The following is a 56418-nucleotide window of genomic DNA, read 5'->3' as shown; positions in this document are numbered from 1 at the left end:
ACGGATCGACCGCGCCGCGACGGCGACCGTCCGTACCGGGGCTCTTCGGATCGCACGGACCGCCCTCGTCGTGACGGTGACCGTCCGTTCCGTGGTGGGGATGATCGACCGCGTCGTGACGGTGACCGTCCTTTCCGTGGCGGCGTCGATCGTCCGCGTCGCGATGGTGATCGTCCGTTCCGCAGTGGTGGGGATGACCGACCGCGCCGTGACGGCGACCGTCCGTACCGTGGCGGCGACGACCGTCCGCGCCGGGACAGTGACCGCCCCCGTCGTGACACGTATGCGGCAGACCGCCCGCGCGACCCCGAGATTCCCGATGACGTCACGGCCCGCGATCTGCATCCTTCGGCCCGCAACGAGTTGAAGACCCTCAGCAAGGAGAACGCCGAGCAGGTCGCGCGTCATCTCGCCATGGCGGCCCAGCTCATCGACGAGGATCCCGAGCGTGCGCACCTGCATGCGCTGGCGGCCTCCCGTCGCGCCGGCCGCGTCGCGGTGGTCCGCGAGTCGGTGGCGATCACGGCCTACGCCATGGGCGACTTCGCCCTGGCGCTGCGAGAGCTGCGCACCTACCGTCGCATCTCCGGGAGCGATGACCAGATCGCACTCATCGTCGACAGCGAGCGCGGCATGGGGCGTCCCGACCGCGCGCTGGAAGAGGCGCGTTCCATCGACCGCGCGGCCCTGCCGACCGCGACCCGCGTGGCGCTGGCGATCGCGATGTCGGGAGCACGCCTGGACCGAGGGGAGACCGAGCTGGCACTCGGCGAACTCGAGATCCCCGAGCTCAACCCCGACCTCGCGTTCGACTGGAGCCCTGCGCTCTTCGCCGCTCGTGCCGCAGTGCTCGAGGACCTCGGTCGCCTCGAGGAGGCGTCGTTCTGGCAGGAGCGCGCCGAAGTGGCGTCGGCGGCCCTGGGGCATGGCGACGACGAGGAGCTCATCATCGAGGACGCCTACGAAGACCTCGCCGACGAACCGGAGAGCATCGAGTTCGACGGAGACGAGCCTGTCGAGGCCGAGCATATCGAGGCCGAGAGCGCCGACTCCGATGGTGCCGACTCGGATGGCGCCGAGCCCGCAAGCACGGAGCCGGGCGAGGCAGAGCAGCCGGAGGACGCGGAGCGATCCGAGTGAGCCTGTTCTCCCGGGAGAAGCGCACGCCGCTGACCGACGTCGACGTGGTGCTCGCCGATCTCGACGGCGTGGTCTATGCCGGAGCCGGCGCGATCCCGCACGCGATCGACAGCCTCAAGAAGGTCGAGGCATCCCGTCGCCTCGGGTACATCACGAACAACGCCTCGCGCACCGACGCGTCGGTCGCCGCACACCTGACGGAGCTCGGCCTGTCCGTCGCCCCGGACGAGGTCGTCACCAGTCCGCAGGCCGCGATGCGCCTCGTCAGCAGCCTGATCCCGGCCGGATCCACGATCCTTGTCGTCGGGGGAGAGGGTCTCGTCGACGAGGTGCACAAGGCCGGGTTCCGGGTCACCCGCAGTGCCGACGACTCGCCGGCTGCCGTGGTCCAGGGCTTTGCGCCCGAGGTGGGCTGGAGGGACCTCGCGGAAGCTGCGTTCGCCCTGAAGCTCCCCGAGGACGAGGGCGGGATCCCCTGGATCGCGACGAACACGGACTGGACGATTCCGCAGTCGCGCGGCGTCGCACCCGGCAACGGAACGCTGGTGTCGGCCGTGCACACGGCGATCGGTCGTCTTGCGACCGTGGCGGGTAAGCCCGAGACGCCGATCTTCGAGGAGGCTGTCGCGCGGTTCGATGCGAAGCATCCGCTCTTCATCGGCGACCGTCTCGACACGGACATCGCAGGGGCGTCCCGCGCGGGCATCGAGTCGGTCCTGGTGCTCACAGGCATCGACCGCCCCAAGCATCTTCTGGCTGCCGCCGAGGGATCGCGTCCGACCTACATCCTCGGCGATCTGCGCGAACTGGACGAACCGTACCCGCAGACGCAATTCAAGGGCGACACCGTCACAGTGCGGGGCGCGTCCGTCCGCGTCGACGGCCCGGACGTCACGATCCTCAGCGAGGGCGACCGCCCGATCGACCTCGTGCGCGCTGGCGCCGAGGCGATCTGGCGCACCGGCCGGCAGATCTTCGGCTTCCGCGTGCCCGAACGCCTGTACGCAGATCCGTTCCACCGCCCGTAATCCGTCGGAACGTCGCCGTCTCGCCGTAGGCTGAGAGGGTGAGCGAGAACACGGAACCGGATCCTTCGGACGGACTCTGGAGTCGGCTGCGCCTGATCGAAGGGCAGCCGCTGGATTCTCGCGCCGCCGCTTACCAGACTCTGCACGACGACCTGGCACGTCGGCTGGAGAGCGCGCCGCGCGTCGCCGCGTCCGCGCAACCGGGCCCCGATCGCGGATGACAGCCCGACTGGATGCCGCACTCGCAGAGCGCGGTCTCGCGCGGTCTCGCACGCACGCGGCCACGCTCATCGACGGCGGCCTCGTCACAGTGAACGGGAAACCCGTGGTCAAGGCGTCCGCCAAGGTCGAAGACGGCGACGTGATCGATGTGGCCGGGGCCGATCATTACGTCAGCCGCGGCGCGCACAAGCTCATCGCCGCGCTGGACGGATTCGGCCTCGATCCTTCCGGATCCGTCGCCCTGGACATGGGTGCGTCCACCGGCGGCTTCACCCAGGTCCTGCGTGAGCGCGGGGCACGGCGGGTCCTCGCCGTCGACGTGGGGCATGAGCAGCTCGCGGCGTCGGTCCGGGCGGACCCTGGCGTGATCGCCGTGGAGGGGTTCAACGTCCGCCACATGGATGCGGAGGCGTTGGCCGCCGCGACGGGGGAGAGCTTGAGGCCGTCCCTCGTGGTCGGTGACCTGTCCTTCATCTCCCTGACGCTCGTGCTCCCCGCGATCGCGATCACGGCCGCGCCCGAGGCGGACGTCGTGCTGCTCATCAAGCCCCAGTTCGAGGTGGGGCGCACGGCGGTGCGAGGCGGGCTCGTGACCAACCCGACGATCCGTGCCGACGCGGTGGCCCGTGTGCTGTGGAGCGCGTGGGATCAGGGGTTCGGCGTCCGCGGTCTGCTGCCGTCGCCGATTCTCGGCACGCATGGCAACGTCGAGTACCTGGTGCATCTGCGAGCGGGGGATCGTTCCCGCGGCTCGGAAGGCAATCCGACAGAATGGATGAGCACGATCGACGAGATGGCAGGAGGCCGATGAACGAGCGCAGGATCCTCGTCGTCGCACACGCACGCCGCGATGAGACCGTGCAAGCCGCCCGACGGGTCGTCTCCGCGCTCCGTGGCGCGGGGGCCCGACCGGTGATGTCGGCGGACGACCGTGCCGAGCTGACGGCCGAGGACGAGTTCTTCGCCGACCTCGACGTGCTCGGATCGGACATCCCGGTCGAGGACATCGAGCTCGCCATCGTGCTGGGCGGTGACGGCACCATCCTGCGTGCGGCCGAGCTCGTGCGCGACGGCACCGCACCCATCCTCGGCATCAACATGGGCCACGTCGGCTTCCTCGCCGAGATTGAGCGCGACGACATGGACGCCGCCGTGGCGCGCGTCATCGACCGCGACTACTCCGTGGAGGAGCGCATGGCGCTCGCCGTGCGCGTGAAGGACGCCGATGGATCCGTCGTCTACAGCACCTGGGCGCTGAACGAGGCGACGGTGGAGAAGGCGAGTCGCGAGCGGATGATCGAGGTGGTCGTCGAGATCGACGGGCGCCCGCTGACGAGCTTCGGCTGCGACGGCATGGTCGTGTCCACTCCGACGGGGGCGACCGCATACAACTTCTCGGCGGGCGGACCGGTGATCTGGCCGGGTGTCGAAGCCATCGCCGTGGTGCCGCTGTCGGCCCATGCCCTGTTCGCGCGACCGCTCGTGGTCGCACCCGGCGCACCCGTCGCGATCGAGCTGCTGGACCGCAACGACGGCACCGCGATCCTCTGGTGCGATGGGCGGCGTTCGCACGAGCTTCCGCGCGGCGCGCGCGTCATCGTACGCCGGTCCTCGCGTCCGGTGCGCCTGGCGCGGCTGCACCCGAGCGTGTTCACGGACCGGCTGGTGCGCAAGTTCCAGCTGCCGGTCTCCGGCTGGAGGGGATCCGAGTCGTGATCGAGGAGATGCGCCTGCGGGATCTCGGAGTCATCGCCGAGGCGGTGCTGCAGATCGGGCCGGGATTCACCGCGATCACCGGTGAGACCGGCGCCGGCAAGACCATGGTCGTGACGGGTCTCGGACTCCTGTTGGGAGCCAGGGCGGACTCCGGCGCCGTCCGCGCGGGCGCGGCGCAGGCCTCCGTCGCCGGAGTGTGGATCGTGCCGACGAGGGGATCCGTCGCGGACACCGTCGCCGATGCCGGAGGTGAGCTCGAACCCTACGACGACGAGCGCGGCGAGCTGTACGTCTCGCGCACGCTCAGCGCCGAGGGGCGCAGCCGCGCGAGCGTCGGCGGGCGCGCGGCCCCGGCCGGGGTGCTGGCCGACCTCGCAGACGATCTGGTCGTCGTGCACGGGCAGTCCGAACAGCTGCGCCTGCGGTCCGCCGCCGCGCAACGAGACGCGCTGGACCGCTTCGGCGGATCCGCGATCGCGGTCGTCAGGACCGAGTACGAGGCCGCCTGGGAGCGCTGGCGCACCCTGTCGGCCCAGCTCGAGGAGATCAGCGGCAACCAGGAGCGGCGTCGGAGGGAGGCCGAGGACCTTCGCGAAGCGCTGGCGCTCATCGAGGCCACCGATCCACAGCCGGGGGAGGACGACGCGCTCGCCGAGCGCGCCGAGCGCCTCGCGAACGCCGAGGAGCTGCGCCAGTCCGCGGCCCTCGCCCGGGCGGCGCTGTCGGACGAGGACGGCGACAACGACATCACGACGCTGGCAGCCGAAGCACGGCGTGCGCTGGAGCGAGCGGGCGATCCCGAGCTCACGTCGATCGCCGAGAGCATCGCCGAGATCGGCTACCGCGCCGCCGATATCGCTGCGCAGCTGAGCGGCTACCTCGCCGATCTCGACGAGTCCGGGCCGCATGAGCTGGCGGCGGTCGAGGAGCGCAGAGCGGCTCTCGCAGGCCTCGTCCGCGCCCATGGGACGCTCGACGCCGCACTGGACCTGTGGAACACCGGATCCGCGCGGCTCGCCGAGCTCGATGACGACTCCGACCACATCGAACGGCTCACAGTCCAGCGCGACGCCGCCCGCGCGGCCCTCGACGAGGCGGCCGCGGCGCTCACGGCGACGCGCACGGAGGCCGCCGGCCGGCTCGGTGCCGCCGTGACCGAGGAGCTGCACGCCCTCGCCATGCCGGATGCCCGTCTCGTCGTCGCGGTCACCGAGGGAGCCGAGAGCGCGCACGGCCGCGACGACGTCGCCATCCTGCTCGCCCCGCATCCCGGGGCGGATCCGCGATCCGTCGCGAAGGGCGCCTCGGGCGGCGAGCTGTCGCGTGTGATGCTCGCGATCGAGGTCGTCATCGCCGGCACGGATCCGGTCCCGACCTTCGTGTTCGACGAGGTCGACGCCGGCATCGGCGGTGCCGCGGCAATCGAGGTGGGCCGGCGCCTGGCACGCTTGGCGCGCACCTCGCAGGTCATCGCCGTCACGCACCTCGCCCAGGTGGCGGCCTTCGCGAACAATCACCTGAGCGTCGTGAAGGCGAACGACGGACAGGTCACGGCCTCCAGCGTCCGTCGCCTCGACGGTGAGGATCGCGAGGCCGAGATGGCGCGGCTGCTGTCCGGTCTCGCCGATTCGGGCGCCGCCCTCGAGCACGCGCGCGAACTGCTCGCGCTGCGGGAGGACTGAGCCCGAGGTCTTTGCGGAGGACGCGCCGGCAGGTCAGCGCAGGTCGCGCACCGAGTCGCGCACGATTACCGGCATCGGCAGGAGTTCGTGCGCCAGATCGCGCTCGCCGAGCAGCATCTCCACGCCGACTCGCGCCATCTGCTCGTAGGGGAGCCGTGCGGTGGTGAGACCTGGACGGACCAGCGAGGCCAGATCCTCGTCGTCGAACGACACGATGGAGATGTCCGCGGGGATGCGCAGGCCGCGCTCGCTCAGCGCCTGATAGATGCCGAAGGCGACACCGTCGGTGGCTGCGATGATCGCGGTCAGGTCCGGGTGGGCGTCCAGCATCCGCTGGGTCTGCACGAAACCGTCGGCCGTCGTCCAGTTCTCGAGGACGACCTCGACCGGACCGGCGATGCCGCGCTCGGCGAAGGCGTCCCGCATGCCGTCGAGGCGCCGCGCGATGGTGACGGATCGGCGCGGATCGCTCGCGACATGCGGGATGTCGCCGACGAAGCCGACGCGTGTATGGCCGGCATCCAGCAGCACTGAGGCCATCGCATGGCCCGCGGCGTACTCGTCCGGCAGGACGCTGGGCAGGTCATCAGGCGTGCGACCGTTGACGATGACGACGGGGATGCCGCGCGGAGCCGCCGGCACATCGACCATGCGCGCGGCCATCAGGCCGACGATCACGCCGTCGACGCGGCGATCGATGAGCTCGTCGAAGGCAGCGGCCAGCTGCGTGGGGTCATCCCCGGTCTCGGCGATGAGCACGGTATGGTCCAGCTCCTTCGCGGCGCGCAGGGTCCCGCGCACCATCGCCGACGCGAAACGGGTGATCGTGACCTGATCCGAGATGAAACCGATCGAGCGGGTCTTCCCCGAGCGCAGGCTCTGCGCCGCCGGGTTCGGCTTGTAGCCGAGCTGCGCCGCGGCGGTGCGCACCCGTTCGACCGCATCCTCGGACAGCCGGGAAGGACGGTCGTTGAGGATGAGGCTGACCGCGGTCTTGGACAGACCGGACAGCCGTGCCACGTCCGCCAGCGTCGGTCTCGGTGCGGTGGACATCGGCGGCCTCCTCTCCTTCGCGTTCCTCTAACCTAGCCGATCCGCCACATTTGGTGAATTAATTTATCAACGTCTGTTGCGGACCACCCACGGCAGGTGTTACCGTCGGATAAATCGGTTCACCACCCGTTGATCTGCGCAGGATTGCGCAAAGCCGATTCACTCTCAGAGAGGAGAAGTTGATGGCACGCGAGTTCGGACCTGTCATGGGACGACGTGATCTTCTGCGGCTCGGAGGCTATGGCCTCGCAAGCGCCGCCCTGCTGGGCATGGGGGCGGGCCTGACGGGCTGCGCACCTTCAGGGGGCGGTTCGAGCACCGGCACCCTGACCATGCTGTACTTCGGCGATCAGAAGTCGGCGACCACCCTGCAGAACGCCCTCCAACCCAAGGTCAAGAAGATCGACAAGGACCTTTCGCTGAAGGTCAGTGCGATCAACGGCAAGGACTGGAACGACTTCCTCGCCAAGGTGCTCACCCTGATCGCTTCGGGACAGGCTCCCGACATCGTGAGCGTCGCGACGGAGGGCTTGCAGCTCATGGTCGGCAAGAAGCTCATCACGCCGCTGGACAGCTATGTCACCAAGGACATGTCGACCCTGAAGTCGAGCTACTTCAACGACATCCACCCGGCGCTCATCGAGGCCATGATGGTCGACGGGCACCTCTACAACATGCCCGACAGCTTCAACGCGGGCAGCATGTTCTACAACTCCGACGTGCTGCAGAAGGCGGGGGCCTCGGCGCCGGCCGCGGGCTGGACGATGGACGACTTCCACTCCACCGCCGAGAAGATCTCGAAGCTCGGCGGCGACATCCTTCCCTTCGACTGGGTGGTGCGCCTCTGGGGCAGCTGGACGTCTTTCCTCTACGCCAACAACGGGAACCTCATCGAAGAGGGCAAGTACGGCGGCGGGGACTGGCTCTGGAGCAAGGCCTACGAGGCGGGCGACAAGAGCATCCAAGGACGCCAGGGCGGATGGAAATGGGGCGCGCCGACGGCGAACTCCGACGCCGCGATCGAGGCGCTGCAGTACGTCATCGACCTGCAGAAGGCCGGCTACTCGCCCTCACCCGACGTGGGCGGCGGCGGCACCCTCCAGGGGCTGTTCTCGTCCGGCCGCATCGGCATGACGATCGGCGGAGGGTTCTGGGCGGGCGGTCTGCACAACGCGGGCATGAAGGACGGCAGCTTCGAAGTGCAGGCGTTCCCGACCTGGAAGAGCAACAAGTCGCTGTTCGGCACCGGCGGGTACTCGATCTTCGAATCGTCCAAGAAGAAGGACGCCGCCTGGGAGGTCATCAAGATGATGATCGAGGCGGAGACCTTCGACATCATGTTCCCGGGCAACATCACCACGACAGGGCGCAAGTCGCTGATGACCGCGGAGCGGTACGCGAGCACGGGCCCGAAGAACTGGCAGGTCTTCTACGACCAGCTCGACGGCTCCGTCCCCATCTCGGCGCCGTCGTACTACAACGCGCTCGCGACCTCCCTCAACCAGCGCACGACGGAGGCCATCTCCTCGGGGAATGCGAAGGCGGCGCTCGACGCGATGCAGTCCGACCTCGAGAAGGTGGCGAAGGGCAGCTGATGTCCGCGACCACCTCCATTCCGCACGCAGCACTGCGTGTGTCGCCGGGCGAGGTGAAGCCTCCCCGGGCCGTCCGCCGCCCTGGTGCGCGCCGGGCGGCCCGGCGGGAGGGGATGTTCGGCTACGCGATGATCGCGCTGTCGATGCTGTTCGTGACGGTGTTCACGTTCATCCCCATCCTGGCCTCGCTCGGGCTGTCGTTCTTCCACTGGGACGTCATTTCCCCGCCCACCTGGGCGGGGCTGGAGAACTACCAGCGCTTCTTCACCGACGGTCCCGTGCTGCAGTCCTTCGGCGTGACGACCGTCATGGCGATAGCGATCGTCGCCCTCCAGCTGACACTGGGGCTGTTCCTGGCGGTGCTGGTCAACCAGCGCACCTCGACCTTCGGGCGGACCTTCTTCCGCACGGCGTTCTACCTTCCGCTGCTCGCCTCGACGGCGGCGGTCGCCATCTTCATGGGCTACCTGTTCGACGCGAAGTTCGGCGCCATCAACTACTACCTCGGCCTCCTCGGGATGTCGGACGTGCCGTGGCTGACCAGCCCCTTCGGCGCCCAGGTGACGATCGTGCTGATCGTGGTCTGGCAGCAGGTCGGCTTCACCTTCGTGCTGTTCGTGTCCGCCCTCATGGCGGTGCCCACGGACGTGCTGGAGGCGTCGTCGATCGACGGTGCGGGTCCGCTGCGCACGCTGTTCCGGATCAAGATCCCGTTGATCAGTCCCACGATCCTGTTCGCTGCCGTGATCGCTTTCATCAACGCGATGCAGCTGTTCGACCAGCCGTTCATCATGACGAAGGGCGGGCCGGGCACGGCCACCACGACCGCGACGATCTCGATGTACCAGACCGGGTTCCAGAACCTGCAGTTCGGCTACTCCTCGGCGATCGCGATCATCCTCCTCCTGGTGATCCTCGCGATCACCGGGATCCAGTTCCTCGCCTCCCGGAAGCTGGTGTTCTACCAATGAGCGCGACATCCTTGATCGTGACGGGCCGCCGCCGGCGGTCCCGCAGCGGCGGTCCCTGGGACCGCTCCTGGAGCGTCGGCAAGATCGCCGGCCTCGTCGCCCTGATCGTCGCCGCGGTGTTCGCCCTCGGCCCGTTGCTGTGGACGCTGACCACGTCGCTGCGGTCGCCCTCGCAGGCGTTCAACAACCCGCCTCAGTGGATTCCGTTCAACGCCGACTTCAGCAACTATGCGGCGGTGTTCGACCAGATCCCGATCGGGCAGTTCTTCCTGAACAGCACGATCGTGACCCTGCTGATCGTGGTCGGCCAGACGATCACCTGCACCCTGAGCGGGTACGCGTTCGCGATGATCTCCTTCCCGGGCAAGAATCTGATCTTCGGCGCGTTCCTGGCGACCATGATGGTGCCGCTGCAGACGATCATCATCCCGGTGTTCCTCATCGTGAAGTCACTGGGACTTCAGGACGGGCTCGGTTCGCTGATCGTCCCGGCGCTCGGCAGCGCATTCGGCACCTTCCTGATGCGGCAGTACTTCATGCAGATGCCCAGGGAGCTCGGCGAAGCGGCGCGGATCGACGGGGCGACGCAGTTCGGTGTGTTCTTCCACGTGTACGCGCGGATGGCTGCGCCGGCGATCTCGACGCTGGCGATCCTGAACTTCTCCGGGTTCTGGGCGGAGTTCTACCGACCCCTGATCTTCCTGCAGGATCAGAGCACCTTCACCCTGCCGCTCGGCCTGGTCGGACTGCAGGGAAACCTCGGCACGGGCTCGATCTCGGTCGTGCTGGCCGGAGTCGTGCTGTCGATGATCCCGAGCGTGCTGCTCTTCATCGTCGCCCAGCGCTACTTCATCGCCGGCGTCACCGCGGGTTCCTCCCGATGAGCGCCGCCCCCGTCTTCTTCAGCCCCGAGGGCGCCTGGGTGGGCGATGTCATCCCGTTCCAGCATGACGGCGTCTTCCATCTCTGGTACCTGTACGAGGATCGCGCCGTGCCGAGCACGGGAATGCCCTGGCGCCTGGTCACGACCACCGACTTCGTGGACTTCGTCGATCACGGGCTCGCCGTGCCGAGCGGCGGTCCGGACGCGGAGGACTTCAACGTCTACACGGGCTCGGTCGTGCTCGACGACGACGGGGTCGCGCACCTCTTCTCGACGGCGCAGAACCCTCGTCGGCTCGGAACGGATGGGCGCCCGCGGCAGCTGGTCGCCCATGCGACGAGCGCGGACGGCCTGCGCGACTGGGTCAAGCACCCGGAGCACACCTTCGGCGCGACCGAAGGATATGAGACCGGCGACTGGCGGGATCCCTTCGTGTTCCGCGATGGCGACGTGTGGCGGATGCTCGTCGCGGCTCGTCACGAGGACGGTCCGGAACGGCGGCGCGGAACGATCGCGCAGCTGACGTCGACGGATCTCGTGTCGTGGACTCCGGTTCGGCCGTTCTGGGATCCTCGTCGGTACATCGCGCACGAGTGCCCCGACGTGTTCCGCTGGGGGGACTGGTGGTACCTGGTGTACTCCGAGTTCTCCGATGCGTTCTGCACCCGCTACCGGATGGCGCGGTCGCCGAGCGGGCCCTGGCTGACGCCCGAGCACGACACGATCGACGGGCGGGCCTTCTATGCCGCCAAGACCGTCGAGCGCGAGGGACGGCGGTTCTTCGTCGGCTGGATCTCGACCCGCGAGGGCGGCTCGGATGACGGGGCGTGGCAGTGGGCGGGCACGATGGCGGTGCTCGAGGCCGATCAGGATCCGGACGGGACTCTCGCATTCCGTCTTCCCGACGAGTTCGCCGCATCGTTCTCGGTGCCGGTCGAGTCCGGATTCTCCGCACTGCCGGCGTCGTTGTACGGCGCGGACCGGTTCGCCCAGCTCATCGGCGATGCGGATCTGCCCGATTCGTATCTGCTGACCGCCGAGATCGACATCGCGGCGGGCGTGGAAGAGGTCGGGCTGCTGGTGCGCGCCACTGCGGACGGCGACCAGGCCGGAGCGATCCGGCTGGAGCCACGACGCGATCGGGTCGTCTTCGACCGCTGGCCACGAGCCCTCACCGGAGGCGAGCAGTGGCAGATCTCCGGCGACGTGCCGTTCGTCCTCGAACGCCCCTGCCCGTTGGCACCGGGGCGCCACCATGTGCAGATCGTGGCGGACGGCGACATCCTCGTCGCGGTCATCGATCGTCGGGTCGCTCTGAGCACCCGTCTGCACCGCCGCGCGGGCGAGCGCATCGGCTTCTTCGTCAACGGCGGCGCCGCCGAACTCGTCTCCCTCGACGTCCGCATCCGGTCGTGAGGAAAACCGCCGTCATCAGCATCCCCGGAGAATCGCCGTGACCCCATCGCTCATGCACTTCCGTCCTGCACGCAACTGGATGAACGACCCGAACGGGCTCGTGTTCCACGGCGGCCGGTACCACCTCTACTTCCAGTACAACCCCGAGGGCGCGACCCACGGCTTCATGAGCTGGGGGCACTCGTCCAGCACCGATCTCGTCCGGTGGGAGGAGCATCCGGTCGCGATCCGCTACACGGACGAGCACGAGATCTTCTCGGGCTCGGTCGTGTTCGACGAGCACGACACCAGTGGCCTCGGCGCTGCGGGGACGCCGCCCCTCGTCGCGGTGTTCACGCTCGCCGACCAGGTCGCGCGCCATCAGGCACAGGGCATCGCCTCGAGCCTGGACGGCGGGCGCAGCTGGCGCCTGTACGAGGGCAACCCGGTGCTGGACCGGGGGTCTGCCGACTTCCGGGATCCGAAGGTGTTCCGCTACTCAGGGCCGGCGGGCGAGTACTGGGTGATGGTCGCGGTCGAGGCCGTCGAACGCCGCGTCGTGCTGTACCGTTCCGACGATCTGAAGACCTGGGCATACTTGTCCGATTACGGTCCGCGTGGGGCGACCGGGGGTGTGTGGGAGTGCCCTGATCTGTTCCCGCTCGCGGTCGACGGCGATCCCTCCGAGGTGCGCTGGGTGCTGCTGATCAGCCTCAACCCCGGTGGCATCGCCGGGGGATCCGGGACGCAGTACGTCATCGGCTTCTTCGACGGGGTGCGCTTCGTCGCAGACGAGCCGATCCCCCCGGCGGCACCCGGTGAGGGGTGGGAGAACAGCCGTGTTCAGCTCGAGGCATGCGACTGGCTCGACCACGGGCGGGACTTCTACGCCGGGGTGACGTTCTCCGGACTTCCCGATGAGGAGCGGATCCTCGTCGCGTGGATGAGCAACTGGGACTACGCCGGGCTCCTCCCCGTGGACGTCGGATCCCCGCAGCGCGGTGCCATGGCGCTCGCGCGCCGGCTGTCCCTCGTCCGCGCGGATGGGCGGGTGCGACTGCGTCAGGAGGCGATCGGGCCGGAGGTCGCGACGATCGTCGCGCGCGCCGACGTGCGGGCGGAGGGGCCGGTGGAACTGATCGGCGAACTGCCGGATCGGTGTCGGATCGATGTGTGCGTCCGTCTGGACGGAGCCGACGGTTTCGACCTGAACCTGGGCGACACCTCGATCGTGGGGTACTCGGCGGCCGAGGGCATCCTGTGGCTGGATCGACGTCTCGCCGCCGACACGATGCCCGACGGATTCGCCAGCATCGAGCAGGTGCGGATCGGTGCGCACGGGCGCATCGAACTGGTCATCTGGCTCGATCGTGACGCGATCGAGGTGTTCGCGTCCGGGGGCACCCGCACGATCACCGATCTGCTGCCCGAGCGCGACGACGCGGGCGCGTCGATCGCGGGGCGAGGCGGTAGCGTTCTCATCGAGCGGTTCGAGGTGGGCGCAGTGCGCGACCTCGTCAGCACAGGGAGTTCGGCCGACATGAAGGGGCAGACGGCGTGACGGAGCAGGTGGCAGTGATCGGAGAGGCGCTCGTCGACGTCGTCGAGGGAGGCGAGACGCACCCCGGGGGATCACCCATGAACATCGCTGTCGGGCTCGCGCGACTGGGGCACCCCACGACCCTGCACGCGCGGATCGGCGCCGACGCCCACGGCGATCTGGTCCGCGCGCACCTCGACGAAGCCGGCGTTGCGCTCGGCCCCGACACGCTCGTGCCGGGATCCACCTCGACGGCGATCGCGCGCGTGGATGCCGACGGCAAGGCCAGCTACGAGTTCGACATCGACTGGGACATCCCGGTGCCCGACGTGAGCGGCGCCCGCCTCGTGCACACCGGATCGATCGGCGCGCTGCGGGAACCGGGCGCCACGGCGGTCCGTGCCGCGCTCAGCGCGGCCGCGCCCGGGACGCTCCTGACGCTCGACCCCAACATCCGCCCTGATGTGATCGGCGCGCGCGACGAGGTGCTGCGCCGGGTCGCCGACCTGGCCGGGCTGTGCCAGGTCGTCAAGCTCAGCGACGAGGATGCGGCCTGGCTCGCCCCGGAGGCGACGCTCGAGCAGGTGCTCTCCGACCTCGCCGCGCACGGTGCGCGGTTCGTGGTCGTCACCCGCGGGGCGGAAGGATGCCTCGCGCTCGTGGACGGCGCATGGTTCGCGCGTCCGGCGCGTCCCGTCGTCGTCGCGGACACGATCGGCGCGGGCGACGCGTTCATGTCCGGGCTGCTGCACGCCCTGCTGCATGACGGCACCGACCGTCTGCTCGCGGCGGGGGAGCCGCTCGGGGACGACGCGGTGCTCGCGGCTCTGGAGGCCGCCCTCACCAGCGCTGCGCTGACCGTGGCCCGTGCAGGAGCGAACCCTCCGACCTCGGCGGAACTGGACGAGGCACTCCGCGCGTCGCGCGAGTGACGCAAGGCGATCGCGCTGATAGGATTAAAGCCCGTGATGCAGAACTCAGCCGCGCGGACAGACAACGACACCACCAAGCACATCTTCGTGACGGGCGGTGTCGTTTCCTCGTTGGGCAAGGGCCTGACGGCAGCCAGCCTCGGCAACCTGCTCACCGCCCGCGGACTGCGCGTCGTGATGCAGAAGCTGGATCCCTATCTGAATGTGGATCCGGGCACGATGAACCCTTTCCAGCACGGCGAGGTCTTCGTCACGGATGACGGTGCGGAGACCGACCTCGACATCGGACACTACGAGCGCTTCCTCGACATCGAGCTGAGCCAGGCCGCGAACGTGACGACCGGCCAGATCTACTCGCAGGTCATCGCCAAGGAGCGCCGCGGCGAGTACCTCGGCGACACCGTGCAGGTCATCCCGCACATCACCGACGAGATCAAGCGCCGCATGCGCCTGCAGGCCGATGAGACGCCGCGCCCCGACGTCATCATCACCGAGATCGGCGGCACGGTCGGCGACATCGAGTCGCAGCCGTTCATCGAGTCGGCGCGTCAGATCCGCCATGAACTGGGCCGCAAGAACGTGTTCTTCGTGCACGTGTCGCTGGTGCCGTTCATGGGTGCGTCCGGCGAGCAGAAGACCAAGCCGACCCAGCACTCCGTCGCGACGCTGCGCTCGATCGGCATCCAGCCGGACGCGCTCGTGCTGCGCAGCGACCGGCCCGTCACCGACTCGAACAAGCGCAAGATCGCGCTCATGTGCGACGTCGACGAGGATGCGGTCGTGAACGCGGTCGACGTGCCCAGCATCTACGACATCCCGACCATGCTCAACGACCAGGGACTCGACACCTACATCGTCGAGGCGCTCGGGCTCAGCAAGGCCACCGATGTGGACTGGTCGCGGTGGCAGAAGGTGCTGCAGGCGGTGCACAACCCGAAGCACGAGGTCACGATCGGCCTCGTCGGGAAGTACATCGACCTGCCCGACGCCTACCTCTCGGTCACCGAGGCGCTCAAGTCCGGCGGCTTCGCACACGAGGTCGCGGTGAAGATCCGCTGGATCCCGTCCGACTCCTGCGAGACCCCTGAGGGGGCGGCGAAGGCGCTCGCCGACGTCGATGGCATCTGCGTGCCCGGCGGCTTCGGCATCCGCGGCATCGAGGGCAAGCTCGGGGCGCTGCGCTTCGCCCGTGAGCAGGGCATCCCGGCCTTGGGACTGTGCCTGGGACTGCAGTGCATGGTCATCGAGTACGCCCGCAACGTCGCCGGGATCGAGGGCGCCTCGTCCAGCGAGTTCGACCCCGACACCGCCGAGCCGGTCATCGCGACCATGGCTGAGCAGGTCGAGATCCTCGACGGCGGCGATCTGGGTGGCACCATGCGCCTGGGGCTGTACAAGGCGGCGCTCGGCGAGGGTTCGCTCGCCGCCGAGCTCTACGGTGCGACCGAGGCCTCGGAGCGCCACCGCCACCGCTACGAGGTGAACAACGCCTATCGCGACCGCCTGGCGGACGCGGGGCTCTCGTTCTCCGGCCTCAACCCCGAGCTCGACCTCGTCGAATACGTGGAGCTGCCGCGCGACGTGCACCCGTTCTACATCGCCACCCAGGCGCACCCCGAGCTGCGCTCGCGCCCGACCGAGCCGCACCCGCTGTTCCGCGGGCTCGTCGGCGCCGCCATCGAGCGGCACCGCTCCAGCGAGCTGTTCGACGACGAGGACTGACGTGACCGACCCCACCGCCGCGGCGCGGGACGAGCCGTTCGACCCCGAGGTGCTCGCCAGCGCCGAGGTCTATCGCGGCGCGGTGTGGGGGATCCTGGAGGATCGCATCCGCTACGGCGACGGTGAGATCGTGCGGCAGTATATCGATCACTCCGGCGCCGCGGCAGTCGTCGCCATGGACGAGGACGGGCGGGTGCTGCTCATCCAGCAGTACCGGCACCCGATCCGTCAGCGCGACTGGGAGCTGCCCGCCGGACTGCTCGACGTCGTGGGTGAGGATCCGATGGACGCCGCGCGGCGCGAACTCGCCGAGGAGGCGGATCTCGTGGCCACCGGGTGGGAGCCGCTCGTCTCCACCTATACGACACCGGGCAGCAACTCCGAGATCGTGCACATCTACCTCGCCACGGGCCTGAGCCCGGCGGGGGAGACCTTCGCGCGCACGGACGAGGAGGCCGACATCCGGCTCGCCTGGGTGCCGCTGCACGAGGCCGCCGATGGAGTGCTGGCCGGACGGCTGCGCAACGGAATCCTCGCGGTGGGCGTGCTGGCGGCCGAACGGCGCCTGTCGTCCACGGGGCGGCAGAGCCGCGGAGCCTGAGGTGCAGCTCGACCGGGCGCTCGACGCGTATCTCCGGCACGTGACGATCGAGCGGGGGCTTGCCGGGCACACGCTCGCCGCATACCGGCGCGACCTGGACGGATACCTGACGTGGCTGGGCGCGCAGGGGATCACCGACACCGAGGCGATCACCGCAGAGACCGTCGCCGCGTTCGTCGCGGAGCGCGCGAGCTCCGAACCGCCACCGGCCGCATCGAGCCTCGCCCGACTGCAGTCCTCCGTGCGCGGCTGGCATCGCTTCCTCGCCCGTGAGGGCATCGCCGACGCGGATCCGAGCGCGCGCCTGCGTCCGCCGAAGCAGCCTCGGCGCCTGCCGAAGGCGCTGACGATCGACCAGGTCGAGCGGCTGCTCAGCGCCCCGTCGGCCGAGGATCCGATCGGGGTCCGCGACCGTGCCCTCCTCGAGCTGCTGTACGCCACGGGCGCGCGCGTCTCAGAAGCGGTCTCGCTGGACGTCGACGACCTCGCGCACGGCGAGCTGCTGCGGCTGCGCGGCAAGGGGTCCAAGGAGCGCATCGTGCCCGTGGGCTCGTATGCCAGGGCGGCGGTCGACGCGTATCTCACGAGGGTGCGTCCCGCGCTGGCGGCGAAGGGACGCGCGTCGGCGAGGCTGTTCCTCGGCGCGCGAGGCGCGCCCCTCAGCCGTCAGAGCGCTTGGCTGATCATCCGCGCCGCCGCCGAAGGCGCCAAGATCACCGCGGAGGTGTCGCCGCACACGCTCCGGCACTCCTTCGCGACCCACCTGCTGCAGGGCGGCGCCGACGTGCGCGTCGTGCAGGAGCTTCTCGGGCACGCCTCGGTCGCGACCACCCAGATCTACACGCATGTCTCGGTCGACACCCTGCGTGACGTCTACGTCACGGCGCATCCGCGAGCACGCTGAGCGCAGCTCATGTTTCCGGCAGGTGACATTTTCAATGGTTTGAAGTCAGACCATTGACACTGGCCGAGCCGAGTCGCCAGAATCGCTGCACACGCTCCCTCCACTGAAAGCAGGCAGCACTCCATGAGCGAATCGACAAAGGCGCCCGACTCACACCCGGTCGACGACGACGCCGCAGCCCTGGCCGCCCTGGGCTACAAGCAGGAACTGCACAGAGGGATGTCGGGGTTCAGCAACTTCGCCGTCTCCTTCTCGATCATCTCGATCCTCGCGGGGTGCATCACCTCGTATGCGATCGCCCTGAAGTCGGGCGGACCCTCCGCCATCAACATCGGCTGGCCGCTCGTCGGCGTCTTCGTGCTCATGGTCGCGCTCGCGATGGCCGAGGTGTGCTCGAAGTATCCGACTGCCGGCGGGCTCTACTTCTGGGCCGGCCGCCTCGCGAAGCGCAACAAGCGCCAGTGGGCCTGGACCGTCGGCTGGTTCAACTTCCTCGGCGAGGTCGCGGTCACCGCCGCGATCGACTTCGGCGCCGCGACCACGATGATGGCCTTCGCCAACCTCGTGTGGGGCGTGGAGGTGAACCCGTTCAACACCTTCGGGCTCTTCGTCGTCCTGATCGTGATCCACGGCCTGCTCAACACCTTCGGCGTCAACATCGTGAGTCTGCTCTCGAACGTCTCGGCCTGGTGGCACATCGTCGGCGTGCTCATCATCGTCGCGGTGCTGTGGATCATGCCGACCCAGCATCAGTCGGCCGGCTGGACCTTCACCGGCTTCTACAACGGCACCGGCTGGTCGTTCGCCCCGTACGTGTTCCTCATGGGCCTGCTCATGGCCCAGTACACCTACACCGGATACGACGCCTCGGCCCACGTCGCGGAGGAGACGAAGAACGCCTCCATCGCCGCCCCGAAGGGCATCGTGATGAGCGTCGTGATCTCGATCATCGGCGGCTGGATCCTGCTCTACTCGATCACCGCGGCGATCCAGGACTCCTCGGACAAGGGCATCGAGAAGCTGCTCGGCAGTGCGACGGGCCTGCCGCCGGCGCAGATCTTCCTGGATGCGCTCAACAACCCGACGATGGCGAAGTTCCTGCTCTTCATCGTCTGCGGCGCCCAGTTCTTCTGCGGCATGGCCTCCGTCACGGCCAACTCCCGGATGAGCTACGCGTTCTCACGCGACAACGCGATCCCCGGGTCGCGGCTCTGGGCGAAGGTGAACAAGCGCACCGGAACCCCGACGAACTCGATCTGGCTCTGCGTGGTCCTGTCGATCATCCTGACGATCCCCGCGATGTGGAACCTGACGGCATACCTCGCGGTCACCTCGATCGCCGTCATCGGACTGTACATCGCGTACGTGACCCCGGTGTTCCTGCGGCGCCTCGACAAGAGCTTCGTGCCGGGACCGTGGAACCTCGGGCGGTGGAGCACGATCGTCGGCTGGATCGCCGTCGTGTGGGTCGTCGTCATCATCATCCTGTTCGTGCTCCCCCCGGTGAATCCGGTCACGATCGACACGTTCAACTACGCACCGATCGCGGTGGTCGTGGTGGCGCTCCTGGCAACTGCCCTGTGGTTCGCCTACGGTAAGCGCGACTTCATGGCGTCCAGCGTCGAGGCCGAGCACCTCACGGTCGCACCGGACAAACTCCTGGAGGAATGATCAGGACATGACGGACGCGATGGACTCTCCTCTGGTGGATGCGGCGCTGCACCCGGTCCGCGGCCACATGGCCTTCGAGAGCTGCGTGGAGCAGCTCGGATCGGCCATCAGGCTCGGGATCTTCCGGGTGGGGACGAAGCTGCCCGGCGAGCGCGAGCTCGCCGAGAAGCTCAGCGTCTCCCGCGCCACCCTGAGAGAGGCCATCAGCGCCCTTCGCGCCGCCGGGCTCGTCACGACGACCCGAGGGCGCGGAGGGGGCACCGTCGTCCTCCCGGCCGCGGAGCAGTGGCCGGCAGACCAGACCCCGCCGCGACGTGCCGAGATCGACGACGTCATCGTGTTCCGCTCCATCATCGAACCGGGCGCCGCGTATCGCGCGGCCCTGACCGACCTCGATGCGGCGCAGCGCACCCTCCTCACCGACAGCCTCGCCGACCTGTCCGCGGCCGAGACCCCCGCCGACTACCGGCAGGCGGATGCCCGGCTGCACCTGGCGATCGCGACGGTCTGCGGATCCGATGAGCTGGCACGCTCCTGCAGCGCCGTCCAGGTGCGGATCCACCAGCTGCTCGCCGAGATCCCCTTCCTCAAGACCAACATCGACCATTCCGAGACCGAGCACCGCGCCATCGTCGCGGCGATCCTGGACGGCTCCGCCGACCGGGCCCGCGACATCATGACCGCGCACTGCGACGCCACTGCCGCGCTGCTCAAGGGCCTTCTGAAGTAAAGGACACCGCTGCACATGACCTCCTCCGACCTCACTGTCCCCGTCCGCAACGACCGGATGCTCACCGTCGAGCAGCTGCGCGGGCGGATCCTCGACGGCTCGCTCGACACCGTGATCCTCGCGTTCACCGACATGCAGGGGCGGCTGCAGGGCAAGCTCCTGCACGCGCGCTTCTTCCTCGACTCGGTCCTCGGGCACGGCACCGAGGGCTGCAACTACCTGCTCGCCGTGGACGTCGAGATGAACACCGTCGACGGCTACGCGCACGCCTCCTGGGCAGACGGCTACGGCGACATGGAGTTCGTGCTGGATCTGGCGACCATCCGGCTGCTGCCGCATCGTCCTGGCACGGTCATGATCCAGTGCGACCTCGCGGGGACGAACGGCGACGCCGTGCGGGTCTCGCCGCGCGAGATCCTGCGGGCGCAGACGGAGCGCGCGGCCGCTCACGGCTGGAAAGCCCTCGCCGGCACCGAGCTCGAATTCGTGATCTTCAACACGCCGTACGACCGGGCGTGGGACACCGGCTATCGCGATCTGGAGCCGGCCAACCGCTACAACATCGACTATTCGATCCTCGGATCCACTCTCGTCGAGCCGCTCCTGCGCGAGATCCGCAACACCATGTACGCGTCGGGGCTGAACGTGGAGTCGGCGAAGGGGGAGTGCAACTTCGGCCAGCACGAGATCGCGTTCCTCTACGACGAGGTGATCACCACGGCCGACAACCACGCGTTCTACAAGACGGCCTCGAAGGACATCGCCCGCCAGCACGGCCAGTCGATCACGTTCATGGCGAAGCCGAACCAGCGCGAGGGCAACTCCTGCCATGTGCACATGTCGCTGCGCGGCAAGGACGATGACGCCCTGGTGTTCTGGGATGCGGAGCGCGGTGCCCGCACAGCGCTGTACGACCACTTCATCGCCGGCGTGCTGGCGACCATGCGCGACTTCACGCTCTTCTACGCGCCGAACATCAACTCGTACAAGCGATTCGTGAAGGGCTCGTTCGCACCGACGGCGGTCGCCTGGGGCATCGACAACCGCACGAGTTCCGTGCGCCTGGTCGGCCGCGGCGCGGGCGCGCGGATGGAGAACCGCCTTCCCGGCGGCGACATGAACCCGTATCTGGGGCTCGCGGCGATGCTCGCGGGCGGCCTGTACGGCATCGAGCACGAGCTGCCTCTGGAGCCGGAGACCAAGGGCAACGCGTACGAGTCCGGAGCACCGACCGTGCCGTCGACCATGCGCGAGGCGCGCGAGGCGCTCGCCCAGTCCGCCATCGCGAACGAGGTGTTCGGCGAGGACGTGGTGCGGCACTACGTCAACTACGCCGATGTCGAGATCGCCGCCTTCGACGCCGCGGTCACCGACTGGGAGCTGCGCCGCGGCTTCGAGCGGCTGTGAACAGGTTCATCGGAGACTTCGAAAGGCTGTGGGCATGAGGATCCCTTCTTCCCGCTATGGCGCGGCCGGCGCCTTCACCGTGCTGAACCCCGCCACCGGACACCCGGTGGGGGAGGTCGGGCTCGCGGACCTCGCCGAGACCGATGCGGCGATCGAGCGCGCCCATCGCGCATATCCTGCATGGCGGGCGATCGCCCCGGGCGAGCGTGCGAGGCTGCTGCGTGCGTTCGCGAGCGTCGTCGAGGCGCACATCGACGAGCTCGCCGCGCTCGAGGTCGCGAACGCCGGCCACACCATCGGCAACGCGCGCTGGGAGGCCGGCAACGTCCGCGACGTGCTGAACTACTACAGCGCGAGCCCCGAGCGACACTTCGGCAAGCAGATCCCCGTGGCCGGCGGGATCGACGTCACGTTCCACGAACCGCTCGGCGTGGTCGGCATCATCGTGCCGTGGAACTTCCCGATGCCGATCGCCGGCTGGGGGTTCGCGCCCGCGCTCGCCGCAGGCAACACGGTGGTGCTCAAGCCGGCCGAGCTCACTCCGCTCACGGCGATGCGTCTGGGCGAGCTCGCCCTCGAAGCAGGCCTCCCGGAGGGCGTGTTCACGGTGATCACGGGCAAGGGCAGCGTAGTCGGCGACCGGTTCGTCACGAACCCCCTCGTGCGCAAGGTGTGCTTCACCGGATCCACCGAGGTGGGCAAGGGAATCATGCGCGGCTGCGCCGATCAGATCAAGCGCGTGACGCTTGAACTCGGCGGCAAGAACGCGAACATCGTGTTCGACGATGCGGACCTCGAGGCGGCGGCCGCGGCGGCCCCGGGCGGAGGTCTCGACAACGCAGGGCAGGACTGCTGCGCCCGCTCTCGGATCCTCGTGCAGGAGAACGTCTACGAGCGCTTCCTCGAGCTGCTTCAGCCCGCCGTGGAGGCGTTCCGAGTGAAGGATCCGTCCGCCGAGGACGCGGAGATGGGACCGATGGTCTCGGCGCGGCAGCGGGACGCGGTCGCGGCGCACCTGGACGGCGCCGACATCGCGTTCCGCGGGCGGAGTGTCGAGGGCGCGGACTGGGACGGCGGGTTCTGGCTCGCTCCCGCCGTGGTGCTGCCGCGCAGTGCGAGCGACCCGGTGTGGGCGCAGGAGCTCTTCGGCCCCGTGCTGGCCGTCATGCCGTTCCGCGACGAGGCCGACGCGATCGCCAAGGCCAACGACACCGAGTACGGCCTGAGCGGATCCATCTTCAGCCGCGATATCGGCCGCGCCCTGCGCGTGGCCCGCGGCGTGGAGAGCGGCAACCTCTCCATCAACTCGCACTCCTCGGTGCGCTACTGGACCCCGTTCGGCGGGTTCAAGCAGTCCGGGCTCGGGCGCGAGCTCGGACCGGACGCGCCGGACTCCTTCTCCGAGGTGAAGAACGTCTTCATCTCGACGTACTGAACCCCTCCCCACACAGCGAAAGGCAACACAGGAATGGGAAAGCTCGAAGGCAAGGTCGGTGTCATCACCGGCGGCTGCAGCGGTATCGGACTGGCGACGGCGAAGAAGTTCGTGGCGGAGGGTGCGAAGGTGGTCATCGGCGACCTGGACGAGGCGAACGGTCCCCGCATCGCGGAGGAGCTCGGCGGCGTGTTCGTCAGGGTGAACGTGACCGATCAGGCCGAGGTGGAGAACCTCTTCAAAGTCGCGCACGACACCTACGGCCGCATCGACATCGCCTTCAACAACGCCGGGATCTCGCCCGCGTCCGACGACTCGATCCTCAAGACCGGGATCGACGCCTGGAACCTGGTGCAGGACGTCAATCTCACCAGCGTCTACTACTGCTGCAAGGCGGTGCTGCCGTACATGCTCGAGCAGGGCAGCGGATCCATCATCAACACCGCGTCGTTCGTGGCGATCATGGGCGCCGCGACCTCGCAGATCTCGTACACGGCCTCCAAGGGCGGCGTGCTCGCGATGACCCGCGAGCTCGGCGTGCAGTTCGCCCGCAAGGGCATCCGCGTGAACGCGCTCTGCCCCGGCCCCGTGAACACCCCGCTGCTGCAGGAGCTGTTCGCGAAGGACCCCGAGCGCGCCGCCCGCCGGCTAGTGCACGTGCCGATGGGGCGCTTCGCCGAGCCGGAGGAGATCGCGAACGCGGTGGCTTTCCTCGGCAGCGACGAGTCGAGCTTCATCACGGCGATGGACTTCCTGGTCGACGGCGGCCTCTCGAACGCATACGTCACGCCGCTGGATTCGGACTTTGACTGACACGCGCCCCGTCATCGGGCTCACGACCTACCGCCAGGCCGCCGACTGGGGCACCTGGCGGCAGGTCGAGGCCGACCTCCTGCCGAGCGACTACGCGCGCTCGATCGAGCGCGCGGGCGGCGTGCCGCTGCTCCTGCCCCCGGTCGCGGCGGCGGGCGCCGCGGGCGACGTGCTCGCACGCCTGGACGGGCTCCTGATCGCGGGCGGCGCCGACGTGAACCCGGCCCGATACGGGCAGGAACCGGATCCGAGTGTGGTGCGCTGGTACGACGACCGCGACGCATGGGAGCTCGCGCTGCTCGCCGAGGCGGAGCGGATCCGCCTGCCTCTGCTCGGGATCTGCCGCGGCATGCAGCTGATGGCGGTCGCCGCCGGGGGGACCCTCGTGCAGCACCTGCCCGATGTGGTCGGCCACGATGAGCACGGGGGAGGGCCGACGTCGTATGGCTCGGCTGCGGTGCGCATCGATGCCGAAGGGCGGGTGGCGGACCTGGTGGCGCCCGAGATCACGGTCCCCGTGCACCATCACCAGGCCGTCGCGGAGCATCCGGGCTATCGCCCGGTCGCGCACGACACCGATGGCGTGCTGCAGGCCATGGAGGGCGAGGGTGATCGGTTCGCGGTCGGAGTGCAGTGGCATCCCGAGACCGATCAGGATCCCGGCCTCTTCGACGGACTGATCGCGGCCGCGAAAGAGCGCATGCGCAGCCGCTGATACCGCCGGATCGGCGTGTGGAGCCGGAGCCGGAACCTCGTCGGCGGCTATGATCGTTCGAGCACGACGAGCAGGAGAAACGTGGCGAAGAAGACGAAGGACGACACCCCGATCGGGCCGACCGGGCGTCCCTACCAGGGCTTCCCCATCCCCGCTCCGCTGAAGGCTCACGGCCCCGCGCGCATCATCGCCCTCTGCAACCAGAAGGGCGGCGTCGGCAAGACCACGACGTCGATCAACCTCGCCGCGTCGTTCGCCGAGTACGGCCGCAAGGTGCTCGCCGTCGACTTCGACCCGCAGGGCGCGCTGTCGGCAGGCCTCGGGATCCCGACCCACGACATCCCGACGGTCTACGACCTGCTGCTGGATACCAAGCGCGATCCGCGCGAAGTGATCGTGCACACCCACGTCGAGGGTCTCGACCTGATCCCCGCGAACATCGATCTGTCGGCCGCCGAGGTGCACCTCGTCAACGAGGTCGCCCGCGAGACGATCCTCTCGCGCGTGCTGCGCCAGGTCGCGGGGGAGTACGACGTCATCCTGATCGACTGCCAGCCTTCGCTGGGTCTGCTCACCGTGAACGCGCTCACCGCTGCGCACGGCGTGCTGATCCCGCTGGAGTGCGAGTTCTTCGCGCTGCGCGGCGTCGCCCTGCTCATCGAGACGATCGACAAGGTACGCGACCGGCTGAACCCGTCGATCATGCTCGACGGCCTGCTCGCCACCATGTACGACGCGCGCACCCTGCACTCCCGCGAGGTGCTGGAGCGCGTGGTCGAGGCGTTCGGCGACGATGTGCTGGAGACCGTGATCGGGCGCACCGTCAAGTTCCCCGACGCCTCGGTGTCGGGCGTGCCGATCACCGAGTTCGCGCCGGAGCATCCCGCCGCACAGGCGTACCTGCGACTGGCCCGGGAGCTGGTCGCCCGTGGCGCCGTCGCCTGACTCGGACGCATTCGCGCCGGAGACGGCGGAGCCCGGATCGGTCCCCGAGGTCGCCTCCGGGTTCCGCGTCTCCCTGTCGAACTTCGACGGGCCGTTCGACCTGCTGCTGAATCTCATCTCGAAGCACGAGATGGACATCACCGAGGTGTCGCTGAGCAAGGTCACAGACGAGTTCATCGCGTACCTGCGCGAGCTCGGCCCCGACGAGGATCTCGACGAGACGAGCGAATTCCTCGTCGTCGCGGCGACCCTGCTCGACATGAAGGTCGCCGGGCTCCTGCCGCAGGGCGAGCTCGTGGATGCGGAGTCCGTCGCGCTCCTGGAGGCCAGGGATCTGCTGTTCGCGCGCCTGCTGCAGTACCGCGCGTTCAAGGAGGTCTCCGCCTGGTTCGCCCGCAGCCTGCAGTACGAGGATCGGCGCCACGCCCGCGCGGTGCGGCTGGATGAGAAGCACCGTGCGCGCACGCCGGAGCTGGTGTGGACGCTCAGCGCCGCGGACTTCGGCACGCTCGCCCTGCTCGCGTTCGCGCCGAAGGAGATCCCCACGGTCGGCCTCGACCACCTGCATGCGCCGCTCGTGAGCATCCGCGAGCAGGCCGCGATCGTGGTCACGCTGCTGCGCAGCGCCGAATCCGTGACGTTCCGCGAGATCGTGGCGGGGGCTGTGGAGCCCGGGATCGTGGTGGCGCGCTTCCTCTCCGTGCTCGAGCTGTACCGGCATGCGGCGCTGAGCTTCGAACAGCTGGAGCCGCTCGGCGAGCTGACCCTGCGCTGGTCGGCCGAGCACTGGACCGACGAGATGCTGGCCACGTTGGGAGCCGACTATGACCGATGACACCATGACCGATGAAACGGTGACCGATGACGCCGTGACCGTGGAGCAGCCGCTCACGGAGAAGCTCGAGGCGATCCTGCTCGTCATCGACGAGCCGCACAGTCTCGTCTCGCTCGCCGCGGCCGTCAGCGCGCCCGTGCCGGCGGTGCGCCAGGCGATCGAGTCCCTCGTCGACGAGTACGACGGCCGAGGGCACGGCCCGCGGCGCGGCTTCGAGCTGCGCGAGGTCGGCGGGGGCTGGCGGCTCTACGTGCGCGAGGACTACGACGACCTGGTCGCCGACTTCGTGGGCGGCCAGGCGCCGGCAAGGCTGTCCCAGGCAGCGCTGGAGACGCTCGCCGTGATCGCCTACAAGCAGCCGGTGACCCGCAGCCAGGTGGCCTCGATCCGGGCGGTCAACGTCGATTCGGTGGTGCGCACGCTGCTGGGGCGAGGGCTCATCACCGAGCTGTTCCAGGACTCCGAGACGGGCGCGATCAACTACGGCACGACCGACGCCCTGCTGCAGAATCTCGGCATCAACTCGCTCGACGAGCTGCCGCCGATCTCCCCGCTGCTGGACGACGGCTCCGAAGGCTTCGACGAGAGGATCGCCCGATGACCCCCGCCCCCGCTGACCCGTTCGCCGCCCCTGAGGGCGTGCGGCTGCAGAAAGTGCTCGCGAACGCCGGCGTCGCGTCGCGTCGCGTGATCGAGCAGTACATCGTCGAGGGACGGATCAGGGTGAACGGATCCGTCGTCACAGAGCTCGGCCGACGGATCGACCCGGAGAACGATCTCGTCGACGTCGACGGCACAGCCGTGCAGTTGGACACCGGCAAGCGCTACGTCATGCTGAACAAGCCCACCGGCGTGGTCAGCACGATGAAGGACGAGAACGGCCGGCCGGATCTGCGGCGCTTCACCAAGGACTACGAGGAGCGTCTGTACAACGTCGGTCGCCTGGATGCCGAGACCAGCGGGCTGCTCATCCTCACGAATGACGGAGATCTCGCCCACGTACTTGCGCACCCCTCGTTCGGCGTGACAAAGGTCTATATCGCGAAGGTCGAGGGCACCGTCACCGCGCAGACTATTGCGAAGCTCACACGGGGTGTCGACCTCGAGGACGGACCGATCGCCGCCGACAAAGCCCGCCTGCTGGATTCGTCCGCGGGATCCAGCCTCGTCGAGCTCACGCTGCACTCCGGACGCAACCGGATCGTGCGCCGCATGCTCGCCGCGGTCGGACACCCGGTCACCGAGCTGGTGCGGCGCCAGTTCGGCCCGCTGCACCTGGGAACGCTCCCTGCGGGGAAGTCCCGCGAACTGACTAAAATCGAACTCGGCGCGCTTCTGACCCTGTCGCGCCAGGATTCCCCCGCAGAAGGCGCGTCGAATGCGCCGGTGACCGACCGGGGAGACGCGCAGGAGAACGAGTGAGCGACACGAGCAGGACGCCGATCGAGCGTGCCGCGCGGCTGTCCGGAACCATCCGGATCGTCGGCGCGGGCCTTCTCGGCGCCAGCATCGGGCATGCCCTGACGGCGAAGGGCGTCGACGTCGCCCTCGCCGACACCTCTCCCGCGCAGCTGCGCCTCGCGATCGACTACGGCGCGGGCCGCGCCGCCCGGACCGATGACGCACCGTCGCTGGTCGTCGTCGCCGTGCCACCGGACGTGACGGCCGACGTCATCGAGGCGGAGCTCGCCCGGTTCCCGGGGGCCGTGGTCACCGATGTCGCGAGCGTCAAGCTCGAACCGCTGCGCGTGCTCCGCGAGCGCGGCGTCGACCTGACGCGCTACATCGGATCCCATCCGCTCGCCGGTCGCGAGCGCGGCGGAGCGATCTCGGCGCGGGCCGACATCTTCATCGGACGCCCGTGGGTGGTGTGCCGTGACGAGGAGACCCGCGCCGCGGATCTCGCGCTCGTCGAGGGCCTGGCGCTCGATCTCGAGGCGATGCCGCTGGAGATGACGCCCGAGGAGCACGATCGCGCGGTCGCGCTGACCTCGCACGTACCCCAGGTGGTGGCGAGCCTGCTCGCCGCCCGTCTCGCCGACGCCGAGGACGGCTCGCTCCGTCTTGCCGGTCAGGGCGTGCGTGACACCACTCGGATCGCCGCGTCCGCGCCCGAGCTGTGGGTGCAGATTCTCGGTGCCAACGCGGCGCCCGTCGTCTCGGTGCTCGATGCCCTCGCGGCAGACCTCGCCGAGGTCGCCGACGCGCTGCGCGAGCCGGACCGCACCGGATCCCGGCGCACGGTCGCTGAGGCTATCCGGCACGGCAACGAGGGCGTCGAACGCCTGCCCGGCAAGCACGGCCAGAACCGCCGCTTCGAGTCGTTCGTGGTGATGATCGACGACACCGCGGGTCAGCTCGGCCGCCTGTTCGGCGAACTCGGCGAGCTCGAGGTGAACGTCGAGGACCTGCGCCTGGAGCACTCGCCGGGCGCGCAGTTCGGCCTGGCCGAGATCAGCGTCACCCCCGCCGCACTCCGTGGCGCGGTCGAAGGACTCGAGGCCAGGGGATGGCGGATTGCGAGCATGCCCGATGACTGACCCTTCGACGAGCTCAGGGCCCTCGGCGCAGGCGCCGTTCATCGTCGCGATCGACGGCCCCGCCGGATCCGGCAAGTCCAGCGTGTCCAAGGCCGTGGCGCGACGCCTCGGCTACGGCTTCCTGGACACCGGCGCTGCGTACCGCGCGCTGGCCTGGCACGTGCTGGACCGCGGCGACGACACCGCCGACGAGGCCGCAGTGCTCGCCGCCGCCGCCGACTTCCCGTTCACTCAGGGGCTCGACCCGGACGATCGCCTCGTGCATGTGGGAGCGACGGACGTGACGGAGGCGATCCGCGAACCGCGCGTCTCGGGCGCCGTGAGCGGCGTGGCCCGCGTGCCCGCCGTGCGCGTGCAGGTCAACGACGCGTTCCGCCGGATCGCCCGAGAGGCCGAATACCCCGCAGTGGTGGTGGAGGGGCGTGACATCACGACCGTGGTCGCCCCCGACGCCCCCGTGCGGATCCTGCTCACGGCGGCGCCCGAGGTGCGCGCGGCGCGTCGGGCGGCGGAACTCGACGCGGAGGATGCGGGTGCGGTCGCCGCCGCGCTGCATCACCGCGACGCCAAGGACAGCGCGGTGGTGGACTTCCTCACCGCCGCGGAAGGGGTCGAGGTCGTGGATTCGACCGACCTCGACTTCGAGGAGACCATCGACGCCGTGATCGCGGTGATCGAGCGACGTGCGCCCGGAGCGCAGCGAGGAGCCGACAATGGCTGACGAAGAAGAATACGAGGGCGGCGAAGACCGCCTCGCGGAGAAGTTGGACGCGATGGACGAGGAGCTCGTCGAGTCGCGCGCCGCGACCCTGCGGGCGGGCCTCGACGACTACGACCTGGACGATGAGGATGCCGAGCTTCTCGCCGGCCTTATCGAGGGCGAGGACGGGATCCAGTACCTGCCCGCGCTGCCCGTCGTCGCGATCGTGGGCCGGCCGAACGTCGGCAAGTCCGCTCTCGTGAACCGGATCCTGGGCCGTCGCGAGGCCGTCGTCGAGGACACTCCCGGTGTCACACGCGACCGTGTCACGTACAAGGCCGAGTGGATGGACCGGCGCTTCACGCTGGTCGACACCGGCGGCTGGGAGCCGGACGCGAAGGGAATCGACCGCTCGGTCGCTGCCCAAGCCGAGGTCGCGATCGACCTCAGCGACGTGGTGATGTTCGTCGTCGACGCGATGGTCGGGGCCACCTCGACCGACGAGCACGTCGTGAAGCTGCTGCGCAAGAGCGGCAAGCCCGTCTTCCTCGTCGCGAACAAGATCGACGACGCCCGGCAGGAGCCCGAGGCCGCGGCTCTGTGGAACCTGGGTCTCGGCGAGCCGTACCCCGTTTCCGCGATCCACGGTCGCGGCGTCGCAGATCTCCTCGACGCGATCATGGAGAAGCTGCCCGAGGTCTCCGCCGTCGCCAAGGGCGAGATCGGCGGACCGCGCCGGGTCGCGATCCTGGGTCGTCCGAACGTGGGCAAGTCCTCGCTGCTGAACAAGGCAGCAGGGGAGGAGCGGGTCGTCGTCAACGAGCTCGCCGGCACCACCCGCGACCCCGTGGATGAGATTGTGGAGCTCGGCGACAAGCTGTGGCGGTTCGTGGATACGGCGGGCATCCGCCGCCGCGTGCACCTGCAGCAGGGTGCGGACTTCTACGCCTCCCTGCGCACGTCGACGGCGCTGGAGAAGGCCGAAGTGGCCGTGGTCGTCCTCGATGTGAGCCAGTCGATCAGCGTGCAGGATCTGAACATCATCGACATGGTGCTGGAATCGGGCCGCGCGCTCGTGCTCGCGTTCAACAAGTGGGACCGCCTGTTCGACGACGACATGGAGAACCAGGACCGTCGCCGGTACCTGGAGCGCGAGATCGAGCAGGACCTGGCGCACGTCGCCTGGGCTCCGCGCGTGAACATCTCGGCGAAGACCGGCCGTCACCTGGACAAGCTGGTCCCCGCCCTGGAGAAGGCGCTGGAGAACTGGGACCGCCGGATCCCGACGGGCAAGTTCAACGCCTTCCTCACCGAGCTCGTCGCCGCCCACCCGCACCCGCTGCGGGGCGGCAAGCAGCCCAGGATCCTGTTCGGCACGCAGGCGTCCACGCGCCCGCCGACATTCGTGCTGTTCACGACCGGGTTCCTCGACCCGGGGTACCGCCGGTTCATCCAGCGGCGCCTGCGCGAGCTGTACGACTTCGAGGGCACGCCGATCGTGATCAACATGCGGGTGCGCGAGCGCCGGCAGCGCTGACGGACCGTCCGGCGCCCGCGGACTCGCGGGCACCGGACGGATCATCCCTGGCGGGAGGCGCGCACCATCGCGGTGCGGTCGGGCTCGGTGAACCCGAACTGCCGGTAGAGGCCGTGCGCATCGCTCGTGAAGAGCGTCCAGCGCATGTCCGCGCCCGGGCCGTCGTCGATCATGAGCTGCATCATGCGCTTGCCGAGGCCGTGGCCGCGGTGCGCGTGGTCGACGTAGACGTCGGCGAGGTAGGCGAACCCGACGCCGTCGGAGACGGCTCGGGCGAAGCCGACCTGCTCGCCCGTGTCGGAGCGGTAGACGCCGACGACGCGCCACGCGTTCGCGAGCTGAGTCTCCACGTCGGCGCGCGTGCGCCAGCGACCCCAGTACGCCTCGGTCGAGAGCCAGGTCCACACGGCGTCGGTCTGGATGCGGGAGGGATCGTCGTCCAGTTCGTAGGCGTCGCTCATGAGCACCATTCTTGCAAGTGCAGGAGTGCAACGTTCCGTCGCACAGGGTGATCGAATGACGGGGTGTGGAAAGGTGGAGGCGTGACGATCGTCCCTCCCGAGCCCGGCGAACCCCGGCGGCCCCACGGGCCGCTGAACAGCGGCGACGCCTGGGTGGTGGCCCCGACGGGGGAGCGCTACTGGGGCAGGTACGGGGCTGCGGGGCTTCTCGCGTACGACCGGGAGCGCGGCGTGCTGCTGCAGCACCGGGTCGCGTGGTCGCACCATGGCGGAACCTGGGCTCTCCCCGGCGGAGCCCTGCATGACGGGGAGTCGGCCCGCGAGGGCGCGATCCGTGAGGCGCAGGAGGAGGCCGGCGTTCCGGACGGCGCCGTCCGTGCGCGGTTCGAGAGCGTGCTGGACCTGGGGATCTGGAGCTATACGACCGTGGTCGCCGACGTGGTCGCGCCGTTCGAGCCGGTGATCAGCGATCCCGAGAGCCTGGCGCTGCAATGGGTGCCGGTGGACGAGGTGGATCGTCGTCCGCTGCATCCGGGCTTCGTCACCGCATGGCCGCAGCTGCGCGCCCTGTTGGACGTGCGACCGGTGGTGGTTGTCGACGCCGCGAACGTCGTCGGATCCGTGCCGGACGGCTGGTGGAAGGACCGTGCCTCCGCGACGGCACGTCTCCGCGACCGGCTGGACGCCTGGGCGCGTCGAGGCGTCTCCGCCGATCGGGTCGCGCTGGATTCGACGCGCTGGCACCCACGGGTGGTGCTCGTCGCCGAAGGTGCGGCGCGGGACGTCTCGGATCCCGCCGACAGCGCCGACGTGGCGTGCGCCGTCGAGGTCGTGCGGGCTCCCGCAGCCGGTGATGACGCGATCGTCGATGTCGCCGCCGAACACCTGGCTTCGGGCGACCGCGTGTTCGTGGTCACGAGTGATCGCGGCTTGACCGCACGCATCGAGGCGCTGACGGGCAACGGCGATCCCGTCGAGGTGCGGCCCGTGCGCTGGCTGCTAGAGCAGCTCGAGGAGGCGGTGCAGCCGATCGGCGAGTAGCGCCGACATTTCCGCCGACGGGCGCACTCTCGTGGGCGCGTCACACGAACATGACGCGGCGCGAGGCGCGGTCGTCGTAGGTGCGACCGAGCGGGCTCGCCCACCGCACCGTGCCGTCGGGGAGCTGGTGCGCCGTCCAGCGATGAGTGTCGCTGAGATCGGGATGCTTGAGCGGATGGTGCCCCGGACAGAAGTCGCTCAGATTGGTGAGTTCGGTCGGCCCGCCGCGCGCGTAGTCGTGGTTGTGATCGATCTCGCAGCGGTGGGCCGGGGTGTGGCATCCGGGGAAGCGGCAGCGCTGATCCCTGGCCCGCAGGAAACGTCTCATCGCGTTGGTCGGGGTGTAGCGGTCGACCTTCGTGACCATTCCGGAGTGATCCAGGAAGAGCCGGTTCCATCCCGTGGCCCGGCCGGCGAGTTCGCGGGCCAGGTCGGGATGAAGCGGTCCGTGCCCGTCGAGCTCGGCGAGCCGGTCGTCCTCGCCAGCAAGGGTGGTGGCCGCGACCGTCACCTGGACGGTAGCGGTGACGCGGTCGAGACCCGTTCCCAGAGCCTCGGAAGGGGAGGAGGCGAGCAGCAGATCGATGAGGGCGTCGGCCTCGATCTGCCGGCGGGTGCGTCCATCGGCTGCGACGAACTCGGGCCGGGCGTCCGGGCCGACCTTGCTGGCCTCGCAGGTGTCGGTCTCGGGGTCGTGGAGGTCGTGATCGGGATCGAGCGCGTACGTCCCTCCAGAGGCGATCAGGTCGTAACTGTCCAACCGCGGGTCGTCGGGGTGCAGATCCTCGGGGAAGGGGAACTCCTCGCGGTCTGCACCGGCGAAGCGTTCGACGGTCGGGTCGGAGAAGAGGTGATCGAGTTCGGCGTCATGACGGGTGCGGCCGGCGGCGGCGATCGCTGTCGCGAGCCGGGTGAGGCGATCCATGATCGCGACGGCATACACCTCCGGCAGCACCGCCGTCAGCAGGGCGAGGCCGTCGTCGAGCGGGCGAACCGTCACCTGGCGCTCGGACGCCGCCCGCGCGTGCCGTTCCCGGATGCTCTCCCCGGCGAGAGTCGCGGCGATCTGCTTGGCATAAGGGCGCGTGCGGGACGGCGTCTCCTGCTCGGCGACCGCCAGAGCCGCGGCCGTATACATGGCGAGTGTCTCGGCGCCCAGGCGGCCGTTGAGCACGGCCTCGCGCACGGGCGCGGCTGCGGCGATCAGCACGCGCACGTGCTGAATCGTAATCGTGCCCTGTCGCAGTGCGTCGCGCAGAGCCGGGAAGAACTCGCTCATGGCGGCCGCATCGGTGAAGCCGAGTTCAGCGGCGGTCTTGGAGATGCGCGCAGCGGCGGAATACTCCGCGATCATCGACCGGCGGATCATGTCGCGATGCACCGGTTCGGCGCGCACATCCGCGTCGAACAGCTCGGCCCGGGCGGCCAGCAGATCGGAGGCTTCGGCCTCCAGACGGGTGATCTCGGCCCGCTTCGCGAGCCAGGCATCCAGCAGCGCACCGCGGTCGGCGGTGGTGGGGAGCGGGGCCTCTGACATGCCCCCAGTTTAGAACAAAAATACGAAGAACGGAAGACTGTGGAAGACATTCCCGCCCGGAAGTGAGGTGACGGGCCGGCGACCGCTCAGTCGTGATCGCGACCGCGCAGGCGGTCGATGTCGCGGCGCTCGCGCTTGGTGGGCCGGCCCGCGCCGCGGTCTCGCAGGCCCGCGGCGGCGACCGGATCACGCGGCGGGGTGCGGTCCTCGGCCGCGACGGCCGCGAGCGGTGCGCCGACCCGTTTGACGAGCGTCTGGCGGACGATCAGGATCCGATCGAACCCGCTGATGCGGATCCGCAGCTCGTCGCCGATCTTCACGGTCTGCGCGGCCTTGACCTTGTCGCCGTTGAGGCGCACGTGGCCGGCGCGGCAAGCGGTCGTCGCCGCGGAGCGCGTCTTGAACACGCGCACCGCCCAGAGCCAGCTGTCGATGCGGACAGGGCCGCTCGCCCACGGCTCGACGTTCATGCGGGCGACCCCTGGGCGCGGTCGGCCGGAACGGCACGAGATGGCGCGGTTGCCGGATCCTCTCGGCGCAGCGTCAGCAGCGCTCCGGCCACGATCAGGCCCTGTCCGATCGTGTACGTGACCATGACCGCGGGGCTCGTCCAGTCGGGCATCGCGTCGGGCAGGAACAGGCGGAACGCGAGGATCGTGTCACTGGAGAGGAAGAAGGTGCCGCCCCAGGCGATCATCGCCCGGCAACGCGCCGACGTCGCCGCCGTGCCCGCCAGGACGATGCCGTACGCGCCGACGGCTGCGAGCAGCGATCCCGTGTGCGGCCCGAGGATCGCGATCATGAACAGCCACCACAGCACGTAGACGACGGTCCACATCGGAAGCCGGCGCACGCACAGGTGGCGCAGGAACAGCAGGATGTAGGCGAGGTGCGCAACGCCGAAGAAACCCAGCATGAGCGGCAGTTCGGGCGCGAAAGGGAAGAACAGCCCCGCCTCATCGCCGAGCCAGGAGAAGAACAGCGCCACGATCAGCAGGAATGCGGCGCCGCGCGGCGCCAGAGTCTTCCAGGCGAGCAGCACGGGCAGCGCGAGCAGTGGCATGAGCAGCGCCTTGGTCGGCGTGATGAGCGGACTGTGCGTCGCGTTCGCGATCACGTGGATCGCGGAGGTGACGATGTACGGCGCGAACGGCCACAGGGCGCGAAGGCGGGTGCGGCTCTGCATCCCTCCATCGTAGGAGTGCCGTGGTGCGTGACCCACCGTGACCGGATCCGCCGGCATTGCTATGCGGCGAGATTCAGGCTCACCAACGGCCGCCCGGAGCGCAGCTCGCCGACGACGGCGAACCCCGCGGTGAGGAACGTCGACAGCGCCCCGTGGAACAGGTCGTTCGATGACACCTTGACGGCGGCGGTGTCGACCGGATACGCCTCGATGAGGCGGGCGCCTGACGTACGGGCATAGTCGACGGCTGCCGCGAGCAGCGCCGCGTTCAACCCTTTGCCGCGCTGATCGCGGCGCACCGAGAAACAGGTCACGGCCCACACGTCGCCGTCGTCGAGCGGCTCCTGCGTCGCGGCGACGATGGTGCGGGTGTTCACGATGCGTGCCTGTCCTGGCCGGGGGCCGATGCGGATCCAGCCCGCAGCCTCGCCGTCGACATAGGCCACGATCCCGGGCGGCGGGCCGGTCGTGATCTCATCCAGCAGGATCTCGACCCGCTGTTCCTTCGTTGTCGCGTTCCAGTCCTTGTTGCGCAGCACGGGCCACACGCACTGGCAGGACGCGCCGTCGCCGCCTCCCGTGAGCGTCCGCTGTACGTCATCCCACTCCGTGGGCGTCGCTGCCTTCGTCGTGATCGTGGTCATGATCCCGACCCTACGCGGGGCCGTCGACATCCGCGCCGCGCCCGGACCGCGTCGGTTTCGCGGAGCCCTCAGGAGTCGGCTACCATAGGGGAGTTGCCCGCGCTCTGGTGCGGTCGTCCACGGGCTGTGGCGCAGCTTGGTAGCGCACTTGACTGGGGGTCAAAGGCACTAGCCTCCTCGGCAGTCCGAAACAACAGAACAACGGGATGTGGCGCAGCTTGGTAGCGCACCTGACTGGGGGTCAGGGGGTCGCAGGTTCAAATCCTGTCATCCCGACAGAAAAGCCCTGATGAGAAGCTACTTCTTGTCAGGGCTTCCTTCGTATCTGACGATCCTGGCCGGTGCCCAGCGTGCTCGCTTGAGGACCTTCTTCTGCCTGTCCCGAACGGACATCCGCGGACTGCTGAGATCAGCTAGTGGGCCAAAAGCTGGCGGTCTAGTGGGCCAAAATCGGGGCAGCACGATGTCCTGGCCCCCTCGGGAGGGTCAGGTGTGACCGTTTCCGGCATCACAATCGCCGTGCCAGGACCTGGTGTTCTTCTCCTTCCGTGGGTGCTGTGGCGAGGAACCGGTTGGCCATCTGCGCGGCTTCGGCGAGGTGGCGGTGGTCGGGGTGCAGATAGCCCTTGGTTGTCTCGATCGACGCGTGCCCGAGGATCCGCTGCAACACGTGCAGGGGGATGCCGGCGTCTGCCAGCCAGGTCGCTCCGGTGTGGCGGAGCCCGTGACGGGTGAGGCTCGACAGCCCGAGTCCTGTGACGAGTTGATCCCAGTGCGTCGCGTCGCGCACGGTCGCCGTCGTAAGCACTCCGCCCCTTGGGCCCCGAAGCAGCGGGTCCTCCGAGGCTTTCCCCGCGCATAGTCGTGCGAGGACGGGTTCGAGCGCGTTGAGAATGGGGACGTAGCGTTCTCGACGGCCCTTCGTCTGCTTGGTGACGAGGCCGCCTTTGCCGGGGTAGATCTGGCGCTCGATCTTCACGACCCGGTTGGTCCAGTCGATGTCGCCGACTTCGAGGCCGGAGACTTCAGATCCACGGGCCGCGAGCAGAGCGCAGAGCATCACGTGGTCGGAGTAGCTCTGATGCACCTTCCCGCACGCATCGGCGAGCTCCACCAGCGTGTCGAAGTCCTTGATCGCGTACGCCCGAAGCGCGCCGGCTTTGAGTGCGGAGTCCTTGCTGAAAGTGCGGCGAGCGCGTTGCTTGGCGGGGTTAGCGGGTATCACCTCGTCGCGGACGGCTTCGTCGAGGACACGGACGAGGGGCCCGATCGAGTTCTTGATTGTGGACGGCCCGTATTCCTTCTCCCACTGGTCGATGGTGCGGTCGATGACGCCGGTGCTGATCTTGCCGACTTGTAAATGCCCGAGTGCGGGGATCACGCGCAGCCGCAGCCCGATGTCGTACTGCGCTCCGGTGGAGGTGGGATCAAGGCCCCGCTGCCAGCGATCGCCGATCGAGGCGACGAAATCGGTGAGCGTGACGAGCACGTTGCTGCCGATCTCCGTCGCCTTCAGCATCGACGCGAAGAATTCCTCGGCGTCAGCCTCCGTCGCCACGTACGCGGATCGGCTGGGGCGCTTCTTCGTGTGCGGATCGGTCCACCTCACGCGTGCCATGAACCCGACAGAGCGGCGTTCGAGACTCGTGGTGAGCTTCACCCCCACCGGCGGCATGCGATGGTTACGTGGGTCAGGCATGGCGGTTCTCCTGCTCACGCACCCAGGCGCGGACGCTCGGTGGGTTGTAACGCGCGACTCCACCGAGCTGCACGAATGGCGGCCCGACCTTCTGTCGGCGCCACCGCGAGAGCGTTGCCTGCGAGATGTTCAGGTACTCGCTGGCTTCGCGGGGACACCACAGTGGCTCGATCCGCTCAACGTTCTGGGGATTCATCGGCGTCGATCCTGGCCCTCAGGAACTCGTCTTCGCTGTCCTGTCTGGCCTGCACATCCGCGGTGATGAACTCGACGAAATCCGCGTCCCGGTCGGTGATCAGCTGGTCTTCAATCGGATCTTGCGGCGATTCTCCCGGCCAGGTGGTCTGCCGAGTCGGACGGTCCCGTTCGAGCCGTGTGCCGCAGGTCGTCACCCATTCCCGAAGGCGGGCGCGAGCTGCAGCGAACTCCTTGTGCCAGGCCAGCGGGCCCGTGCCGGCCTGCTCGGGATCGTAGGAGCAGAGCCAGTGCAGGTGCAGCGCGGAAAGCTCCCAGACCAACTCCGGATGCCGATACCAGAACGGAGGCACGACCGACGCCGGGAGCCCGTAGGTGCGCCGCAGCTGATCGACCCACTGGTTCAGGTCCAGCCACTCCGCTTCCGCTTCCTGAGCGGTCAGGAGATACCAGTTGATCGGGCGAGGAGGTTCCGGGAGATTCTCGCCGGCGAGCAAAGCGTCGTAGCGGTCATCGTCATCGTACTCATCGTCTCCGGTGTGTGGATCGTCCTCGTTGAGGTTCTCAACCTCCTCTTTCTCGCTCATCCGAGTTCACCGCCCCATCGCGACCGTTGCAGCAACGGTTTCGGACTCGTCCTCCGGAACGGGAACTGGAGATGGTGCGATCGACGGCGTGCGACCGACGTCGGGTGTCTGCCTGGGCGTTCGGGTGACCTCGTAGCGGGGATGCGTCGTATCGAAGAGCAGCTTCGCCGCACGGAACTCCGTCACCTCGATTCGCTGTCCGTTGCTCTCGAAGGTTCGCGGCTTGAACTCGCCGAGAGCGACCACATCGTCGCCGTTGCGGAAGCGCTCGTACGAGGCCTCCGCGCTCGCTCCAAACATGACGAGATTGACGTAGTCGGTGCCCGTGATGGTGAATGTGCCATCGGTCTCGCGCCGGTAGTGCTTCTGGCCCAGCTTCGCCACGAGCACTGCCCCGTCATCGCGTCCGCGCTTCAGTTCCAAGTCTTGGGCCAGGTAGCCGGACACTGACTGCCGAGATTCAACGTTCATTGCTCTGCTTTCGCTCGCGGACCGCATCGGATCGCGGTCTCACAAGGCAGGTGCACTTGCCTCGTCCGGCGGTTGTTGAAGGTGCGCCTCGACCGTCGCGCGGTCGTCGCGGAGCTGGGTGGCGTCGGCGCGTTCGGTCCAGCGGCGCAGCCGGGTCACGATCGGGGGTGCCGAGCGGAGCAGCACAAGTGCGGTGCCGAAGGGGAGGCGGCGGATGGTGTCGGGGGGCATGACCTGGACGCGACGGATGGAGCGTTGTGCGGATCGTGAGCCGTGGTCGCCGATGGTGGTGGAGTCGGTGGTCTCGTCGCGTTCCCCGATGAGAGTGGACAGATCGTGGAGGTCTTTCGAGTTCGATGCGCCGCCGAGGATGATCTTCACGATCGCGGCGTCCCAGATCGCGGATGCTGCGTTCTCGGACCATTTCTCTCGTGCTTGGGCGAGGGACTGCAGCACCGGCATCGTGGTGATCCCGGTGCCGCCTCCCTCGGCCATCAGTGTCGGGAGCGAGGGGAGCGGGCTGAGGTTCGCGACCTCATCGAGTGCGAGCAGCAGGGGCGGGTCGAGTCGCGCGCCGGGGCTGCGCGCGGCGATCCGGCGGGCGGCTTCGATGAGGTCTTCGATGAACGCGGCGACTAGCGGGGCGGAGTTGTTCGCCCCGGCCGCGGTTGCCAGCAGATACAGGGTGCCCTTCTGCTCGAGGAACGCTTCGGGGTCGAACGCTTCGTCGGGGCCGGGTGAGACGGCGTCCAGCACGCGTGGATCGGCGAGGGCGGACAGGGAGAGGGAGACGCCTTGCCAGATGGAGTCGCGGGTTTTCGGGTCGGATTGCAGCATCGCCTGTAGCGCGTCGCCCCATCCGCGCGCGGCCTGCGGGTGGGTGTTCAGGATCGCGGCGGCGCCAGCCGCAGCGGACGGATCGAGGGTCCAGGTGAACAGCTCCGAGGGTTCGCGTTTGTCGAGTGCCGCGGCGTGGAGGAGGCATTGCAGGGCGACGCGGGTTTTCGCTTCCCAGAAGTCTCCGCCTTCAACTCCGCCTGAGCTGAGCCCCGTGGAGGACGCGAGCCCTGCGGCGCGGATCATCGCGGTGAGCGGGTCATGACAGCCGCGCACGGGCGACCAGCGCAGGCCGGCGGGGATGCCCGCGGCGAGGTGTTGCGGATCGAAGACCGCGACGGGTCCGATGCGTGCCCGGGCCTTGAGCGTGGCGGTCACATTGTCTGGCCTGGTGGAGGTACTGATGACGGCTCCGGGCGCGTCGAGGATCGTGTTGATCACGACGTGGAGTCCTTTCCCGGAGCGGGGTGGTCCGATGAGCAGGATCGAGTCTTCGACGCTCGCCCACACCTCGACTCCGCGGGACGCCCCGACGCGATAGCCGACGTCCACCGGGTGCGGGTCTGCAAGTGACGGGCGCAGGCTCCCTGCCCGCAGTAGAGCCTTCGAGGACGCGGCACGCGTGACGTCGGCCCGGGTTGCGATTCCCGCGATCCGGTACGGATCGACCGCTGCCTGCCGAGCATGGTTCCGCACGAGCTGCCAGACGCACCAGAACGTCGCCGCGGCAGCCATGACTATGAGCCCTGCCACGATCCAGTAGACAACCGGGTTCAACCCTCGTGCGCCCAGCACAGCCGCGGGATTGTCCGGGTGCAGCAGCACGCCGGCCCCGGCCGCCAATCCCTCCTTGGGCTGCACGGTGCCGGTGAGGAACGCGGTGATCGCGCCGGCGGCGCGGAGGATCGCGGCGAGTATCACGATTCCGACGACGAGCGCGAGCAGAGCGTTGGTGAGCTCGTCGCCGAGGGACCCGGTCGGGCGCGGCCCGGTCATGTGGGTTGTCCGATGTGGAGGGTGCCGGAGATTCTCCCCATGAGGATCACTTCACGGGTCGGGCTGGCGGCGAGGTGGCGGGCGTCGAGGAGTGCTCGTACTATCCCGTCGGGGCTGGCGCTGGTGTGGGCGATGACGAGTGCGACGGCGATGTCCTCGCCCGGCACGAAGCCCTCCCCGCTCGCCTGCGCCAGCACGGTCGGCGGGGCGGCGGAGGCGGCGGGGGTGATCTCAGCCGGCCTGGGTGGGCTGGCCTCGTCGGTGGTGGTGCGGCGTCTCGGGGCGATGTTGTCGGTGTAGAGGTGGCCGTCGGCTTCGACCACCGTGACGCGAACCCATCGGGCGCGATGGTTCGTGATCTGGTCGATCACGTGCGGGAACGACTCGCGTCGCCAGGCTGGCGCGAACGGCTTCGGCAGGTACGGGCGTCCGTCGAGAGTGACGGTCATCGTGCCGTCGTCCTGAACGACCATCCGAACCCCGGGCAGCACCGGGGGGATCTGCGGCTCGGGGCGATGACGGAACAGCTTTGACAACAGACAACTCCAATCAGACAGGGCGCGCGCGGTGACGCGGTTCGGACCGTCGGCGTCATGCAAGGGGGCAGGTCAGAGCGTGCGGGCGGTGGTGTCCGTGCGGAGGGGGCTGTCGTCGGGCATCTCGATCGTGTGGCTCGCTTGGCGTGCGGCGTCGCGTCTGAACGCCACGGCTCCCGGGCCCGCGTCGAGGAGGGTGGTGATGTCGCCCGTGTTGGTGATGACGGTGGCGGTGCCGTCTTGGAGGAGCCGGTGACAGCCGGCCGACGCGGCGGACGTGATCGGTCCCGGCACGGCGCCGACGGGCCGGCCGAGGTCGTGCGCAAACGACGCGGTCAGCAGCGTGCCGGAGCGGTATCCGGCCTCGACGACCACGGTCGCGCCGGAGATCGCAGCGAGCTGCCGGCCCCGTTCGATGAACCGGCTCCTCGTCGGTGCCGCGCCCGGGGGCAGCGCGGACACGATCAGGCCCTCCTCGCCGATCCGCTCCAGCAGCTCCTTGTTTCCAGCCGGGTACAGCCGATCCAAGCCACCGCAGAGGACCGCGACGGTCGAGCCTGGGCGGCTCATGACTGCGCCGCGGTGTGCGGCGGCGTCGATCCCGTATGCGCCGCCGGAGATCACGATCCGCGGTTCGCGGGCGAGGTCGGAGGCCATTTCGAGGGCGGCGTGTTCACCGTACGAGGTCGCCGCGCGGGCACCGATCATCGCCACCCGGGATGACAGCGAACTGGTCAGCAGTTCCGGGTTGCCGCGTGCCCACAGGGCGACTGGGGCGGCGTCGCCGAGATCGGAGAGTCCGCTCGGCCACCCCGCGGCACCGGGAGCGAGTACCCGCAGGCCGAGCTGGTTGGTCCTGATCATCAACCACAGCGACAGGTCTCCCTGAAGACGTGGCGTCACCCGGCGCCGCCACAACTCGCCCTGGGGTCCATGGACACCGGGGAGGGCAGCGTCAGGGTCGCGGAGCAGCCGGAGTGTCTCGATCGGCCCCACCCGGGCGGTGACCGAACCGGTGATGCGGTCTCCGGGTTCGGACACCGCGGCGAGCACCATCCGCGCTGATACCTCTTCGCTGATCTCCACCGCGGCCTCCTCGTCCGTCCTGACAGGCAGGTAGGTGGCGTGGCCCCAGACCCGGGAGCCAACCGCGACCGAAGACAGGACGCTGGTGCGACGTCACTTGTGCGTCAGAGCATCCGTGATCGGGTGTCGAAGAGTTCCAGCTCGGCGGGGTGGAGTTGGTGTTGCACGACGAAGGAGCGGTCCTTGATCTTCCAAAGTCCTTGCCCGATGCCGAGCCCCGGGAGGAGAGATTGCTCGGTTCCGGTGAGCCCGAGGGCTTGGGCGGTGACGCCGAGCTGGTCGGATTCTTGCCGGTAGATGATCCTGGTTTCCGCGTTCGCGAGGAGGGAGGAGGCCAGCGCCCGCATCCGGGATCCTTGGTCTCCGACGTTGTCCAGGTCGGTGAGCTTGTGGAAGATCAGGAGGTTCGCGATCCCGAGGTGGCGGGCGAGTCGCCATTGCGCGTCCATGCGGGCGAGCAGTGCGGGGTAGGACATGAGCCGCCAGGCCTCGTCGTAGACGACCATCCGGTGCCCGCCCCGCGGGTCTTGCAGGGCGGCTTCCATCCACGCCGATGAGCAGGTCATCAGCACAGCGAGCAGTGCACTGTTCTCAGCGACGCGTGACAGGTCAAGCGACAACATCGGCAGGGTCGGGTCGAACCGCTCGGTGCTGGGCCCGTCGAACAGGCCGGACAGGTCACCGGACACGAGGCGGCGCAGAGCGTGCCCGACCAGCCGCCCATCTTCCGCCAAACGCCCGGCGGGATCGTCGGACACGGCGGGGGTGAGGATGCGTTCGACGACCATGGGCAGGATCGGGACGTCGGCGGATCGGACGGTGTCGGAGAGGGCGATGTCGATGGCGGTGTGTTCGACGGGGGAGAGTCGCCGGTCGAGCACGGTTTCGGCGAGCGCGCCGATCAGGTCACGGCGGCGGGCCGCGACTTGCGCTGCCCATTCTTCGTTGGGGATTCCGGAGGCTCGGTAGCCTTCGTCGAGCGGGTTGAGCCGGGTCGGTAGCGAGGGGCCGAGGACGATGGCGTGGCCGCCGACCGCGTGCGCGACGGCGGTGTGTTCGCCTTTCGGGTCGCCGGGCACATAGACGCGCCGTCCGAACGGGATCCCGCGGGTGTACAGCGATTTCGCGAGTGAGCTTTTCCCGGCGCCGACGATGCCGGCGAGGATCAGGTTCGGTGCCGTGATGAGCCCTTGCCGGTACAGCTCCCACGGGTCGTACACGAAGCTGCCGCCGGAGTAAAGGTCCTGTCCGATGAACGTGCCGGCGCTGCCGAGGCCGCCTTCGGCGAGGAACGGGTAGTGGCCGGCGAGCGTCGCGCTGGTGTCCTGATGCCTGGGGATCCGGAACCGTCCGGGTGTGCGCAACATCGCAGGCCCGGGCTCTCCGGCCTGGGGAAGGTATACGGTGCTGCGCCGCTGGTCCCGGTCGGCTTCGTACCGCGCTCGGGCGAGCGCACGTTCGGCGTCGCGGGCCTCGGCGCGGAGGCGGGCTGCGGCGTGTTCGCGGGCGCGTCGGTGTGTGTGGAGTTCACCCTCTGGGTGGAGCAGGACCGACGTGTGCAGCCGGCCCTCTGAGCCCTGGCCGGTGTCCTGCCCGCTCACAGCGCGAGGTCCCGAGTCGACGCGAAATCGGAGGTTGTGGCGTCGTCCAGGTTCGGGTTGCCGAGCCGGTCCCGGCGCGCTGGCACCTCTAAGGAGGTTGCCGATGGGGAGAAGCCGGACGGGCGTGTCGCGGGGGTGGGGTGGTCGATGCCGACGAGGGCGGGATCGGGGAGCTGGTCGTGCTGCCGGTAGAGGCCGACGTAGCTCAGGAACGGGTTGTAGACGATCGTGTACGCGCCGTTGGTCGCGGTGCGGTCGAGTTTCGCGACCGGGGGTTCGGTGTAGACGTACCCGTTTTCGAGGGCGGCGTCCACGGTCTCGGCACCGTGGTCGTGGCCGGCGAGGTGTTCGATTCCCGCGCTGGTCCCGGCGAGTTGGATGATGTCGAGCACTTCGTCGGCTTCCTCACCCTGCAGGAATACGACGTTCACGTATCGCGATTGCATGGCTGATGTCGGTGGGGTGCGCCAGGCGATTGTCGCCGCGGAGCGGGATGCGCGCTCGAGTGCTTGCTCCATGTCGTCGGCGAGTGCGGATGCGTGCTGTAGCCGGTTCACTGTGTCCTGCACTGCTTCCGCGCCGGCCTCGATGTTTCCGTGGTCGTTGGTGGCGAGGTGGCGGGAGGTGACGAGGACGCCGGAGAGCTGGTCGAGCACGTCGTCGAGCCGCCGCACCGTGGCCAGCAGTTCTCCGATCAGCGGGTACGCCTGGCGGGGATGGTCGCCCTGGCGGATCGCGTGCGCCACGCCGCGCATCGCGGCGGCGGCTTCGGCGGCATCCGCCGTGGCGTCGGTGAAGGTCGGCATGATCGGACTCCATTCGGCGAACGCGAGCGTGGGTTGCCTGTCAGGTGCTCCCACCGTCTCCTCGGGTCAGATCGTGCGGCAGAGGGGGAGTGCGGCGGCGGTGAACGCTTGCGCTTGTTGCCCGACGAGGCGGCGGGTCTCACAGGACGTTTGGATCGCGGCCTGCTCGATCTGCGCGACCGCAGCATCCAACTCACCGATCGTGGGGGCGGAGACGGAGATGAGGCCGACGGTGCGCAGGACGCCGTGGCCGCTGGTGAGCTCGGCCTCCTGCTGCAACACGTCCTGGAACTCTGCCGACGCCTGAGCATCGTCGACCTGCCCCACCTTCTGTCGCTGGGTGGCGTCGGAGAGAAGCTCAGTCTTCTTGCGTCGCAGGTCCCGGGCCGCCTGGTCGGTCCGCAGGGGGAGATAGTGCAGGGACACAGTGCGCAGAACCCCGCCGGAGAGGATCAGCGGGGCGAGGAACCCGGGATACACCTGAGACCTGGGCCATTCACTGATCCACAGCACAGCATGGTGGGCGCTGTCTGACCGCAACCGGTCCCATGTCTCGGTGACCGCCACGGGACCGGCGGTAGCGAGGTCACGGCCGACCGCGCCGTGCCGTTCCAGGGCGGGACCGGCTGCGGGGTCATAGGCGGTGCGGAGGATGATCGCGACCTCGCCGGGGGTGAGCCATCCGGTCACGGTCAGCTCCGCAGACCGCAGCGCGGAGGTGAGGGTTGTCATCTCCTGCCGCAGCACGGCGGCGGCGCCGAGCATCCTGCCGCCGGCGGCACGGATCTGCCGGGCCGCGGCGCGCAGGTCCAGGGCGAGGGAGATCGTGGTGGCGTGGCGTTCCCCGGCGGGACCGGCGCGGTCGATCAGCTCCCGGTAGGTGGTCGCCGCCCAGGAGCCGTCGTCGTGTCCGTGCTGCTGCCACCATTCAGCGAGCCCCGTTCCCGCGTCAGGGAGGGTGCGTTCGGTGACTTGGATGCGTGCGATCCGTCCGGACCGGCACGCCGCGGCGAGGGTGCGCCCCCACCCGTTCACACGCCGTTGCTGCTCGCCGGGGTCGAGGAGCACGAACGCTGGATGAACGACCCCGAGGATCACGGTGAGGGTCTGCGCGTGCGGGTCGTGGATCATCGCCGCGTCTGTCTCCGGGTCGTGCCATTCCCGCAGCGCCGCGGCATCTCCCGGGAGTGCGAGTGTCCCGGCCGGGCGGGGACGCATGAGCTGTTTCCGGTAGCGGGTTTGCTTCGCGCGGGTGCGCAGGATCCAGCGGGTGACGATCGGCGCCCATTCCACGACCCGCCGCCCGCCGACCGGGATCCACGCGACCGCAATCAGAGGCACCCAGACTGGTGACGCCGCAGCGAACCCGACCGCACCGGCGGTGTACAACGCGACGATCGCCGTGACGACGGCCAGGGCAAGGACGATGACTTGCGGGAGGGAGAGTCCGAGGAGGATGCCGCGGCGGGTGAGGCGGGAGAACTGCACCGGACCCAGCTGCCCGTGATTCCGTGACGAGGACATGCGTCGTTCAGTCCCGTCCGGGCGTGCTCGTGGGCGGCGGTGAGGCCTGGTCGGCGGCGGCACCGGCATGCCCGTCGGCGGCGGCACCGGTCGCGCCGCCGAGCTTCGGGCCCGCTGTCGCGGCGGCCTTCACCACCTCGGCACCGATCACCACAGCGGCAGCAGGACCCGCCGCCGCGGCACCGGCGCCTCCCGCTGCGGCACCGGACCCGCCACCCGAGGCTGCACCTGCTGCGCCGCCGCCGCTGGTCGCGCCCGCGATGTCCGTACCCGCGCTGGCGGTCTGACCGCCGCCCGGCGCAGGGGACTCTGGGGCGTCGCGCCTGCCGCCTTCGAGGACCTTCTTCGGCGGCAGTCCTTGCGGGGCGTTGGGGACGGGGATGGGCCGGTTCATGGCCTGCTTGGCTTCCTGCTCCATCGACATCGCCTGATACATGTCGAACCCCACGAACGAGAGGAACTTGTACGCGAGGTAGGGAGCGAACGCGGCCATGAACATCAGCACGATGCCCGCGATCGGGTCCGACACCGACGCGAGATCCGGGGTGATCGGGGCGGCGACCTGACTGATCGCGACCAGGAAGATCACGGTCATGACGAGCTTGGACGCGATCATCGCGACCACGAACGTCGCCCATTTCCCGAACCACCCCTTGGTGGCGTCCCAGGTGAGCCCGGCGAGTGCGATCGGGCCGAACACGATCGCGACCAGCAGCAGAGCCTTGCGGACGAGGAGGGAGAACCAGACGATCACCGCTGCAGCGATCGCGAGCCCGGCGAGGAAGATCGTCACGACCGCCCCCACCCCCGGGGCGGCGATGTTGATCGTAGTGAGCCCGGCCACGAGCAGGCCGATGCGCTCACTCATCGACTGCATCGTGTTCCCGGTGGCCTGGATGATCCCGATGCAGAGCTGGTCGACGATCTCCAGCAGCAGCCCGGTCAGAGTGACCAGCACGAACGACCCGAGGATCGACTTCGCCAGCCCGAGAGCCGCGCGGGACAGGGCGGTGGGGTCACGGTGGATGACTCCGGTGATGAGTTGTAGGCAGAAGAACGTGAGCATGATGAACACGGCGACGCCGAAGAGGATGTTGTAGACGCCGACGTATCCGGGTCTGGTCACGACGACGAGGGTGGTCGTGTCGAACACGGACCAGACGGCGGTGAACATCCAAGACGCGGCCTGACCCATCGCGTGGGCGAGCCAGTCAAACGGGGCGGCAACGAGCGTCGCCGCGCCCTTGCCGACGGTGGAGCACACGGCCGAGATCACCGGCACATCACAGATATCCATCGTGGAACCTGGAGTCAACGCACGGCCTGGCCGACGCCCCACGCGAAATTGATCAGCGTGACGGCGGCCCCGCAGATCACCGCGGCCCCGCACGCGACGAGCACACCGGTCTTGCCCCGGGACGCGAGGTGCGGGTTGGAGGAGTTCGCGCCGAACCCCCACACGATCGCCGACACGATCAGCGCCAATACGGAGAGGATCAGCCCGACCGTCATCACCGCGCCGACGATCATTCGCAGCTGATCAATGCCCGGTAGCCCGGTGCCGTTGGGTGTGATGTCGATCATGGGCGTGGTGCTCCTGCCAGAGAGGGGGACGGTTGGGGTGCCGTCAGGCAGGTGCACGCGCTCAGCCGCGAGCCGCGACCTGCGGCGCGAGTGGCAGCTGCGACTGTTAGAGCGGGCTGCCGAGTGTGAGCAGGAAGTTCGCCCAGGCGACGCCGGCACCGGCGAGGGCGGCGGCGCCAAGCGCGACAAACAGGCCGATGCGTGCTCTTCTTACGGTCTGGTAGTTGCCGTGCGAGGAGGCAATGCCCCACACGATTGCGTTGATGATCAGCATGAGCACGGCGAACACGAGCACGAACGTCAGCAGCGCGCCGATCACCTGGCCGAACACAGTTGCGGCACCGACCGCACCGAAATCGGGGAACACTTTCATCGGACACTCGCCTTAACCGGGCAGCCGATCGAGGCCGTGCCCGTGTTGCCGCTGGGCTGGGCGCCGTGGGTGGTGAGCCAGTCGAGAGCGTTGACGGGTGGTTGTCCTTGTCCGCCGGGGTGGATTTCGAGGTGCAGGTGCGGGCCGGTGGAGCGGCCAGCGGAGCCGACGTCGCCGATGTGCTGTCCGGCGGTCACGGTTTCACCGGCGGTGACGTGGATCCCGGTCTGCCACATGTGCGCGTAGAAGGACGCGACAGGTTGCCCGTTCACGGTGTGCTCGATGACGATCAGCCCACCCCACCCGCCGCCGTACTCGGCGACCGTGACGCGGCCGTCGGCGATCGCCAGGATCGGGGTGCCCTCAGCGGCAGCGAGGTCGGATCCGGCGTGGAATGCACGTTCACCGGTGAACGGGTCGGTGCGCCATCCGAAGGAGTCCGTGACGGTGTAGGACCCTGCGGGGAGTGGGAACACGATCCCGCTCGTCTCCGGCACAGGGGGCTCGCTTCCCGTCCCCTGCCGAGTGTTGCCGGGGGCGGGCTTGGTGAGGGTGGCGAGGATGGTGTCGGCGACGGGCTGCCAGCTCCGGTACCGGTCAGGGAACGCGGACACCTCGACGGCCTGTGCCGCGGATCCCGGGTCGAGCTGTGACCATCCCGGGATGTCGAGAAGTCCGCGAGGGCTGCCGTGGTTCGGGCCGCCCGGGCCGCCGTAGAACGCTCGCGCTTGGTAGGCCGGGTCCATGAGTTCGGCGACGGTGCCCCACCCGGACGCGGGCCGCATTTGAAACAGGCCCAGGCTGTCGTGGTCAGAACCGTTGCCATCGTTCGGGAACGACCTGGACTCGGGATAGCTGGCGGTGTTTGCGAGCATCCGTAGCGTCGACTCCGTGAGGGCCGCCATCAAAGCGATGCGGATCCCGGCCTGCCCGACGCCGGGTGTTGCGGCACCGACGGTGATGATCGTCGCGGCGCGGGTGAGCTGGCGGCGGTCCAACGTGACGTGAGTGCCGTCCGCGGTGACGGCCTGCAGCTGGTCGGGGATGGCCCCAACCAGCAGCGACTCGGTCACGCACGATGCGGTCGCCGCGGGGTTCATGAGCACCCCGATGGCAACGAGCGCGGAGGACGGAGCCACGCAGAGCAGTGCGACGGCGAGGAGGACGAGCTTCTTCCACATTCGGGTCACCGGCTAGCGGAGTGGAGTGTCGAGGCCGGACAACCGCAGCAGACGGCACGGGTCGTCGAGGGGGCAGGCGACGAAGATCGTGAACGCGACAGGATGCTCGTAAGTCGCGGGCGTGGTGTGCCAGGTTCCCGTGCGGTGCCGGGTGCCGTCGACTGTGACCGCCACGGCACCGGGCGGCAGCTGTCCGGGACGGGCTTGGGTTTTCGCCGTCACCCAGCCCGCCGGGATTACGGCAGCCGTGATCGTGAGCGATTGCCGCACCTGCGTCGGCCGCAGCTCTGCCCATGTTTGCTGGTCCGGGAAGTACCGGGCGACATCGGCCGCTACCGTGACTTGATCCGCGGGGCTGGCGGCGTCGATGAGGACCTGCATGTAGGGGGCGGGGCTGTCCTCGTCCGTGGTGTCCCAGTCGACGAGTCTGTTCGCCACCGCGCGCGCGAACGGGATGGCCTCCGGCGTTTTGGGGAGCGTTCGCACGGTGAGGTCTCCGACCGGAGTCGATGAGCCCGCCATTGGTGTGGCTGATGGGCTCGGCGGAGAAGCAGGTGCGGGGCCGCGTAGCAGCCCGTACACGCCGACCCCGATGACCCCCAGGACGAAGATCCCGATGATGCTGCCAGAGATGAGCAGCCGGCGACGGTGTCGCTCGGCTACTGGCGCGCCGAGGATGGAGTGACCGTTCATGCCCGAGAGGTGCACGGAGGCGCCCCGTCCGGTCATCCGGCCAGCGCATCCCCGCGGGAAGCAACGGACGCGGCGGCGACACGGATCTCCCGCAGACGATCCGCGAACGTAATGGTTTCCGCGAGCACCTGCTCGAACCGGTCCCATTGCTCCGTCGTCAGCGCCGGTGCGAGCACCGTGGGGTCGTATTTCTTTGTCCACCCGGCCATGTCGTCCCAGAGCGCCACGAACGCCCGAGGTGGCAGCATCACGACGGTCAGGCGCGATGCCGGTTCGCCTCGCCGCTTCCCTTTGTCACTCTTCGTACCTGTCCTGGCTGCCTTGACCCGGGCGACTGCTTCTCGCGCGAGGCGTTCGAGGTCTGCCGTCCGGGAGCTGTCCGCGGCACGCACCTGTGCGGCCGTGTTCGCGGCTTGCTCGCGCAGCGATGAGGGTTGTCCAGAGTCGGCAGCGATCTGGTCGAGTTCCTCAAGGGTCAGGGCGGCGTTCATCCGCACGTGTGCGTGGTGCACTTTCCCGCCCGCTTCGATCCGGGCGACTTCCTCTGCCGCCTGCGCGCGGATATGGGCCGGTTGGGTTTCGTCGTGTGCGAGATCCTTCAGCCGGCCCACCTCCTCGAGCATGGTGTACGAGTTCCGGCCCATCACCAGCTGGGCTGCTTGAGCCCGGCTCTTCCCCCGTTCTTCGGATGGTGGTGCCGAATCGGCACCACCGTGTTCTCCTGCCGAATCAGGGGCACCGAACCGGGTAGCGGCCTGTCGCCGTTCGGCGTCCTCCGCGAGGACGACCTTCAACTCCCGGTACAGAGACTCCGCCTCGATCAGCGAGAGCGGCTTGTGCAGGGCGTTGTCGTTCTGTTCGGCGAGGAGTCTGCTGAGCCGGTCCGTGAGGCCCGATCGCACCCACACGTTCGTCGTACGGTGACCGAGTCGGCGCAGCGCCTCAAGCCGACGCCTCCCGCACACGAGAGCGCCGTCGGGCGTGACGGTGATCGGCTGCAGGAGACCCTCCCTCTGGATAGAATCCATGAGCGCATCGATGTCGCCGAGGTCTGTGCGATGCCGGACGCCGACGGTGATGGAGTCGAGGGTGCGCTGCACCTCGACATGTCCCGGGCTACGGGCGACCATGGCGCCCGCCCGCTTGGGGGGCCGACACCACAACCTCGGAGACTAGGGTCTCGTCGGCGAGCAGTGCGCGAAGCGGCTCACCCGTGAGTAGCCGGTACAAGATACCTCGGGCGGCGTTCGTGTGCGCGCGGGTCGGGTCAGGGTTGCCGAGGACCAGACGCAGCATCGTCAGCCAAGACTCCGGCGGGAGGTCGAGGAGGACGCGAGCCTGGAAATCCCGACGCAGAGATTCGAACCCGGATGCCCGCGACGGCAATTCGGTCAGCCGGGCGCAGATGTAGTCGATCGCTGCCTGGGCGGGCTCTTGTGGCCATCCGAGCAGATGGAATAGGGCGACCGCGTCAGCCACCGCTGAACGTACTCGACCGTTTTCACCGTCCCGTCCCTCGTCTGCGTCGTCGCCGTCGAGTGAGTCCGGTGTGCGCAGGCTCGGGTGATAGTCGGTGAGGGGGTTTTCGCGATCGCTGAACCGCTCGGCGTCGTGGTGTACGGAGTAGGCGGGGCGGCGCGCCTGATGGACGGAGCAGAGCAGGCCGTTCGCGCGTTCCTCGGCGATGCAGGTGACTTTCACCGCGCGGGTGATGACGGCCCACGGGTTCTCCGCCCGACGGACGGCACCTGTGCGCATCGCGTCGAACGCCGCTGCGGCTGCTTCCCACCGGTCCAGGCCGTGCCTGCGGGCGAGAGCGGCATACCGGTTCGCGGCATGCCGCATCAGCGCCGCAACCTCTGGATCGTGCCGCCACGCCCACTGTCCCTGTTCGTGGAGCCGGATCAGCAGCGTCCGAAGCTTCTCAGCGTCCTCAAACTCTCTCCCCGCGCCTAGGGTGGGCGTGCCAGCAGGATCCGTCGTGTTCATCATCATGGTGTCGGTACCTCCTGAAGAGGAGGTACACATCCGGTGCCGCCCGCTGAGACGGGGCAGCACGGGAAGACGCTCGACGTGCATAGGCTGTCACCTCAGACTGATCCCGGAAAGTTCTGGACTGATCTCTTCGGTGGGGTAGTCCCGGCCGCCCAGGCTCAGATCCGGTAGCCGCCGCTGTCGGTCGCTGATCGCTCGGTTGGCGCGACGAAGGCCGCCGCCCGCGCCGGCACGGAACCGGCGGACGAGCTCCGCGTGAAGATCGATCCCGCGGCCCGCTGCTCGTGCGCCACTGCGGGCGACAAGCTCCGTCGGTCTCACCCACGACACGGTCCGAGGAGCAAGCCGAACATCGCGCGCAACAGGCACGGTCGCGCCGGACGGGTCGACGTGAGTTGCAAGGGTGGACCGCTCCGAGGATTCGGTGCTGGGGTGTCGCGGGGTGTCGAGCCAGGCCGGTCGCGCGACGTCCTCGAGGGCGGGCGTCGCTTCACGCTGCGGCGAGGCGTCCATGTTGGTCCGGTCGTTCTCGTTCATCGAGGTTCCCTTCGCTCATCGGTATCGGGAGCCGCCTGAGCCTGATCCGCGGCGCGGCTCGGATCGGACGCGTAGTCGGGTTCGTGATTTGGCGGGCGCTTCGCGAACCATCGGCCGACGGTGGATGGGGCGACCTTGAGGTGCGCGGCGATCTGCTTGTTCGACCACCCCAGAGCGCGCAGTTCCGCAGCGGCGTTGAGTCGATCTGCGCCTGCGGGCGCGTCAACGGGAGGTCCAAGCGACGTCGCAGGGTCCGGGGGTGTGATCCTGGGTACAGAGCGCACTCTTGGCGGCAGCGAGTTCTTGGCCGGCACGGGGGATAGCCGGGCGGTGCGGTCTGGGGGGCTGGTGAGGACGACGGTGAGGTGCGTGATCGCCAAGAGCACCACGGGAGGAACCGCTGCGACGCATGCAGCGAGGATGCTCGGCACGTCGGCGTCCGCAGCGACGACGGCATGAATGGAGTTCGCCGTGATCGAGACGGCCGCGGCACCAGCGAGCAACGTCCACGGATACCAGGCAGCGCGTTCGCCAGCCAGCGCGACAACGGCGACGGTCGAGACCACGATGACGCCATCGACGATCAACGGCCACGCCCACGCCTGCACCGGACCGATACCTGATCGCCTCGCGAGGTCGGCAAGGGAGGTGAACGACAACCAGAAGGCACCCGCGGCGATAAAGACCGTCCCCGTTGCCGCCGTCATCACGGCCCCTCGCCGCCCAGCTGGCGTCTTCACGGCAGCGCCCGAACTGATCGGTCGTGCGTGGGCTCATCGGGCACGAGAGTGGGATCTTGTCGTGCTGAGGGACGCAAGGGCACGCGGTGAACCGCGCGGTAAGCCGATCGGACGGTCGTGGCGACCTCCCGTGAACTCAGCCCCGCTTGCGTGCCGGCGGTTGTCAACAGGTCGAGCGCATCGTCTACGGGTACCTGGTGTTCCGCCATGGTGCACGCCGCCCAGAACAGCCCGTGATTGCGCTCACCCTCCTGGCGACGGGCCACCCACCGCGCTATGCGCTCCACATCGATCGACCCCGGCATCGAGGGAACCGAACCCGCCGACCGGACCGGGCGTCGGGGAACAACGAGGTCGCGCAGCGCGTCAGAGTCCACGCCCTGCGCGACGCCCGAGCCCATCGCAACCGTCTCGTACCGAACCTCCCGGCCGCTGATGATCCGGTGGGACGGGGGAGCGATGATGTAGCCGCCGTCGCCGCGCAAGTCGATTCCAGCCCGCGCCGCCTGCCACGAGCGTTGTTCGACTCCCGGCATCGCCGGATAGTCGACATGCAGGCCCCCGGACGGTGTCCGCACCATCGCCTCCCACCCGACAAGAAACCCGGCACGACGTGCACGGTCCAGCGCCTCGAATCCGTTGGCACGGCCATGCACGTCCACGTCCAGGACCACGATCCCTGAGGCTGTGCCGGTGGGAACGCCGATATTGGCAGAGGGCGTCCTCGCCCACCAGCCCGCGACGTGTTCGGCGTCGGCGCTGGCGGCGTGAAAACCACCCGGCACGAGCGGGCGCTTTCCGTTCGGTTCGCACGGAAAGACGGGGATCCCACAGCGCGCGAAGGCTGCCGCGCTCGCGCCCAGAGACTGCGGGATGCGGACCTCGGCGAGTGCCCGTGCGAACGCTCCCAGCCTGGGCATCAGAGGCTCCGAGCGTAGGCCGGGGCAGCACTGGCAGTTGCCGTGTCAGGCAACGGGGTATCCGCGTCGATCCCGTGACGCCGCGGTATTGATGGGAGCTGAGCGGCGGGGATATGAATTGATTCGTTCTGCAGCGACGGAGGATTCCCGTTGCCGATCATGAGCGTGTCGAGCTGGTCCAGGACCTTCAGGGCCGTCGCGCGGACTCGCTCACTCGTCGCGCGCACGACCTCGGCAGGCTCTGTCCCGTCGACTCTCGCTGCCCAGGTCGAGACGTACGGGATCGTGTATCGGGAGGTATCCATGGCGTGCGCTGCGCCGATCATGAGTGCAACGGATTCAGCTTCGACTTCACCAATACCGCGATGTTGCCGAGCGTCGACCTGATCGGAACCATGCATCAGCACATGCGCCAACTCGTGAGCCAGGGTCTTCACTTGAGCAGCCGCATCCATGTTCTCGCGCACGGTAACGGTCCTCGCCGTGTAATCGGTCATGCCGTTCGCGCCAAAGACAGCGCTCTCATCAGCGGCCCGTACCAGGCGGAAGCCAGCGGCATCGACTTGAGCGGCGAGACCTTCCCAGAGGCCGGCCGGGGCGCCGCCTTCGAGCAGTTTCGGACTCGGCGGCTCCGGAATCGGAGCGCCAGAGGTCTGCGAGGCATCCCAGACATAGGCCGGGCGAACGCCGACCATCTTGGTCCTCACCACCTCGCCCGGGCGCGGCTTCTCCAAGCGACCCAGCCGGCGCCACGAGTCCCTATCGGACGGTGTCGCCGAAGCAAACCGCCCGGTGACCGGAGCGAAGATCTGGTACCCCGGCTGACTCTTCTGCACCTGCCGCCCGAGCCCTTGCCACTGCTTGTACCCGGCGACATACGAGGGCATCCGCTCGGGTACAAGCCCCGCCTCGAAAGCGGCCGCGTGCTGCGCCCAGATCAGAAGGCTGTTGTTGAACGACCGACTACGGAAACGCGCCGCGAAGACGAGTGCGTTGGTCCAGTCCTCGCCCGACACCAGTTGCTCGACCGCTGCCGCCAATCGATCGTGCAACTGATCCAGCCTGGCCTCGCGTGCCGCTCGGTGATTCTCGGCAATTGCCATGGCCATGACTCCTCTCCAGCGCGTCACCGCCCGAGAGTGCACGGCGCTGCATCGTTGAGGTGGGCAAGAGCACTCCGCGCTCCCGCCTGTCATCGACATCGCTACCTCCATTTGGTCTCCAGAGCCCCGTTGGCGTGTCGCGGAGCAGGCTCGACAGATCCAGGGAATCCGTTGTAACACGTGTATTGCACATGTGCAATACACGTGTTACAACGGAGCGTGTTACAACGGAGCGTGCGAACGCGCGACTGGCTCTGTCGTCAGGTCGCCACTGGTGGCGACCAACGCATCCTGAAGCACGCCTGTAAACTGGACGACCTCGAAAACGATCGCGGGGTTGGCCTCGACCGAAGGCGGAGAATGGCCAGAGAGGCGAAGGTTCGTCGGTTCGCGGTGTGGGTCTCTGAGATCGGTGGACCTGCCCCGCTGTTGTTCGTGGGGTTGCTCGAAGTCGGTCTGCTGGCTGGTTCTGTCGCCCCGACCATCGTCGCTGCCACGACGATGGCGGCGATCCCGTACGCAGCAATGTTCGGGCTCGCTCGCGTCGGCAAGGTATCGGACCGCTTCGTGAAGGAACGGAGCCAGCGGATGCCGATTCTCGCGGCGGTGCTCGTCGTGTTCGTCCTCGGAGCCGTGTCCGTGATGTTGATGGGTGCGCCCGCTCGGCTGCTGCTGGTGATCGCGGTAGCAATCGCCGCGCTCGTGATCGTGATGGCGGTCACGCTCGCCTGGAAGATCTCAGTCCACGCGACCCTTGCCGCATTCTTCGCTGGCCTCCAGGTTTACCTGTTTGGCGCGTGGGGCGCTTTGGGGTTCGTACTGCTGGCGATCGTTCTGTGGTCCCGGCGCGCACTCAATGCTCACACCGTTGCGCAGCTGCTGGCTGGGTCGGCGCTTGGCGTAACGCTCCTGGGCACGTATGTGTGGCTTGCATCGACGTTCGGCTGAACAGACGCTTGTGTTGCACATGTGCAAGTTGGATCATAGTCATCTAGCCAGCGGGAGGAGATCGGATGAGACATATGCCGATGCCGGCCCCTGCCGACCTTTCTGCCAGGATCCGCATCGCCCTGGACCGGCTCGAGATCCACCGTGGAGGCGATCCCGTTCAGTTCCCTGAAATCCAAGAGTTCCTTGCATCCCGCGGAGTGAGCATCTCTCGCGGGAAGTGGGCGTACATCCTCCGAGGGACAGACATACACACCCGAGATCGACCGTTGCTCGCGGCGCTCGGCGAGTTTCTGGACGTCCCGGAGGACTTCTTCTACACCGGAGACATCCCGGACCGCCTGGAAGCGGACGTCGAACTAGTCACGGCAATGCGAGCCGCGCAGGTGAAGACCTTCGCAGCCCGAGCCCTAGGCGACCTCGCA

General features: G+C 68.7%; 59 protein-coding genes and 1 tRNA gene (2 of these 60 only partly in view). 33 read left to right on the top strand and 27 right to left on the bottom strand.

Annotated features, from left to right (window positions below):
• The 7 genes in view from AB4078_RS10430 to recN are tightly spaced (at most 38 nt apart) and all read left to right on the top strand, a layout consistent with a single transcriptional unit that may run on beyond the window.
• Positions 1 to 367, top strand: partial view of a hypothetical protein gene (locus AB4078_RS10430; RefSeq protein ID WP_441977075.1) — the end only. The gene continues 602 nt to the left of window position 1, outside the view; the window shows 367 of its 969 coding nt (coding positions 603-969); its start codon lies off the left edge, out of view; it ends in the stop codon at positions 365 to 367.
• Positions 364 to 1140 (top strand): hypothetical protein, encoded by a 777-nt coding sequence (locus tag AB4078_RS10425; protein WP_441977074.1) that lies wholly within the window; start codon positions 364 to 366, stop codon positions 1138 to 1140. The genes AB4078_RS10430 and AB4078_RS10425 overlap by 4 nt, the downstream gene beginning before the upstream one ends.
• A complete protein-coding gene (locus AB4078_RS10420; protein ID WP_440735232.1) occupies positions 1137 to 2168 on the top strand; it encodes an HAD-IIA family hydrolase in 1032 nt (343 codons plus the stop codon). Before AB4078_RS10425 ends, AB4078_RS10420 begins: the two co-directional genes overlap by 4 nt.
• A gap of 38 nt (positions 2169 to 2206) precedes the next feature.
• A complete protein-coding gene (locus AB4078_RS10415) occupies positions 2207 to 2389 on the top strand; it encodes a hypothetical protein (protein WP_440735231.1) in 183 nt (60 codons plus the stop codon).
• Positions 2386 to 3201 carry a TlyA family RNA methyltransferase gene (locus AB4078_RS10410; RefSeq protein ID WP_440735230.1) on the top strand — a complete coding sequence of 272 codons (816 nt, stop codon included), beginning with the start codon at positions 2386 to 2388 and terminating at the stop codon, positions 3199 to 3201. Before AB4078_RS10415 ends, AB4078_RS10410 begins: the two co-directional genes overlap by 4 nt.
• Positions 3198 to 4106 carry an NAD kinase gene (locus AB4078_RS10405; RefSeq protein ID WP_440735229.1) on the top strand — a complete coding sequence of 303 codons (909 nt, stop codon included), beginning with the start codon at positions 3198 to 3200 and terminating at the stop codon, positions 4104 to 4106. The genes AB4078_RS10410 and AB4078_RS10405 overlap by 4 nt, the downstream gene beginning before the upstream one ends.
• Positions 4103 to 5788, top strand: a complete 1686-nt coding sequence (gene recN, locus AB4078_RS10400; protein WP_440735228.1) for a DNA repair protein RecN — start codon at positions 4103 to 4105, stop codon at positions 5786 to 5788. Before AB4078_RS10405 ends, recN begins: the two co-directional genes overlap by 4 nt.
• A 33-nt stretch (positions 5789 to 5821) precedes the next feature.
• Here the strand turns inward: recN and AB4078_RS10395 are convergent, their stop codons facing one another.
• Entirely contained in the window at positions 5822 to 6841 is a 1020-nt protein-coding gene (locus AB4078_RS10395; protein WP_441977073.1) for a LacI family DNA-binding transcriptional regulator, read from the bottom strand.
• A gap of 182 nt (positions 6842 to 7023) precedes the next feature.
• Between AB4078_RS10395 and AB4078_RS10390 the strand changes: the two genes are divergently transcribed.
• The 22 genes from AB4078_RS10390 (at position 7024) to der (ending at position 30712) form a co-directional block, all read left to right on the top strand.
• A complete protein-coding gene (locus AB4078_RS10390) occupies positions 7024 to 8436 on the top strand; it encodes an ABC transporter substrate-binding protein (RefSeq protein ID WP_441977072.1) in 1413 nt (470 codons plus the stop codon).
• Positions 8436 to 9407, top strand: coding sequence for a carbohydrate ABC transporter permease (locus tag AB4078_RS10385; RefSeq protein ID WP_441977071.1), 972 nt, complete (start codon positions 8436 to 8438; stop codon positions 9405 to 9407). The genes AB4078_RS10390 and AB4078_RS10385 overlap by 1 nt, the downstream gene beginning before the upstream one ends.
• Entirely contained in the window at positions 9404 to 10291 is an 888-nt protein-coding gene (locus tag AB4078_RS10380; protein ID WP_440735224.1) for a carbohydrate ABC transporter permease, read from the top strand. Before AB4078_RS10385 ends, AB4078_RS10380 begins: the two co-directional genes overlap by 4 nt.
• Positions 10288 to 11706 (top strand): GH32 C-terminal domain-containing protein, encoded by a 1419-nt coding sequence (locus AB4078_RS10375; RefSeq protein ID WP_441977070.1) that lies wholly within the window; start codon positions 10288 to 10290, stop codon positions 11704 to 11706. The genes AB4078_RS10380 and AB4078_RS10375 overlap by 4 nt, the downstream gene beginning before the upstream one ends.
• 37 nt (positions 11707 to 11743) lie before the next feature.
• Positions 11744 to 13246, top strand: a complete 1503-nt coding sequence (locus tag AB4078_RS10370) for a GH32 C-terminal domain-containing protein (RefSeq protein ID WP_441977069.1) — start codon at positions 11744 to 11746, stop codon at positions 13244 to 13246.
• Positions 13243 to 14157: a PfkB family carbohydrate kinase gene (locus AB4078_RS10365; RefSeq protein WP_441977068.1), complete on the top strand. Its 915-nt coding sequence runs from the start codon at positions 13243 to 13245 to the stop codon at positions 14155 to 14157. Before AB4078_RS10370 ends, AB4078_RS10365 begins: the two co-directional genes overlap by 4 nt.
• 36 nt (positions 14158 to 14193) lie before the next feature.
• Complete coding sequence (locus tag AB4078_RS10360) at positions 14194 to 15879, top strand: CTP synthase (RefSeq protein ID WP_441977083.1); 1686 nt, start codon at positions 14194 to 14196, stop codon at positions 15877 to 15879.
• A gap of 1 nt (position 15880) precedes the next feature.
• Positions 15881 to 16480, top strand: a complete 600-nt coding sequence (locus AB4078_RS10355; protein WP_441977067.1) for an NUDIX domain-containing protein — start codon at positions 15881 to 15883, stop codon at positions 16478 to 16480.
• 1 nt (position 16481) lies between these two features.
• A complete protein-coding gene (gene xerD, locus AB4078_RS10350) occupies positions 16482 to 17384 on the top strand; it encodes a site-specific tyrosine recombinase XerD (RefSeq protein ID WP_441977066.1) in 903 nt (300 codons plus the stop codon).
• Positions 17385 to 17507: 123 nt separating this feature from the next.
• Positions 17508 to 19055, top strand: a complete 1548-nt coding sequence (locus tag AB4078_RS10345; RefSeq protein WP_441977065.1) for an amino acid permease — start codon at positions 17508 to 17510, stop codon at positions 19053 to 19055.
• 7 nt (positions 19056 to 19062) lie between these two features.
• The gene (locus tag AB4078_RS10340) at positions 19063 to 19785 is read left to right on the top strand and encodes a FadR/GntR family transcriptional regulator (RefSeq protein WP_441977064.1); all 723 of its coding nucleotides are present in this window, start codon (positions 19063 to 19065) and stop codon (positions 19783 to 19785) included.
• A gap of 15 nt (positions 19786 to 19800) precedes the next feature.
• Positions 19801 to 21192, top strand: coding sequence for a glutamine synthetase family protein (locus AB4078_RS10335; protein ID WP_441977063.1), 1392 nt, complete (start codon positions 19801 to 19803; stop codon positions 21190 to 21192).
• 34 nt (positions 21193 to 21226) lie between these two features.
• On the top strand, positions 21227 to 22627 hold the full coding sequence (locus AB4078_RS10330; RefSeq protein WP_441977062.1) for an aldehyde dehydrogenase family protein: 1401 nt from the start codon (positions 21227 to 21229) through the stop codon (positions 22625 to 22627).
• A 33-nt stretch (positions 22628 to 22660) separates the two neighbouring features.
• Entirely contained in the window at positions 22661 to 23440 is a 780-nt protein-coding gene (locus AB4078_RS10325) for a 3-oxoacyl-ACP reductase (protein ID WP_441977061.1), read from the top strand.
• Positions 23433 to 24155, top strand: coding sequence for a gamma-glutamyl-gamma-aminobutyrate hydrolase family protein (locus tag AB4078_RS10320; RefSeq protein ID WP_441977060.1), 723 nt, complete (start codon positions 23433 to 23435; stop codon positions 24153 to 24155). Before AB4078_RS10325 ends, AB4078_RS10320 begins: the two co-directional genes overlap by 8 nt.
• A gap of 81 nt (positions 24156 to 24236) precedes the next feature.
• Entirely contained in the window at positions 24237 to 25100 is an 864-nt protein-coding gene (locus AB4078_RS10315) for a ParA family protein (protein ID WP_441977059.1), read from the top strand.
• Positions 25084 to 25935 (top strand): segregation and condensation protein A, encoded by an 852-nt coding sequence (locus tag AB4078_RS10310; RefSeq protein WP_440735211.1) that lies wholly within the window; start codon positions 25084 to 25086, stop codon positions 25933 to 25935. Before AB4078_RS10315 ends, AB4078_RS10310 begins: the two co-directional genes overlap by 17 nt.
• A gap of 4 nt (positions 25936 to 25939) precedes the next feature.
• The gene (scpB, locus tag AB4078_RS10305) at positions 25940 to 26536 is read left to right on the top strand and encodes an SMC-Scp complex subunit ScpB (RefSeq protein WP_440735237.1); all 597 of its coding nucleotides are present in this window, start codon (positions 25940 to 25942) and stop codon (positions 26534 to 26536) included.
• Positions 26533 to 27357, top strand: a complete 825-nt coding sequence (locus tag AB4078_RS10300) for a pseudouridine synthase (protein WP_440735210.1) — start codon at positions 26533 to 26535, stop codon at positions 27355 to 27357. The genes scpB and AB4078_RS10300 overlap by 4 nt, the downstream gene beginning before the upstream one ends.
• Positions 27354 to 28475 carry a prephenate dehydrogenase gene (locus tag AB4078_RS10295; RefSeq protein ID WP_441977058.1) on the top strand — a complete coding sequence of 374 codons (1122 nt, stop codon included), beginning with the start codon at positions 27354 to 27356 and terminating at the stop codon, positions 28473 to 28475. The genes AB4078_RS10300 and AB4078_RS10295 overlap by 4 nt, the downstream gene beginning before the upstream one ends.
• Positions 28468 to 29196, top strand: a complete 729-nt coding sequence (gene cmk / locus AB4078_RS10290; protein WP_441977057.1) for a (d)CMP kinase — start codon at positions 28468 to 28470, stop codon at positions 29194 to 29196. The genes AB4078_RS10295 and cmk overlap by 8 nt, the downstream gene beginning before the upstream one ends.
• On the top strand, positions 29189 to 30712 hold the full coding sequence (der, locus tag AB4078_RS10285) for a ribosome biogenesis GTPase Der (RefSeq protein WP_441977056.1): 1524 nt from the start codon (positions 29189 to 29191) through the stop codon (positions 30710 to 30712). Before cmk ends, der begins: the two co-directional genes overlap by 8 nt.
• 41 nt (positions 30713 to 30753) lie before the next feature.
• Here der and AB4078_RS10280 read toward each other — a convergent pair whose 3' ends face one another.
• Complete coding sequence (locus AB4078_RS10280; RefSeq protein ID WP_441977055.1) at positions 30754 to 31173, bottom strand: GNAT family N-acetyltransferase; 420 nt, start codon at positions 31171 to 31173, stop codon at positions 30754 to 30756.
• A gap of 81 nt (positions 31174 to 31254) precedes the next feature.
• Between AB4078_RS10280 and AB4078_RS10275 the strand changes: the two genes are divergently transcribed.
• Positions 31255 to 32214: an NUDIX domain-containing protein gene (locus AB4078_RS10275; RefSeq protein ID WP_441977054.1), complete on the top strand. Its 960-nt coding sequence runs from the start codon at positions 31255 to 31257 to the stop codon at positions 32212 to 32214.
• Between the two features lie 40 nt (positions 32215 to 32254).
• Here AB4078_RS10275 and AB4078_RS10270 read toward each other — a convergent pair whose 3' ends face one another.
• From AB4078_RS10270 to AB4078_RS10255, 4 genes are all read right to left on the bottom strand, one after another.
• A complete protein-coding gene (locus AB4078_RS10270; RefSeq protein ID WP_441977053.1) occupies positions 32255 to 33751 on the bottom strand; it encodes a DUF222 domain-containing protein in 1497 nt (498 codons plus the stop codon).
• An 86-nt stretch (positions 33752 to 33837) separates the two neighbouring features.
• Entirely contained in the window at positions 33838 to 34221 is a 384-nt protein-coding gene (locus tag AB4078_RS10265) for an RNA-binding S4 domain-containing protein (protein WP_440735202.1), read from the bottom strand.
• The gene (locus AB4078_RS10260) at positions 34218 to 34937 is read right to left on the bottom strand and encodes a lysoplasmalogenase family protein (RefSeq protein ID WP_441977052.1); all 720 of its coding nucleotides are present in this window, start codon (positions 34935 to 34937) and stop codon (positions 34218 to 34220) included. Before AB4078_RS10260 ends, AB4078_RS10265 begins: the two co-directional genes overlap by 4 nt.
• A gap of 59 nt (positions 34938 to 34996) precedes the next feature.
• Positions 34997 to 35581: a GNAT family N-acetyltransferase gene (locus AB4078_RS10255; RefSeq protein ID WP_441977051.1), complete on the bottom strand. Its 585-nt coding sequence runs from the start codon at positions 35579 to 35581 to the stop codon at positions 34997 to 34999.
• 202 nt (positions 35582 to 35783) lie between these two features.
• Here AB4078_RS10255 and AB4078_RS10250 point away from each other — a divergent pair.
• A tRNA-Pro gene (locus AB4078_RS10250) sits at positions 35784 to 35857 on the top strand.
• Between the two features lie 232 nt (positions 35858 to 36089).
• Here AB4078_RS10250 and AB4078_RS10245 read toward each other — a convergent pair.
• From AB4078_RS10245 to AB4078_RS10145, 21 genes are all read right to left on the bottom strand, one after another.
• Positions 36090 to 37280 carry a site-specific integrase gene (locus AB4078_RS10245; RefSeq protein WP_441977050.1) on the bottom strand — a complete coding sequence of 397 codons (1191 nt, stop codon included), beginning with the start codon at positions 37278 to 37280 and terminating at the stop codon, positions 36090 to 36092.
• The gene (locus AB4078_RS10240) at positions 37273 to 37476 is read right to left on the bottom strand and encodes a helix-turn-helix domain-containing protein (RefSeq protein WP_441977049.1); all 204 of its coding nucleotides are present in this window, start codon (positions 37474 to 37476) and stop codon (positions 37273 to 37275) included. The genes AB4078_RS10245 and AB4078_RS10240 overlap by 8 nt, the downstream gene beginning before the upstream one ends.
• Positions 37457 to 38062 carry a hypothetical protein gene (locus AB4078_RS10235; protein WP_441977048.1) on the bottom strand — a complete coding sequence of 202 codons (606 nt, stop codon included), beginning with the start codon at positions 38060 to 38062 and terminating at the stop codon, positions 37457 to 37459. Before AB4078_RS10235 ends, AB4078_RS10240 begins: the two co-directional genes overlap by 20 nt.
• A gap of 6 nt (positions 38063 to 38068) precedes the next feature.
• Positions 38069 to 38509 carry a single-stranded DNA-binding protein gene (locus tag AB4078_RS10230; protein ID WP_441977047.1) on the bottom strand — a complete coding sequence of 147 codons (441 nt, stop codon included), beginning with the start codon at positions 38507 to 38509 and terminating at the stop codon, positions 38069 to 38071.
• Between the two features lie 63 nt (positions 38510 to 38572).
• A complete protein-coding gene (locus AB4078_RS10225) occupies positions 38573 to 40366 on the bottom strand; it encodes a type IV secretory system conjugative DNA transfer family protein (protein WP_441977046.1) in 1794 nt (597 codons plus the stop codon).
• Complete coding sequence (locus tag AB4078_RS10220) at positions 40363 to 40965, bottom strand: hypothetical protein (protein ID WP_441977045.1); 603 nt, start codon at positions 40963 to 40965, stop codon at positions 40363 to 40365. The genes AB4078_RS10225 and AB4078_RS10220 overlap by 4 nt, the downstream gene beginning before the upstream one ends.
• Positions 40966 to 40974: 9 nt before the next feature.
• Positions 40975 to 41988, bottom strand: a complete 1014-nt coding sequence (locus AB4078_RS10215) for a DNA-processing protein DprA (RefSeq protein ID WP_441977044.1) — start codon at positions 41986 to 41988, stop codon at positions 40975 to 40977.
• A gap of 104 nt (positions 41989 to 42092) precedes the next feature.
• Positions 42093 to 43355 carry an ATP-binding protein gene (locus tag AB4078_RS10210; RefSeq protein WP_441977082.1) on the bottom strand — a complete coding sequence of 421 codons (1263 nt, stop codon included), beginning with the start codon at positions 43353 to 43355 and terminating at the stop codon, positions 42093 to 42095.
• A 230-nt stretch (positions 43356 to 43585) separates the two neighbouring features.
• Positions 43586 to 44395, bottom strand: a complete 810-nt coding sequence (locus AB4078_RS10205; protein WP_441977043.1) for a hypothetical protein — start codon at positions 44393 to 44395, stop codon at positions 43586 to 43588.
• Positions 44396 to 44461: 66 nt separating this feature from the next.
• Entirely contained in the window at positions 44462 to 45919 is a 1458-nt protein-coding gene (locus AB4078_RS10200) for an SCO6880 family protein (RefSeq protein WP_441977042.1), read from the bottom strand.
• Positions 45920 to 45926: 7 nt separating this feature from the next.
• A complete protein-coding gene (locus tag AB4078_RS10195; RefSeq protein WP_441977041.1) occupies positions 45927 to 47216 on the bottom strand; it encodes a conjugal transfer protein TrbL in 1290 nt (429 codons plus the stop codon).
• Positions 47217 to 47230: 14 nt separating this feature from the next.
• Entirely contained in the window at positions 47231 to 47503 is a 273-nt protein-coding gene (locus AB4078_RS10190) for a DUF6112 family protein (protein WP_441977040.1), read from the bottom strand.
• A gap of 106 nt (positions 47504 to 47609) precedes the next feature.
• Positions 47610 to 47876, bottom strand: a complete 267-nt coding sequence (locus AB4078_RS10185) for a DUF6112 family protein (RefSeq protein ID WP_441977039.1) — start codon at positions 47874 to 47876, stop codon at positions 47610 to 47612.
• Entirely contained in the window at positions 47873 to 49057 is a 1185-nt protein-coding gene (locus AB4078_RS10180) for a M23 family metallopeptidase (protein WP_441977081.1), read from the bottom strand. The genes AB4078_RS10185 and AB4078_RS10180 overlap by 4 nt, the downstream gene beginning before the upstream one ends.
• A 12-nt stretch (positions 49058 to 49069) precedes the next feature.
• Positions 49070 to 49786, bottom strand: coding sequence for a hypothetical protein (locus AB4078_RS10175; protein WP_441977038.1), 717 nt, complete (start codon positions 49784 to 49786; stop codon positions 49070 to 49072).
• The gene (locus AB4078_RS10170; protein ID WP_441977037.1) at positions 49783 to 50880 is read right to left on the bottom strand and encodes a ParB N-terminal domain-containing protein; all 1098 of its coding nucleotides are present in this window, start codon (positions 50878 to 50880) and stop codon (positions 49783 to 49785) included. The genes AB4078_RS10175 and AB4078_RS10170 overlap by 4 nt, the downstream gene beginning before the upstream one ends.
• Positions 50867 to 51745 (bottom strand): hypothetical protein, encoded by an 879-nt coding sequence (locus AB4078_RS10165; RefSeq protein ID WP_441977036.1) that lies wholly within the window; start codon positions 51743 to 51745, stop codon positions 50867 to 50869. The genes AB4078_RS10170 and AB4078_RS10165 overlap by 14 nt, the downstream gene beginning before the upstream one ends.
• Before the next feature lie 90 nt (positions 51746 to 51835).
• Positions 51836 to 52282, bottom strand: a complete 447-nt coding sequence (locus tag AB4078_RS10160; RefSeq protein WP_441977035.1) for a hypothetical protein — start codon at positions 52280 to 52282, stop codon at positions 51836 to 51838.
• Positions 52279 to 52989: a DUF2637 domain-containing protein gene (locus AB4078_RS10155; protein WP_441977034.1), complete on the bottom strand. Its 711-nt coding sequence runs from the start codon at positions 52987 to 52989 to the stop codon at positions 52279 to 52281. Before AB4078_RS10155 ends, AB4078_RS10160 begins: the two co-directional genes overlap by 4 nt.
• A 29-nt stretch (positions 52990 to 53018) precedes the next feature.
• Positions 53019 to 53942, bottom strand: a complete 924-nt coding sequence (locus AB4078_RS10150) for a bifunctional DNA primase/polymerase (protein ID WP_441977033.1) — start codon at positions 53940 to 53942, stop codon at positions 53019 to 53021.
• On the bottom strand, positions 53942 to 55045 hold the full coding sequence (locus AB4078_RS10145; RefSeq protein WP_441977032.1) for an ArdC-like ssDNA-binding domain-containing protein: 1104 nt from the start codon (positions 55043 to 55045) through the stop codon (positions 53942 to 53944). Before AB4078_RS10145 ends, AB4078_RS10150 begins: the two co-directional genes overlap by 1 nt.
• Positions 55046 to 55279: 234 nt before the next feature.
• On the opposite strand from AB4078_RS10145, the gene AB4078_RS10140 reads away from it, so the two are divergent.
• Together AB4078_RS10140 and AB4078_RS10135 are read left to right on the top strand one after the other, a co-directional pair.
• A complete protein-coding gene (locus AB4078_RS10140; protein ID WP_441977031.1) occupies positions 55280 to 55993 on the top strand; it encodes a hypothetical protein in 714 nt (237 codons plus the stop codon).
• 80 nt (positions 55994 to 56073) lie between these two features.
• Positions 56074 to 56418 carry the 5' portion of a hypothetical protein gene (locus AB4078_RS10135; protein ID WP_441977030.1) on the top strand. The gene runs 66 nt beyond the window's last position, so only the first 345 of its 411 coding nucleotides appear in the window; it begins with the start codon at positions 56074 to 56076; its stop codon lies off the right edge, out of view.

Origin of the sequence: Microbacterium sp. 2MCAF23 (assembly GCF_052115565.1) — a bacterium.
Lineage (GTDB): Bacteria > Actinomycetota > Actinomycetes > Actinomycetales > Microbacteriaceae > Microbacterium.
Note: the sequence above shows the minus strand (reverse complement) of the source record. Positions and strands in the feature narration are given on the sequence as shown.

Excerpts from the sequence above, each read along its gene's own strand:
- AB4078_RS10375 (WP_441977070.1), top strand. The coding sequence starts at position 10,288 with ATGAGCGCCGCCCCCGTCTTCTTCAGCCCCGAGGGCGCCTGGGTGGGC.
- AB4078_RS10240 (WP_441977049.1), bottom strand. The coding sequence starts at position 37,476 with ATGAATCCCCAGAACGTTGAGCGGATCGAGCCACTGTGGTGTCCCCGC.
- cmk (WP_441977057.1), top strand. The coding sequence starts at position 28,468 with ATGACTGACCCTTCGACGAGCTCAGGGCCCTCGGCGCAGGCGCCGTTC.
- AB4078_RS10325 (WP_441977061.1), top strand. The coding sequence starts at position 22,661 with ATGGGAAAGCTCGAAGGCAAGGTCGGTGTCATCACCGGCGGCTGCAGC.
- AB4078_RS10210 (WP_441977082.1), bottom strand. The coding sequence starts at position 43,355 with ATGTTGCGCACACCCGGACGGTTCCGGATCCCCAGGCATCAGGACACC.
- AB4078_RS10385 (WP_441977071.1), top strand. The coding sequence starts at position 8,436 with ATGTCCGCGACCACCTCCATTCCGCACGCAGCACTGCGTGTGTCGCCG.
- AB4078_RS10190 (WP_441977040.1), bottom strand. The coding sequence starts at position 47,503 with ATGATCGACATCACACCCAACGGCACCGGGCTACCGGGCATTGATCAG.
- AB4078_RS10340 (WP_441977064.1), top strand. The coding sequence starts at position 19,063 with ATGACGGACGCGATGGACTCTCCTCTGGTGGATGCGGCGCTGCACCCG.
- AB4078_RS10405 (WP_440735229.1), top strand. The coding sequence starts at position 3,198 with ATGAACGAGCGCAGGATCCTCGTCGTCGCACACGCACGCCGCGATGAG.
- AB4078_RS10345 (WP_441977065.1), top strand. The coding sequence starts at position 17,508 with ATGAGCGAATCGACAAAGGCGCCCGACTCACACCCGGTCGACGACGAC.
- AB4078_RS10165 (WP_441977036.1), bottom strand. The coding sequence starts at position 51,745 with ATGATGATGAACACGACGGATCCTGCTGGCACGCCCACCCTAGGCGCG.
- AB4078_RS10270 (WP_441977053.1), bottom strand. The coding sequence starts at position 33,751 with ATGTCAGAGGCCCCGCTCCCCACCACCGCCGACCGCGGTGCGCTGCTG.
- AB4078_RS10245 (WP_441977050.1), bottom strand. The coding sequence starts at position 37,280 with ATGCCTGACCCACGTAACCATCGCATGCCGCCGGTGGGGGTGAAGCTC.
- AB4078_RS10390 (WP_441977072.1), top strand. The coding sequence starts at position 7,024 with ATGGCACGCGAGTTCGGACCTGTCATGGGACGACGTGATCTTCTGCGG.
- AB4078_RS10175 (WP_441977038.1), bottom strand. The coding sequence starts at position 49,786 with ATGACCGGACGGGGCGCCTCCGTGCACCTCTCGGGCATGAACGGTCAC.
- AB4078_RS10180 (WP_441977081.1), bottom strand. The coding sequence starts at position 49,057 with ATGTGGAAGAAGCTCGTCCTCCTCGCCGTCGCACTGCTCTGCGTGGCT.
- AB4078_RS10160 (WP_441977035.1), bottom strand. The coding sequence starts at position 52,282 with ATGAACGAGAACGACCGGACCAACATGGACGCCTCGCCGCAGCGTGAA.
- AB4078_RS10330 (WP_441977062.1), top strand. The coding sequence starts at position 21,227 with ATGAGGATCCCTTCTTCCCGCTATGGCGCGGCCGGCGCCTTCACCGTG.
- AB4078_RS10170 (WP_441977037.1), bottom strand. The coding sequence starts at position 50,880 with ATGGTCGCCCGTAGCCCGGGACATGTCGAGGTGCAGCGCACCCTCGAC.
- AB4078_RS10235 (WP_441977048.1), bottom strand. The coding sequence starts at position 38,062 with ATGAGCGAGAAAGAGGAGGTTGAGAACCTCAACGAGGACGATCCACAC.
- AB4078_RS10255 (WP_441977051.1), bottom strand. The coding sequence starts at position 35,581 with ATGACCACGATCACGACGAAGGCAGCGACGCCCACGGAGTGGGATGAC.
- AB4078_RS10145 (WP_441977032.1), bottom strand. The coding sequence starts at position 55,045 with ATGGCAATTGCCGAGAATCACCGAGCGGCACGCGAGGCCAGGCTGGAT.
- AB4078_RS10410 (WP_440735230.1), top strand. The coding sequence starts at position 2,386 with ATGACAGCCCGACTGGATGCCGCACTCGCAGAGCGCGGTCTCGCGCGG.
- AB4078_RS10150 (WP_441977033.1), bottom strand. The coding sequence starts at position 53,942 with ATGCCCAGGCTGGGAGCGTTCGCACGGGCACTCGCCGAGGTCCGCATC.
- AB4078_RS10395 (WP_441977073.1), bottom strand. The coding sequence starts at position 6,841 with ATGTCCACCGCACCGAGACCGACGCTGGCGGACGTGGCACGGCTGTCC.
- AB4078_RS10195 (WP_441977041.1), bottom strand. The coding sequence starts at position 47,216 with ATGGATATCTGTGATGTGCCGGTGATCTCGGCCGTGTGCTCCACCGTC.
- AB4078_RS10185 (WP_441977039.1), bottom strand. The coding sequence starts at position 47,876 with ATGAAAGTGTTCCCCGATTTCGGTGCGGTCGGTGCCGCAACTGTGTTC.
- AB4078_RS10280 (WP_441977055.1), bottom strand. The coding sequence starts at position 31,173 with ATGAGCGACGCCTACGAACTGGACGACGATCCCTCCCGCATCCAGACC.
- scpB (WP_440735237.1), top strand. The coding sequence starts at position 25,940 with ATGACCGATGAAACGGTGACCGATGACGCCGTGACCGTGGAGCAGCCG.
- der (WP_441977056.1), top strand. The coding sequence starts at position 29,189 with ATGGCTGACGAAGAAGAATACGAGGGCGGCGAAGACCGCCTCGCGGAG.
- AB4078_RS10380 (WP_440735224.1), top strand. The coding sequence starts at position 9,404 with ATGAGCGCGACATCCTTGATCGTGACGGGCCGCCGCCGGCGGTCCCGC.
- AB4078_RS10155 (WP_441977034.1), bottom strand. The coding sequence starts at position 52,989 with ATGACGGCGGCAACGGGGACGGTCTTTATCGCCGCGGGTGCCTTCTGG.
- AB4078_RS10335 (WP_441977063.1), top strand. The coding sequence starts at position 19,801 with ATGACCTCCTCCGACCTCACTGTCCCCGTCCGCAACGACCGGATGCTC.
- AB4078_RS10205 (WP_441977043.1), bottom strand. The coding sequence starts at position 44,395 with ATGCCGACCTTCACCGACGCCACGGCGGATGCCGCCGAAGCCGCCGCC.
- AB4078_RS10265 (WP_440735202.1), bottom strand. The coding sequence starts at position 34,221 with ATGAACGTCGAGCCGTGGGCGAGCGGCCCTGTCCGCATCGACAGCTGG.
- AB4078_RS10225 (WP_441977046.1), bottom strand. The coding sequence starts at position 40,366 with ATGACCGGGCCGCGCCCGACCGGGTCCCTCGGCGACGAGCTCACCAAC.
- AB4078_RS10360 (WP_441977083.1), top strand. The coding sequence starts at position 14,194 with ATGCAGAACTCAGCCGCGCGGACAGACAACGACACCACCAAGCACATC.
- AB4078_RS10200 (WP_441977042.1), bottom strand. The coding sequence starts at position 45,919 with ATGTCCTCGTCACGGAATCACGGGCAGCTGGGTCCGGTGCAGTTCTCC.
- AB4078_RS10260 (WP_441977052.1), bottom strand. The coding sequence starts at position 34,937 with ATGCAGAGCCGCACCCGCCTTCGCGCCCTGTGGCCGTTCGCGCCGTAC.
- AB4078_RS10300 (WP_440735210.1), top strand. The coding sequence starts at position 26,533 with ATGACCCCCGCCCCCGCTGACCCGTTCGCCGCCCCTGAGGGCGTGCGG.